The 57671-nt window shown below is 69.1% G+C and carries 44 protein-coding genes and 1 pseudogene (1 of these 45 running past the window's edge); 31 read left to right on the plus strand and 14 right to left on the minus strand.

Going from position 1 to position 57671, the window contains the following annotated elements; translation table 11 throughout:
- Window positions 1-54: 54 nt before the first annotated feature.
- Window positions 55-1263, minus strand: coding sequence for a hypothetical protein (locus ACWEK3_RS30630; RefSeq protein WP_453251073.1), 1209 nt, complete (start codon window positions 1261-1263; stop codon window positions 55-57).
- A gap of 264 nt (window positions 1264-1527) precedes the next feature.
- Here ACWEK3_RS30630 and ACWEK3_RS30635 point away from each other — a divergent pair, with 264 nt between their 5' ends.
- Window positions 1528-2187, plus strand: a complete 660-nt coding sequence (locus ACWEK3_RS30635) for an HAD family hydrolase (protein ID WP_453251074.1) — start codon at window positions 1528-1530, stop codon at window positions 2185-2187.
- On the opposite strand, the pseudogene ACWEK3_RS30640 reads toward ACWEK3_RS30635, so the two are convergent.
- The 3 genes and pseudogenes from ACWEK3_RS30640 to ACWEK3_RS30650 all read right to left on the minus strand — a co-directional run.
- Window positions 2168-2425 (minus strand): annotated as a pseudogene (locus ACWEK3_RS30640) (transcriptional regulator); the annotation flags it as partial. The gene ACWEK3_RS30635 and the pseudogene ACWEK3_RS30640 sit on opposite strands and share 20 nt — an antisense overlap.
- Before the next feature lie 54 nt (window positions 2426-2479).
- A complete protein-coding gene (locus tag ACWEK3_RS30645; RefSeq protein WP_453251100.1) occupies window positions 2480-3652 on the minus strand; it encodes a serine hydrolase domain-containing protein in 1173 nt (390 codons plus the stop codon).
- A gap of 73 nt (window positions 3653-3725) precedes the next feature.
- Window positions 3726-5069: a transcriptional regulator gene (locus ACWEK3_RS30650; RefSeq protein WP_453251075.1), complete on the minus strand. Its 1344-nt coding sequence runs from the start codon at window positions 5067-5069 to the stop codon at window positions 3726-3728.
- Window positions 5070-5322: 253 nt separating this feature from the next.
- Here ACWEK3_RS30650 and ACWEK3_RS30655 point away from each other — a divergent pair, with 253 nt between their 5' ends.
- The 5 genes from ACWEK3_RS30655 to ACWEK3_RS30675 all read left to right on the plus strand — a co-directional run bounded on the left by ACWEK3_RS30655 (window position 5323) and on the right by ACWEK3_RS30675 (window position 8519).
- Entirely contained in the window at window positions 5323-5814 is a 492-nt protein-coding gene (locus ACWEK3_RS30655) for an ATP-binding protein (protein ID WP_453251076.1), read from the plus strand.
- A 47-nt stretch (window positions 5815-5861) separates the two neighbouring features.
- A complete protein-coding gene (locus ACWEK3_RS30660; RefSeq protein ID WP_453251077.1) occupies window positions 5862-6152 on the plus strand; it encodes a hypothetical protein in 291 nt (96 codons plus the stop codon).
- Window positions 6153-6278: 126 nt separating this feature from the next.
- A complete protein-coding gene (locus tag ACWEK3_RS30665) occupies window positions 6279-6446 on the plus strand; it encodes a hypothetical protein (protein ID WP_202282323.1) in 168 nt (55 codons plus the stop codon).
- Between the two features lie 85 nt (window positions 6447-6531).
- On the plus strand, window positions 6532-7728 hold the full coding sequence (locus ACWEK3_RS30670) for a JmjC domain-containing protein (protein WP_453251078.1): 1197 nt from the start codon (window positions 6532-6534) through the stop codon (window positions 7726-7728).
- Complete coding sequence (locus tag ACWEK3_RS30675; RefSeq protein ID WP_453251079.1) at window positions 7662-8519, plus strand: aldo/keto reductase; 858 nt, start codon at window positions 7662-7664, stop codon at window positions 8517-8519. Before ACWEK3_RS30670 ends, ACWEK3_RS30675 begins: the two co-directional genes overlap by 67 nt.
- Here the strand turns inward: ACWEK3_RS30675 and ACWEK3_RS30680 are convergent.
- The 5 genes from ACWEK3_RS30680 to ACWEK3_RS30700 form a co-directional block, all read right to left on the minus strand.
- Window positions 8507-9364 carry a hypothetical protein gene (locus ACWEK3_RS30680; RefSeq protein ID WP_453251080.1) on the minus strand — a complete coding sequence of 286 codons (858 nt, stop codon included), beginning with the start codon at window positions 9362-9364 and terminating at the stop codon, window positions 8507-8509. The two genes, ACWEK3_RS30675 and ACWEK3_RS30680, sit on opposite strands and share 13 nt — an antisense overlap.
- A 355-nt stretch (window positions 9365-9719) precedes the next feature.
- Window positions 9720-11450, minus strand: a complete 1731-nt coding sequence (locus ACWEK3_RS30685; RefSeq protein WP_453251081.1) for a relaxase/mobilization nuclease domain-containing protein — start codon at window positions 11448-11450, stop codon at window positions 9720-9722.
- Entirely contained in the window at window positions 11447-11938 is a 492-nt protein-coding gene (locus ACWEK3_RS30690) for a plasmid mobilization protein (RefSeq protein WP_453251082.1), read from the minus strand. Before ACWEK3_RS30690 ends, ACWEK3_RS30685 begins: the two co-directional genes overlap by 4 nt.
- Before the next feature lie 669 nt (window positions 11939-12607).
- On the minus strand, window positions 12608-13258 hold the full coding sequence (locus ACWEK3_RS30695; protein WP_453251083.1) for an ATP-binding protein: 651 nt from the start codon (window positions 13256-13258) through the stop codon (window positions 12608-12610).
- A gap of 50 nt (window positions 13259-13308) precedes the next feature.
- The gene (locus ACWEK3_RS30700; protein ID WP_453251101.1) at window positions 13309-14196 is read right to left on the minus strand and encodes a hypothetical protein; all 888 of its coding nucleotides are present in this window, start codon (window positions 14194-14196) and stop codon (window positions 13309-13311) included.
- 256 nt (window positions 14197-14452) lie between these two features.
- On the opposite strand from ACWEK3_RS30700, the gene ACWEK3_RS30705 reads away from it, so the two are divergent.
- The 3 genes from ACWEK3_RS30705 (at window position 14453) to ACWEK3_RS30715 (ending at window position 16619) form a co-directional block, all read left to right on the plus strand.
- The gene (locus ACWEK3_RS30705) at window positions 14453-14782 is read left to right on the plus strand and encodes a helix-turn-helix domain-containing protein (protein WP_453251084.1); all 330 of its coding nucleotides are present in this window, start codon (window positions 14453-14455) and stop codon (window positions 14780-14782) included.
- 223 nt (window positions 14783-15005) lie between these two features.
- A complete protein-coding gene (locus ACWEK3_RS30710) occupies window positions 15006-15317 on the plus strand; it encodes a helix-turn-helix transcriptional regulator (protein WP_453251085.1) in 312 nt (103 codons plus the stop codon).
- A gap of 627 nt (window positions 15318-15944) precedes the next feature.
- Window positions 15945-16619 carry a tyrosine-type recombinase/integrase gene (locus ACWEK3_RS30715; protein ID WP_376496844.1) on the plus strand — a complete coding sequence of 225 codons (675 nt, stop codon included), beginning with the start codon at window positions 15945-15947 and terminating at the stop codon, window positions 16617-16619.
- 124 nt (window positions 16620-16743) lie between these two features.
- Here the strand turns inward: ACWEK3_RS30715 and ACWEK3_RS30720 are convergent, their stop codons facing one another.
- Window positions 16744-18273, minus strand: coding sequence for a helix-turn-helix domain-containing protein (locus ACWEK3_RS30720; protein WP_390727908.1), 1530 nt, complete (start codon window positions 18271-18273; stop codon window positions 16744-16746).
- Window positions 18274-18812: 539 nt separating this feature from the next.
- Between ACWEK3_RS30720 and acnA the strand changes: the two genes are divergently transcribed.
- Window positions 18813-21530, plus strand: coding sequence for an aconitate hydratase AcnA (gene acnA, locus ACWEK3_RS30725; RefSeq protein WP_453251086.1), 2718 nt, complete (start codon window positions 18813-18815; stop codon window positions 21528-21530).
- Window positions 21531-21868: 338 nt separating this feature from the next.
- Here the strand turns inward: acnA and ACWEK3_RS30730 are convergent, their stop codons facing one another.
- Window positions 21869-25672 (minus strand): GH92 family glycosyl hydrolase, encoded by a 3804-nt coding sequence (locus ACWEK3_RS30730; RefSeq protein ID WP_453251087.1) that lies wholly within the window; start codon window positions 25670-25672, stop codon window positions 21869-21871.
- A 458-nt stretch (window positions 25673-26130) separates the two neighbouring features.
- Here ACWEK3_RS30730 and ngcE point away from each other — a divergent pair, with 458 nt between their 5' ends.
- From ngcE to ACWEK3_RS30780, 10 genes are all read left to right on the plus strand, one after another.
- Window positions 26131-27582, plus strand: coding sequence for an N-acetylglucosamine/diacetylchitobiose ABC transporter substrate-binding protein (ngcE, locus tag ACWEK3_RS30735; protein WP_450540039.1), 1452 nt, complete (start codon window positions 26131-26133; stop codon window positions 27580-27582).
- A gap of 55 nt (window positions 27583-27637) precedes the next feature.
- Window positions 27638-28564 carry a carbohydrate ABC transporter permease gene (locus tag ACWEK3_RS30740; protein ID WP_453251088.1) on the plus strand — a complete coding sequence of 309 codons (927 nt, stop codon included), beginning with the start codon at window positions 27638-27640 and terminating at the stop codon, window positions 28562-28564.
- A 2-nt stretch (window positions 28565-28566) separates the two neighbouring features.
- Window positions 28567-29490, plus strand: coding sequence for a carbohydrate ABC transporter permease (locus ACWEK3_RS30745; protein WP_361420852.1), 924 nt, complete (start codon window positions 28567-28569; stop codon window positions 29488-29490).
- A gap of 242 nt (window positions 29491-29732) precedes the next feature.
- Window positions 29733-30932 (plus strand): ROK family transcriptional regulator, encoded by a 1200-nt coding sequence (locus ACWEK3_RS30750; RefSeq protein ID WP_450540043.1) that lies wholly within the window; start codon window positions 29733-29735, stop codon window positions 30930-30932.
- 134 nt (window positions 30933-31066) lie between these two features.
- Window positions 31067-32167, plus strand: a complete 1101-nt coding sequence (locus tag ACWEK3_RS30755; RefSeq protein WP_384428365.1) for a substrate-binding domain-containing protein — start codon at window positions 31067-31069, stop codon at window positions 32165-32167.
- Between the two features lie 207 nt (window positions 32168-32374).
- Window positions 32375-33166: an ATP-binding cassette domain-containing protein gene (locus ACWEK3_RS30760; RefSeq protein ID WP_450540044.1), complete on the plus strand. Its 792-nt coding sequence runs from the start codon at window positions 32375-32377 to the stop codon at window positions 33164-33166.
- Entirely contained in the window at window positions 33163-34452 is a 1290-nt protein-coding gene (locus ACWEK3_RS30765) for a sugar ABC transporter permease (protein WP_365422228.1), read from the plus strand. The genes ACWEK3_RS30760 and ACWEK3_RS30765 overlap by 4 nt, the downstream gene beginning before the upstream one ends.
- Before the next feature lie 191 nt (window positions 34453-34643).
- On the plus strand, window positions 34644-36599 hold the full coding sequence (gene dxs, locus ACWEK3_RS30770) for a 1-deoxy-D-xylulose-5-phosphate synthase (protein WP_450540046.1): 1956 nt from the start codon (window positions 34644-34646) through the stop codon (window positions 36597-36599).
- Between the two features lie 184 nt (window positions 36600-36783).
- On the plus strand, window positions 36784-38295 hold the full coding sequence (locus ACWEK3_RS30775) for an amino acid permease (protein WP_450540048.1): 1512 nt from the start codon (window positions 36784-36786) through the stop codon (window positions 38293-38295).
- Window positions 38296-38622: 327 nt separating this feature from the next.
- Window positions 38623-39351: a sulfite exporter TauE/SafE family protein gene (locus ACWEK3_RS30780; RefSeq protein ID WP_450540050.1), complete on the plus strand. Its 729-nt coding sequence runs from the start codon at window positions 38623-38625 to the stop codon at window positions 39349-39351.
- A gap of 350 nt (window positions 39352-39701) precedes the next feature.
- On the opposite strand, the gene ACWEK3_RS30785 is transcribed toward ACWEK3_RS30780, so the two are convergent.
- Window positions 39702-40145: an NTP pyrophosphohydrolase gene (locus tag ACWEK3_RS30785; RefSeq protein WP_453251089.1), complete on the minus strand. Its 444-nt coding sequence runs from the start codon at window positions 40143-40145 to the stop codon at window positions 39702-39704.
- 23 nt (window positions 40146-40168) lie between these two features.
- Window positions 40169-41188 carry a hypothetical protein gene (locus tag ACWEK3_RS30790; RefSeq protein WP_453251090.1) on the minus strand — a complete coding sequence of 340 codons (1020 nt, stop codon included), beginning with the start codon at window positions 41186-41188 and terminating at the stop codon, window positions 40169-40171.
- Here ACWEK3_RS30790 and ACWEK3_RS30795 point away from each other — a divergent pair.
- The 6 genes from ACWEK3_RS30795 (at window position 41152) to ACWEK3_RS30820 (ending at window position 48695) form a co-directional block, all read left to right on the plus strand.
- Complete coding sequence (locus ACWEK3_RS30795) at window positions 41152-42384, plus strand: CapA family protein (RefSeq protein WP_453251091.1); 1233 nt, start codon at window positions 41152-41154, stop codon at window positions 42382-42384. The genes ACWEK3_RS30790 and ACWEK3_RS30795 overlap by 37 nt on opposite strands.
- Before the next feature lie 296 nt (window positions 42385-42680).
- Window positions 42681-44927, plus strand: a complete 2247-nt coding sequence (locus ACWEK3_RS30800; RefSeq protein ID WP_453251102.1) for a HAMP domain-containing protein — start codon at window positions 42681-42683, stop codon at window positions 44925-44927.
- Between the two features lie 6 nt (window positions 44928-44933).
- A complete protein-coding gene (pgsB, locus tag ACWEK3_RS30805; RefSeq protein ID WP_453251092.1) occupies window positions 44934-46673 on the plus strand; it encodes a poly-gamma-glutamate synthase PgsB in 1740 nt (579 codons plus the stop codon).
- Window positions 46670-47152 (plus strand): poly-gamma-glutamate biosynthesis protein PgsC/CapC, encoded by a 483-nt coding sequence (locus ACWEK3_RS30810; RefSeq protein WP_365774225.1) that lies wholly within the window; start codon window positions 46670-46672, stop codon window positions 47150-47152. Before pgsB ends, ACWEK3_RS30810 begins: the two co-directional genes overlap by 4 nt.
- A gap of 20 nt (window positions 47153-47172) precedes the next feature.
- The gene (locus ACWEK3_RS30815) at window positions 47173-48243 is read left to right on the plus strand and encodes a C40 family peptidase (protein WP_450540059.1); all 1071 of its coding nucleotides are present in this window, start codon (window positions 47173-47175) and stop codon (window positions 48241-48243) included.
- A 221-nt stretch (window positions 48244-48464) separates the two neighbouring features.
- Window positions 48465-48695 (plus strand): hypothetical protein, encoded by a 231-nt coding sequence (locus ACWEK3_RS30820; protein ID WP_453251093.1) that lies wholly within the window; start codon window positions 48465-48467, stop codon window positions 48693-48695.
- 133 nt (window positions 48696-48828) lie between these two features.
- On the opposite strand, the gene ACWEK3_RS30825 is transcribed toward ACWEK3_RS30820, so the two are convergent.
- The gene (locus ACWEK3_RS30825) at window positions 48829-49908 is read right to left on the minus strand and encodes an LCP family protein (protein ID WP_450540063.1); all 1080 of its coding nucleotides are present in this window, start codon (window positions 49906-49908) and stop codon (window positions 48829-48831) included.
- A gap of 259 nt (window positions 49909-50167) precedes the next feature.
- Between ACWEK3_RS30825 and ACWEK3_RS30830 the strand changes: the two genes are divergently transcribed.
- The 5 genes from ACWEK3_RS30830 to ACWEK3_RS30850 all read left to right on the plus strand — a co-directional run.
- Window positions 50168-51289, plus strand: a complete 1122-nt coding sequence (locus ACWEK3_RS30830; protein WP_453251094.1) for a hypothetical protein — start codon at window positions 50168-50170, stop codon at window positions 51287-51289.
- 296 nt (window positions 51290-51585) lie between these two features.
- Entirely contained in the window at window positions 51586-53343 is a 1758-nt protein-coding gene (locus ACWEK3_RS30835; protein WP_450540087.1) for a stealth family protein, read from the plus strand.
- A complete protein-coding gene (locus tag ACWEK3_RS30840; RefSeq protein ID WP_450540067.1) occupies window positions 53340-54296 on the plus strand; it encodes a hypothetical protein in 957 nt (318 codons plus the stop codon). The genes ACWEK3_RS30835 and ACWEK3_RS30840 overlap by 4 nt, the downstream gene beginning before the upstream one ends.
- Window positions 54293-57169: a stealth conserved region 3 domain-containing protein gene (locus ACWEK3_RS30845; protein WP_453251095.1), complete on the plus strand. Its 2877-nt coding sequence runs from the start codon at window positions 54293-54295 to the stop codon at window positions 57167-57169. Before ACWEK3_RS30840 ends, ACWEK3_RS30845 begins: the two co-directional genes overlap by 4 nt.
- Window positions 57170-57234: 65 nt before the next feature.
- Window positions 57235-57671, plus strand: partial view of a PIG-L family deacetylase gene (locus ACWEK3_RS30850; RefSeq protein WP_453251096.1) — the start only. Its footprint extends 1564 nt past the window's final position; 437 of the gene's 2001 nt are visible here — the first part of the coding sequence; the start codon lies at window positions 57235-57237; its stop codon lies beyond the right edge, outside the window.

Here is a 57671-nt window from a genome sequence, read left to right on the forward strand (position 1 = left end):
TCATTCGTGCTGGCCACCCGGGCACTACTCCTTCTCCGCCCTCGACTCAATGAATCATCCAGTATGCCTGACTCGACCTACTTTGACAGAGAGAGCCCTGCTGCGTATGGGCTCAGCAGGCGTGGTCTCGGTGCGAACAGGTGATGAACGAGGTGCTGTGTCGAGTTGCTCGTCAAGGGCCACGCTGGGGCGCCACAGGCCGGTGCGTTCTGCGTCCAGACCGTTGAGCTGCATAAGGCTGTCTGCACGGACCGCCCACGATGAGCCGTTTCCTTCATCAGGGTCCGTGATCAGCAGCCGTACCGCGCCCGACAACTGGTAAACGTACTGTTCCCTGGGAACCGGGATCTTTTCGGGCAGCGACAGGTGGGCCCGGATGATGCGGCTCCCCGCCGGCTTGACGAAGCCCGACACCAGATGCCGGCCGGGCGCGGCGAGCGGCGACGTTGCCGGGGGCGCGGTTTCCGTGTCCACCGCGAAAACGATCTCGGTGCCGCGCAACGGCAGGCTGCCCGGGAGCGGGTCCATGCGCATGCCGCCCTCGCGGATGAGCCCCTCGGCACGCAGTTCCTCAAGGGCAGGTGTCACGAGGCCGCTGTTGGTCATCCGGCACTGCTCAAGAGGCGCCCACGCGACAGTACGGTTCTCGGTCACGATGCCGATGAGAACGCGACGGTCATTACCCTTCGTCTCGCACCGCACACGCAGGGCGTAGCCCTGGCGGGCCACCATGTCGCGAGTGATCACACCGTCGGGCCCGAAGACCCACTCAATATGACCTTCCTTGGCCCCCAGACTGTCTGCGGCCTTGCGCCAGCTCCGGTAGTCCTCCGGATGCAGTTCGAACCGAAGGTGCTGTTCCGTGGCGCGTAGCCAGAAGTCCACTGCGTCGCCCGGGCCGTGCCCGAGGCTGCGCAACTCGGCCTGAGCCGCGTGCCCTTGGTTCGCCAGCCACCGGGTCACATGCACCTTGATGAACAGGTGGTCGGCGCTGTCCACGCCGTTGGCGGTGCGGTGGCATACCGCGCGGTCTCCGTGGCGGTCCGGGTAGTGGGAGAAGTGACAGACCTTGGTCTCGTACCGCTTGGTCATCAGCTTTTCCCCGCAGCCGCCGAGGAGCGTGCCGCACCAGAAACGGTCAGTGCCGAACTGACGACGGAACTCGTCCAGGTTGTGCGGTTCCTCGGGGAGGATGACGGGCTGGTCCGAGTCCCGTCCCCCGATGACTGCGGTCTGGACGAGACGGGTGTCGATCTGCGGCACCTTCAATCCTCCGAAGCAGACGTACGACAACATGCAGGCAAGGCAAGTGAATTGAGGATGGACTCCCCCATGCGATCGCACAACATGCGAAGTGTGACTTGGAGGGCCCAACGGATCGGACGGAGTTTGCTGCCGGGGTCCAATACTTTGGTGTATTCGAGGCCCTGACCTTTCGAGGCCAGCGTTTCCCGCCAGGCGGTCGAGACCGTTGCTGTCCGAGAGGTCCGCTTCGCCCGCTGTGCTGAACCGTCTAACCTGCGGAACATGATTCGTGCTGTGGTGTTCGATGTCGGTGAGTGCCTCATTGATGAGACCCGGGAGTACGGGACATGGGCGGACTGGCTGGGAGTGCCGCGGCACACCTTCGCGGCCATGTTCGGCGCCGTCATCGCGCAAGGGCGCGACTACCGGGAGACCTTCCAGGAGTTCCGGCCCGGGTTCGATCTGACCGAGGAGCGGGAGAAGCGCGCGGCTGCCGGGCAGCCGAAGTGGTTCGGCGAGGGGGACCTGTACCCGGACGTCCGGCCGACGCTGGCCGCGCTGCGCGAGGCGGGGCTGTGGGTGGGCATCGCCGGGAACCAGACCGTCCGGGCCGGCGGCCTGCTGCGGGAGCTGGACCTTCCGTCCGACATGGTCGCCACCAGTGACGACTGGGGGGTGTCGAAGCCGGACGTGAGGTTCTTCAAGCGCGTTACTGAGGCGACGCCCGCCGAGCCGGGGGAAATCCTGTACGTCGGTGACCGGCTCGACAACGACATCCGCCCGGCCGTGCAGGCCGGGCTTCTGACCGCCCTGATCCGGCGTGGGCCCTGGGGCACGATCCAGCAGCGCGACCCGGACGCGGACGCGATCACGACGATGCGTATCGACTCGCTCGCGGAGTTGCCGGAGAAAGTCGCCAAGTTCAACGCTGAAGGGCGCTGACCATCGTCCCCCAGCTGTAGAGACGATCATCGAGGTCCCACACGCACTGCTTGTTCTGCCACGGGGTGAGCGTGCGGCGGACCTCGCGGACGCGGCCTATGCCGGTGGCGTACCAGGTGATCGCCAGTTGATCGAGAGCCTGGATGGCGTAGCGGCACGCTTCCTCCGGCCTTCCGTCGGCGGCTTCGACCGCGGCGAGGTCGCCGAGGACGACAGTGCGTTGCTTGTCCGACTCGGGTGGCAGGCAGTCAGCTGGACGGTACTGCGGTCTTGCGGCGTGTACCTCGACCAGTTACACCAGTGACCTTCGCACCGCGTCGGCCAACGAGGTCGCACGCACATCATCGGGCCCCCCGATGATGTGGTTCATCACGTAGCCGAAGGCGATGCCGTGCTCCGGGTCGGCGAAGCCGAGTGAGCCGCCTCGGCCCGTGTGGCCGAAGGCGTTCGGGCCGGTCATGGGGTTGGCTTTGGTGGGCAGCATATAGCCGGTGCTGAATCGGCTTGGGATCAGCATCACCTGATCTTTCCCGCCGACCTGCTCTCTGGTCGCTGACGCTAGGGTTCCCGGGGTGAGCAGGCGAACGCCGTCCACCTCGCCGATCAGCGCGGCGTACATGCGTGCCAGTGCGCGTGCGGTGCCGATGCCGTTGGAAGCTGGGAGTTCTGCGGCCTGCACCTCCGGTGAGCCGAAGTCAATCTCGGCGGGGGCGGTGACCGCGTACGCCCTGTTGCTGAAGGAGTGCGGGTCGCGCCAGGCGGCGACCAGCTCGCGGAGTTCCTCAGGAAGCGACTCGGCGGGCACGGTGGTGAGGTCGACGTCCGGCCGCCGGTACACCAAGCGACTAACTCGATCGCGTTCACCCGCCGGCAATCCGATGAAGAAGTCCAGCCCGAGGGGGGCCGCGATTTCTTCGGCGAAGAAGCGGCCCGGCGAGCGGCCGGAGACTCGGCGGATCACCTCGCCGACCAGCCAGCCCCAGGTCCGGCCGTGGTACCCGTGAGCCGTGCCCGGAGTCCACAGGGGGCGCTGGGCGGCCAACGCTGCTGCCATCGGATGCCAGGCCAACGCCTCCTCCAACGGCACTGGCTGATCCAGCGCGACCAAGCCAGCCTGGTGGGACAGGAGCCAGCGCACTGGGATGTCCGCCTTGCCGTTCGCGGCGAACTCCGGCCAGTACTTCGCCACCGGCGCGTCCAGGTCCAGCGCACCGCGCTCGGCCAGCATGTGCGCCGCGGTCGCGGTCGCTCCCTTGGTCGCCGAGTAGACCAGTTGCAGCGTGTCCCGTGTCCACGGACGACCGGTTTCGGGATCGGCGACGCCGCCCCACAGGTCCACCACCAGCTGGCCGTACTGATACACGCACACCGCCGCGCCGATGTCCCCGTGCCGGGCGAAGTTCGCCATGAACGCCTCACGCACCGGTTCGAACCCGGGCGCCACCTCACCATCGATCGTCGTCATGCCGCTCATCCTGGCAGTCTGGCTGCCCTCCCCAGTGGGGCGGGCTCGCCCTCGGCGCCCAATGCAGTGCCTGTCAGGCCGCGACGGGTAGTGCCTGCAGACGCTCGCGGAACTCCCGGACAGAGGGAACGGACTTGTACGGTTCGAGCCGCGCGGAGAACTCCTTCAGGCGGTCCAGAGCCCGTACGGAACTGACGCTGTCCTCCAGGAGCCCGACGCCGTGGTTCGCGGCGTCCAGCGCTCCCTCCAAGTCACCGCCGGTGAGCCGCGCCTCGGCCAGGCGGCTGGACCGTACGGCCTTGTCCCGGGGAGCCGCGCTCTCCACGGAGGTCTGCAGGGAACTCGTCGCGCGCTCCACCTGGCCCGAGCGCAACAGGACCTTGCCCTCGGTCGACCTCAACTGCGCCTCACCGAACCAGTTGAGCCAATCCGGGTTCTCCTCCGCTATGTGGCGCTCCCAGAGGGACGTGGCGCGGTTCAGTGCCGTTCCGGCCTTGCGGTGGTAGCCGTCGCGTGACAGCGCCTCGGCCTTGTGCAGGTAGAGGAAGGATTGGGTGCAGGACGACAGCGAGTGGGGAGCGTTGTCGATGGCGGTCGAGATGAGGTCGACCCGCTCGGCGGTGCGTCCGGCCTCGGAGACATGCACTCCCATCTCCGCGAGGATGAAGGCGCCGAAGGCGTCGTCCCCAGCGGTACGGGCGCTGCGCAGGGCGCCGACGTAGTAGCGCTGGCCGGCGGATCGCAGACCGGCGTCGTAGGCCATCCAGCCGGTCAGGTGCGACACCCGGGCCGCCAGCGCGTACAGGCGGATGCGGACCCTGTCGGTGTACCGCCCACCGCTGAGGAGACCGGTGACCAGGGCGAGATCACCGCGTGCCTGCTCCAGAAGCCGAGCGCCTCCGAGCTGGTCGTCGAGCGTGCGGAGGGTGCAGATACGCTGCTCGATCGTCGAGACCATCGTGTCCGTGACCCGGTCACCGTTGAGCGCCGAGGCGAAGGCGGAGGGCGCGTCCACCCAGCTCGCCGCGAGCCCCGTCAAGGCGGTGCCGGTGATGGTGAGAAAGCCCCGGCGATCCATGCGGCCACTCCCCACCAGATCGGACAGCGCCTCGACCGTGCCGGCCTCGGTCCACGGAGCGGTGAGCCCCGTCACCTCCCAAACGGGGAGCCATCGGGGCCATCCTTCCGCGCGCACCTGTTCGTCCGGGACACGCAGCAGGTCGGCGAGGACACGCTGGGCATCCGCGTCCGGCTCCTGTCCCTGTTCCCACTTCCATACGGTCGTCCGGTTGGTCGCCAGGGGGATCCCGAGCGCCCTCCCGTGCTTCTGCATGAGCCGGGCGAATTCGGCCTTCCCCCACCCGCGCGTCTGGAGGACGAAGCTCAGCGGATGAACTGCTAACGGCTCACCAGGCACGTCATCACTCCCGTCATCCCCTCACGGCGTAGTTGGGAGGCTACTTCCCGTGTCCGTGTACGGGGAGGGCGTCCCCAGGAGAAACCCCCTAGAAACGTTCCGACGTGCGAGCTGGCGCCGTTGACTGAGTATCAGCCGTCCATGAGGCACGCCCAGGGCGCTCGCTCTCGGAACGGCTCCTCAGATCGGCGGCTCCATTCCCGTATCACCGTCGGGGATGGAGCCGCTCTCCAGCTCTTCGGAGGCGTCCGTCATGCCCACGCTCGTCCATCGGTTCGTCCTTGCGGGTACGGAAAGGGAAGTGCCCCTCGCCCGGCGCATAGTCGTCGACAAGGTGCGTACGTGGGGTGTGCCGCTGGATGAGGAGACAGTCGACGCCATCCGTCTCGTCGCCTCCGAGCTCATCACCAACGCCGTGGTCCACGGGAAGGGGCCGGTCACCATTGCGCTGTACCACCGGCCCGGTCGCTTGGTGATCGACGTCCTCGACGGCAATCCGTCGGCTCCGCAGATGGGTTGTGCCCAAGCCGACGACGAGAGCGGGCGCGGCCTGGCGCTGGTCGGCCTTCTTGCGGCGCGGTGTGCTTGGGAACCCTCCGGTCACGGGAAGCGCGTATGGGCGGAGATCGTGCTTCCCACGGCGGCACCTGCCATCCGCGCTGCCGTTCTGCGCAGGTTATTCGCGTTGCGGCCGAAGCGTGGAGTCGTAGCCGAGTCCAAGTCGCTCACCCTGGCAGTCGCGTGATGGGGCGGCACGCAATACGAGCGGCTCCGCCTCCTGATCCCGATGTGGTGTTCCGACCCACCCGTCGCGACATCGACCCCGTCACAGGGGAGCCCGCCGCCTACGCCCTGTGGGACCGCCATGAATGGCACGCGCGTGGTGAGTGCTGGCTGTGGTGCGGACGTGACGACGTCGAGGTCACGTGGATCGGTCCCGTCCGGTCGAGCGGTATGCACGCGGCCCTCTACGCCTGCCGCGCGTGTCTGTACGAACTGGACCAGCGCGTCCTGGAGACCAACATGCGCCAGGACGCGGACGTCCTGCCGATGAACGGCCGGGTTGCCCGGCCGCCGGTGTAGCGCTGCGGCTCATCGCGCCGCCCAACAACCGCCGCCCCACGGAAATCCACTTCTCCCACGGCCGTGGGGCGGCCACTACCTCCCGCCGGAGCCCTGGCGGGAGAACCGAAGAGGAAGGAGTACGAGGTGGCAGAGCGCACGACACCGCCTCCGGCCCGGAGCGGCCTCCTGGTGGCGGTGGAAGAGCTGACCGCCGTTCACGATCGGTACGACAGCCTCCGGTCCGACAACGCCGGAAGTTCCGGCGACGCGCCGTGGCCGGGCGGCGACGGCAACCTGCACGACAGCGAGTAGGCACCAAGCGGTGGGGCCGGCACGACTGGCCGTGCCGGCCCCACCGTGCCCGCATCACGTGGTCGAACCCATGGAGGACGCAGCGATGGAACATCGATTGATCAGCGCCATCGAGACAGCGCTCGGGTGGAGCGGAGCGGAGGAGCTGGGCAAGAGCTTCGTACGGGGGAGCATGGACGACCCCGCACTCGTCTCCCGCCTTCTGACTCCGAACCGCCTGCTCGACATCGCGATGCGCAGGAGCCTCAACCGCCCGCAGTTCCGGTGCTTCCAGAAGGGCGAGGAGGTGCACCCGGCCGTCTACTACACCGACAGCGTCAGCCCCCGGGGCCAGAGCATCCCCATGGTCAACATGCGCAGCCTCGGAAGGCTCCTGCGGGAAGGCGCGACGCTCATCCTCGACCAGGCCAACGTCTTCGATCCGACGATGGAGGTCGCGTGCCGGGCGTTGCAGTGGTGGTCCCACGAGCGCGTGCAGGTCAACGCGTACCTGACGACGAACGACGCCGCCGGCTTCCCCCTGCACTGGGACGACCACGACGTCGTGATCGTGCAGCTCGCGGGCGAGAAGGAGTGGGAGGTGCGCTCGGCCTCCCGCAAGGTCCCCATGTACCGGGACTCCGACCCCAACAACACCCCGAGCGACGAGATCATCTGGTCCGGCCTCCTGAAGGCCGGCGACGTCATGCACATCCCCCGAGGGCACTGGCATCAGGCGACCCGGACCGGCAGCGGCTCGGGAAAGAGCCTTCACGTCACGTTCGGCATCACCAAGCGCACCGGAGCGAGCTGGCTCGCCTGGCTGGCCGACTGGTGCCGCGAACACGAGATCTTCCGGCACGACCTGGACCGCTGGCACGAGCCCGACAGCGAGGCCCTGACCGAGGCCGCCACCACGCTGGTCGGCGAACGGTCTCCGGCCGATTTCCTGACCGCGTACGAGCAGGAGACGGCGCTGCCGCGCCACGTGCCGTTCCTCGACATCCTCGGGCCGCTCGACGGCGTGGTGTGCACCACCCACTTCCCTCCCCGGGTTCTGGAGAACGGGGAGACCGTCGACGTGGTGGCCGCAGGGAAGAAGCTGACCCTCACGGCCAAGGCCCTGCCCGCGCTGCGGACGCTGCTGAGCGGCAGGCCGGTCCCGCTGGAGCGGGCCGCGGCCGTCGTCGGGGCCGAAGTGATGGAGCTGGCCGAGATCCTGGTGAAGGAGGAGCTGTGCGCGGTGCTGACACCCGAGTTGTCCTCGGGCTACACCGGTCTCGTCACGAGCGCCGTCTCCTGACCGGAGCGCTTGATCTCGGTGTCACCGCGCTCGACACCAGCACCAACTACCGCGGCTTCCGCTCGCATCGGATCCTGGCGCGGACAGCCGGTGACCTGCTGCCGAAGTTCACGGTCTCCACGAAGGTCGGATACTTCCCGGGGCCGGACGGCGGGGAGCACTGCCTGGATCCCGTACGACTGCACGCGGCGGTGGAACAGGCGGCCGAGGACCTCGGGCGGGAGCCCGACCTGGTGTTCCTGCACAACCCGGAACACTCACTCCGTGAGGCCGCCCCGCATGATCGGGACGTGCTGGTGCAGGCGTGCACCGCCCTCGACGACGCTGCGGCGAAAGGACTGTGCGCCGCCTGGGGCGTCGCGTCCTGGAACCCGTCACTGCTGCTGAACCTGATCGACCCGACCGCACCGAGGCCGTCGGTCCTCATGGTCCGCGCCGGCCTGTTGGTCGGAGTCAGAACGCTCGATGCCGCGGACGCCCTCATCAAGGCATGGGACCTGGGCGACGGTGCGGTGTGGGGGATGAGCCCCTTCGGAGGCAGCGTCAGCGCCTCGGTGTGGACCAGGATCGACCCGCGCGCCTTTCTACGGGACAGCAGCCGGCTCTCCCGCGTGCAGGCAGCCTTCCGGGCCGCCTATCACCTCCCGCGGGTCAGCTCCGTTGCCGTGGGCACCGACGACCCCGCCCATCTGGGCGAACTCGTCGGCGCCCTGACCGGCGAGGTCGAGGAGCGGACCATCCAGGAGTACCGAAGACTCCTTCGTGACCGCTCGCAGGGTCAGCCCGCCTGAAGCTCCTCGATGACCTGCTCGGCCATGCGCCGCGCGGGTTCCAGCCGAGGGTCCTCCGGATGCGCGTACGGCCCGAGGATCTTCGAGCAGACGAACAACGTCATCAGCCTGCCGTCCCGGCTCTCGAAGTCGCGCCGGCGCTCCTGCCGTACGCGATCGGCCAAAGCGGGGACGGCAAGCGAACTCGCCCACAGTGAGGCGGAGTCCAGCCCCTGCGGTGCGTTCCCCCAGTCCTCCCAGTCGAAGAGACTGAACACCGGAGCGGTCACGTTGGCCCAGTTCAGGTCCGCGTGGGCCGGCACCCATCGCTGGACGGCCGTATCGAAGTCGCCGGAGAAGGCACCTCGGATGGACTCGGTGACCAGTTCCTGGGTGATGGTGTCGGTGTCCGGTGTGGCGACCCGCCTCGTCCTGTGAGCCGCCAGCGCGTCCAGCGAGGCGTTCAACGCCTCCCACCACTCATCCGACAGTTCCGGGGCTTCGCTCAAGGCGGCGCTTCCGACGGGAGCGGCCGGCAGGAGGCCGGTTTCGTCGGCCCGCCACATCGCCGGTCCATCCGCGTCCCGCCAGACCACACACCCCTGCCACGTCGGCTGGGCGACGCCTTCCAGACGGGCGGCACACTCGGTGCCGTTCCACCCTTGATCGGCGATCTTGTCGGGCGAGCGCCGCTCGACCCGGACCCAGGTATCGCGGTCTGTCCGGGCTCCCACGGACCGGCGCTTGCGCACCACCGTATCCGGGAGCAGGCGCACCTGGAGAGACCGCGCGACGCGATCAAGAACCTCGTCAACCGGCTGCACCCGTAGGTCAACAGCCTGACCCGTGGAGACCGAGAGCGTCATACACGCGACCGTAGCAGCGGGGCGGCGGGAGGCAGTCCGGCACGAGGAACCGGCGGCAACCGTCAGCTGCATCCATCCAGCACCTCACAGGACGGCGGCCCACATGAGCCTGTTCACCGGAACCACCGGGTACTACCGCCAGTTCCGCCCCGGCATCCCCGAAGACGTCGCCGCGGCCCTCGACCAGGCCGCCCCTGTAGTCCGGGTTGTGCGGTAGGTGGACCGGAGGCCGGCCTTGTTCGCGTGAGGGCGACGTGACCGTAGGGCGCCGGTAGCCGACTGGTAGGGGCCAGCTTGTGTTCGTCTTTCCCGCGGGGCCGTTCGTTGCGGTGAACGGCCCCGCGGTTGCTGGTGATTACCTGCGGTGTCGGCGGTGCTGGTCGACAGCGATGGAGACGGGTCCGAGTGGGGCAGCGTAGGGCGGTGAGTCCGTGGCCCGGGTGCTGTGTTGGGGGATCACCGTCACGTTGGCGGGCAGGTCGGCCATGCGTCGCAGACGCCAGACGAGGACGTCGCTGGCGGACTCGGCGGTGTGCAGTTCGCGCTGGGCGACGGCTTCGTGCAGCAGCGCTCGTGGGTCGTGGCCGGCCTGGTAGGCGTGCGTGATGGTGGCTGCCAGGGCGGGCCAGCCCGGTTCGCCGAGCACCCGCTCGGCGATCTGTGGCGCGGTGGTGCGCAGAAGGGTGGCGGACCAGTCGCGTACGGGCTGGGCCAAGCGCAGGCCCTGGGCTCGCAGGCGGGCCGTCGATTCCTCGCTGGCCGCGGCGTACGCGGCCTGGAGGTGGGTGGCGGCCTGCCGGGCGGCTGCGGCTTGCTGGGCGTGCTGACGCTGGGCGTGCCAGTGTGCGGCGGCGAGGGCGAGGAAGAAGAGCGTGTCGATCAGCATGGCGGTGGTGGCGCCGTCCTCGCCCCGGCCGAGTGCCGGGCCGCTGTAGACCAGGTCCCGGGCTGCGCGTCGCAGCTGCTGGCTGTGACGGAACTCTGCTCGAGTGTGGGAGCGGGAGGCCCGTTCGAACGCCCAGGCCGCTTCGCGTAGCTGCTGGCGGGTGTGGAGGGCGGAGGTCTTGGCGAGGGCGTCGAGGACCTCGCCGGTGGCGGCGATCTGCGCTGCCGCGGCGCCGTCGTCGCCGTGGTCGATTACGAGCAGGGCCGCCCATGCCGCGTGTGTGGCGGTGCGCCGCGCGGCGAACGGTGCGGGCCGCCGCGGGGGATGGTCCTGACGATGGGTGCTGTCCGGCGCCGCCGCGACTCCAGTCGCGTCGAACCGGTCCCGGATGCGGGGCAGGGACAGATCGGGGGCGAGCGTCGAGCCTGCGTAGAAGACCGGTTCGCCGTCCTTGTTGCGGTCGCCGGGCATCGCGACGGTGTAGCCGCGCAGGTCACCGGAGGGCAGCACGCTGGTGCGGACCAGAAGTCCGGCGGCCTTGAGCCGGTCGAAGAACTCGGTCTCGGTGGCGGCACCGGCCACCGCGCGGCGGACGGTTTCGCGCAGCTCCTCCCGCACGGTGCGCTCCCTGCCCTGGCGCTCGGCCTTGTGGCGTTCGGCGCTGGTGGGCCGCTTGGCGGCGGTGCCATCACCAGGGGTGACGCGGTGCAGGCCGTAGTCGGCTTCGATGAGGCGGGCCTCGGCCTGGGCGCGCTTGCCGGAGCGGTGGTGGTCCGGGCGGCGGCCGTCCTCCCGGACGAGGGTGGCGATGATGTGGATGTGGTCCTCGGCGTGGCGGACGGCGGCCCAGCGGCAGCCGGCGCCGTCGCCGGGGTCGATGCCGGTGGCGGCGACCATGCGGCGGGCGATCTCGGCCCACTGCCCGTCGCTGAGGACCGGGTCGTCGGGGGCGGCCCGCACGGAGCAGTGCCAGACGTGCTTGTCCGGGCGCTGCCCGGGGCCGAGGAGGGACAGGGGCTGGTCGAGGAGACGCTGGAGGTCCTTCTTCGTCACCGAGGGGTCGCGGCCGGGGTCGGGGGCCATGTTGTCGAAGGAGGCGACCAGGTGGGGATCGATGTGTTCCTCGTGGGTGCCCTTGCCGTACAGGTAGTGCAGTAGACCGAGGGTGTTGCTGCCCTGCTGGTGGACCCGGGGGATCAAGCCGCTTCGTCCTCCCGCCGGTTGGTGATCCTGTCGGCCGCCCGTTGGACGGCCTGCGCGGCGCGTCGCAGATCGGTGAGGGCGGCGGCGAAGTGCGGTGCTTCAGCACCGGAGTTGAGGGCCTTGGCGATCTGGTTGACGTTGCTACCGGCCCAGCCGAGCTGACGACGTACGCCGAACAGCGCGGTCAGGACATCGCGCTCGGTGGCGATGGCGGCTGCGGTGCGGGACTGGTCGCGGGCGGCGGCCAGGGCGGAATGGGCCAGGAACCCGGCCACGCTCATGCCGACGTGGTCGGCGCCGGACTGGATGATGGCGAGTTCGTGCTCGTTGAGGCGGACGCTGTGGGCGGGGCGCTGCTTTTTGTCGCGCGGGCGCGGCTTGCCCTTCCCGGCCCTGGCCTTGTGGCCGGCCTTGCCCGGCTGCGGTCCGCCCTCGGCCGCAGCCTCTTCTCCCGGCGTCCCCTGGCGTCGGGAGGACCCCGCCACCCCCGGGGCAGGGTCGGGTTCGGGCGCACCCCCTGCGGGGGAGTGTCCGGACCTCCAACTTGCTCCGCTTGGGGCCAGGCTGGTGGTCTTCGGACGCATGTCGTCGGCGGTTTCGTGCTGTGGCTGGTTCATGGACTCTCTGGGCGGGTGGTTTGGGTCATGTCTCGTGCTGTGGCCGGCGGGGCTTGCATGGAGGGAAGACTGGGGTGCGGGACGGTGCGGGGTGGTCCTGTGCTCCGGAGTGGGCTCAGGGCGGGGACCGGTCCCCGGTTCCTGTGGCTCATCACGTTCGGGGACCGCGTGCTGTCGATCGCCGGTTTGCTGATCCCGGAGAGGCGGGGGACACGTGGTCCCGGTGCCCGGCAATCGACTTACGGCTGCATCGCGGGACCGCTTTCCGCGGCCTTGTAGGGCGGTGACCTGCTGCTTTGCCGGGGACCGGTCCCCGTATCCCATAGGTCCGTTGGGGACCGGTCCCCGTTCGGGTGGCCACGGTCCCCGGATGGGACGCCCGGTCCCCGCGTGGTCGCTGCGTCGGTCCCAGGTGGTCCCCATGCCGTTGGGACCGGTCCCCGGTCCCCTGGCTCGGTCCCCGACGAGGCCGGTCCCCGATTCCGGATGACCGCGCGCTTCGGGTCTGGCCGTGCGGCGGCCGGACCTCATGGAAGGTCAGGCCGGGTGGTGGCGGCGTCGGTCGGGGCCGGCGAGGATGACGCGGTCGGTCATCTCGGCGAGGCGGGAGGCGACGCGGTCGCCGAGGGTGGTGCGCAGCTCGGCGGTGGGGAGGTTGGTGGTGATGAGGGTGGGGAGCAGGTGCTCGTACCGGTGGTTGATGAGCCGGTAGGTCAGCTCCTCGGTCCACTCGCTGGTCTTGGCCGCGCCGAGGTCGTCCAGGAGCAGCAGCGGGCAGCGAGCCAGGGTCTGCAGGTCGCGTTCGGCGTCGTGGCCGGCGCGGGGGCGCAGGCGGGCGTAGAGGTCGGCGGTGGTGGTGGCTTCCCAGCGCAGGCGGACGCCACGGGCGAGGAGCGCGCGGATGGCGCCGTATGCCTGGTGGGTCTTGCCGGTGCCGGTGGGGCCGGCGATCAGCAGTGAGGGGCCCTCCGAGATGCCGGGTGCGCCGGCCGGGCCAGGGCGTCCGGTGCGCGTGATCTCGTCGACCCAGGCGGTGACTTGGGGGTGGTCGGTGAGGGCGTTTCGGTAGCGGGCGGGGATGCGGGCGGCTGCCGTCTCCAGTGCGTTGACCGCTTCGTTCGGCGGGCCCGCTGCGACGGCTTCGGGGTCGATGCCGCGGGCGGTCAGGATTGCGCCGAGGCGAGCCATCGCCCGGCCACCGGCCTGCGGTGGGCGGGTGCGTGTGGCGGTCGTGGTGCTCAGAGTTCACCTCCGTAGGCGGCTGCGGTGTCGGCAGGATTCGTCCATGCCTGGTGGGAGGCGGTACGCGGGGTCGCGTTCATCGCTTCGTGGACGAGGCTGGGCAACACGCTCGGGTGCAATCCCTTGGTCCGGTGCCGGGTCAGTCCGGCTCGGATGTGGTCGGGGTCTATGCCTTCCGCGAGGAGAGTCCTGACCTCGCGCCCGAGGTGCCCCAGCACGCTGGAGGGCGGGCGCTCGGTGCACGCGGCGACGTATTCGCCGATGAGGACGTTCGCCGAGACGGTCTGGGGTGCGGGGGCGCCCGCGCCCCCCGAAGGGGTAGATCCTAGATCCCTGTTCCTAGATCCTAGATCCGGACCGTGAGGGCTCCCGGAGGGCTCAGTGAGTCCTCCCTGAGCGCGCGATGAGGGCTCCGTGAGTGGGGTCTGACCTGTGCTTTCTCCCGCTGGTGCGTTCTCCGACCTGCCTCCCGGAGGACTCACTGAGGGCTCCGTGACTCCTCCGTGTGTCACCGGTGAGGGCTCACGTGGGAGGCCCAAGTCGTGCTGGGGGCAGTCGGGGTGGCGTACTCCGCTGGGCCGGTTGATCTTCTGGTGGCGGTCGAAGGTGACGATGTGCAGGTACCGCTTCCCGTCGCCGCCCTCGTAGCGGCAGATCAGCCCGGCGCTCTGGAGCTGGCTGAGGTCGTCCTCGACGCCCATGGGGCCGTGACCCGGACGCAGGGACCACAGCAGGCCGGCGATCACCGCGGCCTGATCGCGGAACCGGCCGCGGTCGTCGGCCTGGGTGAGGAGCCCGAAGAAGGTCCGCTCGGCGGAGAGGGACACCATCGCAAGGGACTCGGAGTAGAACGCTTCGGGCTTGATGGTGCGGATACGGGCGATGTCGATCAACCACCTTCGTCACGGATCGGGGCGTTGTCCGGCAGCGCGCCGGGGTGTGGACAACACAGCCACACCCAGGGTGCAAAAGTCCAGAGTTGGTTCTAGAACTCTGTACTGATTGCGCTGGGCCGGAAAGACAGTAAACCCAGATCGCCGGTGAGGGAAATCGCTCCTGTAAAAACAGGCGTGCGGAGCATCGCTCACAGCAGACAGGTAAGTGCTTCCCACGCTTGGAAAAGCAAGCTACAACACACCAATGCCACCGCGACCCCTCGAAATCGGTCCCGCAGGACAGGCCGCCGCACGGACCATCGAGCGCCTTCGCGTAGCCCGCGGCTACTCGCAGCGCCAGCTCGCCGCTCGCGTCACAGCCCTCGGCCGGCCCATGACCTTCACCCAGCTCTCCCGCATCGAACGCCAGGTCCGGCGCTGCGACGTCGACGACCTCGTGGCCATCGCCACCGCCCTCGGTATACCCCCGCACGCCCTCCTTGGTGATGCCGGCAAGCCTCAGAAGGCGGTCGAGGCGGGGCAACATAGCCGACGATCGCCGGTTGGCCAAACCGGCGATCCTCCGGAGCATTGAGCATCCCGGAACGCCCGTCGTTCTTTCCGGGCCGACCTATGTCTATTTCGTGAGAGGAACTTCCCTCATCGGCTCCGCATAAAAGCCCCTGCCCCTCCTGGGAGGAAAAAGAGTCAGAAGTTACGTGCTGCTCTGACCGTGCCCGTGCGCAAGTGATCGGGTCGATATTCGCTGTCCCTGAAATCTCCACGGGCGCGACCTCGCATCTCACAGAAAGCCTTTCATGTCCACGCAACCGTTGCCAGCTCCTTTCGCCTCTCGCCCGGCCCCCCAGGCTGCGCGCGCAGCGTTCCTGACCGTGAAGGACGCTGCCGAGTACCTCGGCCTCTCACCGCACACGCTCTATGTCTGGCGGCACCGACGGCAGGGACCGCCCAGCTTCCGGATGGGGCCTCGCGGTCGCGTCATGTACCGACGGAACGCCCTCGACGCCTGGATCCGCGAACAGGAGCAGGCCGACTCCCGCTCCAACCCGGCTCTCAGCCCTCTGACCGCAGCACCGCAGCGCAAGTCCGGCGCCTTCCTCGACGCCTGATACGTCCCGCGCCGCAGAACGCCGCTCAGCCACCCATCGACAAAGGAGGCTCACCTGGCCGGCTACATAGAAGACCGATGGCTGAAGAAGCGTCCCAACCCGGAGACCGGCAAGCGCGAACGCACAGCCCTGTACGGCAAGTCCACTCGCTACCGCGTCAAGGGCATCCCCGGAGTCAAGGACCGGTCCTTCGACACGCTCCAGGACGCCAAGACCTGGCTCGCCCAGGCCCAGACCGACGCACGTCGAGGCGAGTTCGTCGATCCACGCGACGGAGCCATCTCCCTCAAGGACTACGTCTCGGCCCACTGGTGGCCCACCCAGAGCGGTGACCCGTCCACCCTGGAGCGCATCGAACAGCGGGTACGTCGGCACATTGTCCCCCACCTCGGCGCGCTGCCGCTCAACAGCGTCGGAACGGAAGCGCTGCGGAGCTGGAAGAAGCGGTTGGAGAAGGACCTCGGTCCCACCTCCATCCGGCTCGTCTGGGCGACGCTGTCCGGCATCCTGCAGGCGGCCGTCGAAGACCGCCGGCTCGCACGCAACCCCTGCCGCGCCAGTACGGTTCGACCTCCGGCAGCCGCTCCCGGGCGGGTCGAAGCGTGGCCGCCAGAGCGAGTGCTTGCGGTGCGTGCCGCTCTGCCGGAGCGCTACCGAGTCCTCATCGAGATCGGTGCGGGACTCGGGCTCCGGCAAGGCGAGGCGTTCGGCCTGGCCAGGGAGGACATCGACTTCGATCAAGACGTCGTCCGGATCCGACGGCAGGTCAAGATGGTGCGGACGAAGCTGTGCTTCGCACTTCCCAAGGGGCGCAAGGTGCGTGACGTGCCCTTGCCTCCCAGCGTGGCCAAGGCCCTGTGGCGGCACATCGACCTCTTCGCGCCCGTGCCGATCACCATGCCGTGGGACGACCCGAGCCCCCCGCAGACACCGGTGGAAGCCAAGCATCGCCGGCCGAGGACGTACAACCTCCTGGTGACCGGACGCGAGCACAAAGCGATCAACCGGAACTACTTCAACTCCTACGTCTGGAAGCCCGCTCTGGCCGAGGCCGGCGTGATCGCCCCGCTGGAGGAGAGCGCTCCGGACGGAGCCCGCGTGTGGGAGCCCTCGCGAGAGCACGGCTACCACGCCCTGCGTCACTTCTACGCCTCCGAGCAGTTGGAGGCCGGCGAGTCGGTCGTCTCCTTGGCTCGGTGGCTCGGCCACTCGGACCCCGGGTTCACGCTCCGGAAGTACGCCCACTTCCTGCCCCGCGCGGGCGCACGTGGCAGCGCCGCCATAGACGCCGTCTTCGGGTAGCTCCCAAGCGACTGGGAACAGCCCGGCCCCGGCCCAAAGTCCCAGAGAAGTCCCAGAGGCGCCGCCGCACCCCTTCCAGACCCGCATTCGCGCAGGTCACATAGGGTGCGGCGGCAGCCGTTGCTCAGATGTCCCGGAAGGTCTCGATCTGTGCCCCGATCGAGTTCAGCCGCTCCGCGAGGTCCTCGTAGCCGCGGTTGATGACGTACACGTTGCGCAGCACCGACGTGCCCTCCGCGGCCATCATGGCCAGGAGGACGACCACGGCGGGGCGCAGGGCCGGCGGGCACATCATCTCGGCGGCGCGCCAGCGGGTGGGGCCCTCGACCAGGACCCGGTGCGGGTCGAGGAGTTGCAGGCGGCCGCCGAGGCGGTTGAGGTCGGTCAGGTAGATCGCGCGGTTGTCGTAGACCCAGTCGTGGATCAGCGTCTTGCCCTGCGCGGAGGCCGCGATCGCCGCGAAGAACGGGACGTTGTCGATGTTCAGGCCGGGGAACGGCATCGGGTGGATCTTGTCGATCGGCGCCTCCAACTTGGAGGGCCGGACGGTGAGGTCCACCAGCCGGGTGCGGCCGTTGTCGGCGAAGTACTCGGGCGTGCGGTCGTGGTCGAGGCCCATCTCCTCCAGGACCGCCAACTCGATCTCCAGGAACTCGATCGGCACCCGGCGCACCGTCAGCTCCGACTCGGTGACGACGGCGGCGGCCACCAGGCTCATCGCCTCCACCGGGTCCTCGGAGGGGGAGTAGTCGACGTCGACGTCGATGTTGGGCACGCCGTGCACGGTGAGCGTGGTGGTGCCGATGCCCTCGACCCTGACGCCGAGCGCCTCCAGGAAGAAGCACAGGTCCTGGACCATGTAGTTGGAGGAGGCGTTGCGGATGACGGTCACGCCGTTGTGGCGCGCCGCGGCCAGCAGCGCGTTCTCGGTCACGGTGTCGCCGCGCTCGGTCAGCACGATCGGGCGGTCCGGGCGGACATCGTGGTCCACCACGGCGTGGTACTGGCCCTCGGTCGCGGTGATGTCGAGACCGAACCGGCGCAGCGCGATCATGTGCGGCTCGATGGTCCGCGTGCCGAGGTCGCAACCACCCGCGTAGGGCAGCTTGAAGTGGTCCATCCAGTGCAGCAGCGGCCCGAGGAACATGATGATGGACCGCGTACGGCGAGCGGCCTCGGCGTCGATGGCGTCCAGGTCGAGGTGGGCCGGAGGCACGATCTCCAGGTCGGTGCCGTCGTTGATCCAGCGGGTGCGTACGCCGATGGAGTTCAGCACCTCCAGCAGGCGGTACACCTCCTCGATCCTGGCCACCCGGCGCAGCACCGTGCGCCCCTTGTTGAGCAGTGAGGCACACAGCAGCGCCACGCACGCGTTCTTGCTCGTCTTCACGTCGATCGCGCCGGAGAGCCGGCGGCCGCCCACCACTCGCAGGTGCATGGGGCCCGCGTAGCCCAGCGAGACGATCTCGCTGTCCAGGGCTTCGCCGATGCGGGCGATCATCTCAAGGCTGATGTTCTGGTTGCCGCGCTCGACGCGATTGACGGCGCTCTGGCTGGTGCCGAGCGCCTCGGCCAGCTGTGCTTGCGTCCAGCCCCGGTGCTGCCGAGCGTCACGGATGAGCTTGCCGATGCGTACGAGGTAGTCGTCTGCCATGGGGTTGAGGTTATCTCAGATATGAGATGGCGCCTCTTGGGGGGTCCATTCGGGTGATGAGCCGTCAGTGAGCCCTGGGCCAAAGGGTTCGATGTCACCCGAAAGGTCTAGGCGTTCCGGGCATTACGGGCGTTCCGGGTGCTCCGGGTACGTCCATCGATGTTCCGTGGCGGTGTGCGGTGGTTGCCGCGGTGCGGTGCGTGGTGAGCGGGGTGCGGGGCAGGCGCCTCGCGTCGTGCCGCCGCTTCGGTCGCGGAGGGTGCGACGCGCGCTTTGTGAGTCCAGGTGTCGATTCCTGCGGCCGGGTGGCGTACCCACCCTGGGGGGTCGGGCGCCCGTCGGCCAGTCCGGCCCCGGTCCGCGCATGACCATTCGGCCCCCATGTACTAGAGTTATCTCGACATCGAGATATCTGCCGGGGTGCACCACAGTCGCCACTCGGTAAGGCTTACCTAACTAAGTCTTACCTTACTGGATCGGTCGAGATGCCGTGGCGGCAGGATCGTGGTGGTAGGCGCACATGAATGAAGGAGACTGCCGTGTCGGCGAACAGCTTCGACGCCCGCAGCACGCTGCACGTGGGCGACGAGTCGTACGAGATCTTCCGGCTTGACAAGGTCGAGGGCTCGGCCCGACTGCCTTACAGCCTGAAGGTGCTGCTGGAGAACCTGCTCCGCACCGAGGACGGCGCGAACATCACCGCCGACCACATCCGTGCCCTCGGCGGCTGGGACTCCCAGGCCAAGCCGTCGCAGGAGATCCAGTTCACGCCGGCCCGCGTGATCATGCAGGACTTCACCGGCGTGCCCTGTGTCGTCGACCTCGCCACCATGCGCGAGGCCGTCAAGGAGCTCGGTGGCGACCCGGCGAAGATCAACCCGCTGGCCCCGGCCGAGCTGGTCATCGACCACTCCGTCATCGCCGACAAGTTCGGCACCAACGACGCCTTCAAGCAGAACGTCGAGCTCGAGTACGGCCGCAACAAGGAGCGCTACCAGTTCCTGCGCTGGGGCCAGACCGCCTTCGACGAGTTCAAGGTCGTCCCGCCCGGCACCGGCATCGTCCACCAGGTCAACATCGAGCACCTGGCCCGTGTCGTCATGGTCCGCGAGGGCAAGGCGTACCCCGACACGCTCGTCGGCACCGACTCGCACACCACCATGGTCAACGGCCTCGGCGTCCTCGGCTGGGGCGTCGGCGGCATCGAGGCCGAGGCCGCCATGCTCGGCCAGCCGGTCTCCATGCTGATCCCGCGGGTCGTCGGCTTCAAGCTCACCGGCGAGCTGCCCACCGGCACCACCGCCACCGACCTGGTGCTGACCATCACCGAGATGCTGCGCAAGCACGGCGTGGTCGGCAAGTTCGTCGAGTTCTACGGCGAGGGCGTGGCCGCGACGAGCCTGGCCAACCGCGCCACCATCGGCAACATGTCGCCGGAGTTCGGCTCCACCGCCGCGATCTTCCCGATCGACGACGAGACCATCAACTACATGCGCCTGACCGGCCGCCCCGAGCAGCAGCTCGCGCTCGTCGAGGCGTACGCCAAGGAGCAGGGCCTCTGGCTGGACCCGAACGCCGAGCCGGACTACTCCGAGAAGCTCGAGCTGGACCTGTCCACCGTCGTGCCCTCCATCGCCGGCCCCAAGCGTCCGCAGGACCGCATCGTCCTGGCCAACGCCGCCGAGCAGTTCAAGCAGGACGTCCGCAACTACGTCGACAGCGTCGACGAGGCGGGCGTGGAGTCCTTCCCGGCCTCCGACGCCCCGGCCGTCCACCCCAACGGCACACCGACCAACCCGGTCCAGGTCACCGCCCCCGACGGCACCACCTACGAGCTGGACCACGGCGCGGTCACCGTCGCGGCCATCACCTCCTGCACCAACACCTCCAACCCGTACGTCATGGTCGCCGCCGCGCTGGTGGCCAAGAAGGCGGTGGAGAAGGGCCTGACCCGCAAGCCGTGGGTCAAGACCACGCTGGCGCCGGGCTCCAAGGTCGTCATGGACTACTACGACAAGGCCGGCCTGACCCCGTACCTGGACAAGCTGGGCTTCAACCTCGTCGGCTACGGCTGCACCACCTGCATCGGCAACTCCGGCCCGCTGCCGGAGGAGGTCTCCAAGGCCGTCAACGAGCACGACCTCGCGGTCACCTCGGTCCTCTCCGGCAACCGCAACTTCGAGGGCCGGATCAACCCCGACGTCAAGATGAACTACCTGGCGTCCCCGCCGCTGGTCGTCGCCTACGCCATCGCCGGCTCCATGAAGGTGGACATCACCCGGGACGCCCTCGGTGTCGACCAGGACGGCAACCCGGTCCACCTGAAGGACATCTGGCCGAGCGAGGCCGAGGTCAACGACGTCGTGGCCAACGCCATCGGCGAGGACATGTTCTCCAAGTCCTACTCCGACGTGTTCGCCGGCGACGCCCAGTGGCAGTCGCTGCCGATCCCGACCGGCAACACCTTCGAGTGGGACACCGAGTCCACCTACGTCCGCAAGCCCCCGTACTTCGAGGGCATGACGATGGACCCGGCCCCGGTCGCGGACATCGCCGGCGCCCGGGTGCTCGCCAAGCTGGGCGACTCGGTCACCACCGACCACATCTCCCCGGCCGGTGCCATCAAGGCCGACACCCCGGCGGGCCAGTACCTCACCGAGCACGGCGTCGAGCGCCGCGACTTCAACAGCTACGGCTCCCGCCGTGGCAACCACGAGGTCATGATCCGCGGCACGTTCGCCAACATCCGCCTGCGCAACCAGATCGCGCCGGGCACGGAAGGCGGCTACACCCGCGACTTCACCCAGGACGGCGCGCCGGTCTCCTTCATCTACGACGCCTCGCGCAACTACATCGAGCAGGGCATCCCGCTGGTCGTCCTGGCCGGCAAGGAGTACGGCTCCGGCTCGTCCCGCGACTGGGCCGCGAAGGGCACCGCGCTGCTCGGCGTCAAGGCCGTCATCGCCGAGTCCTACGAGCGCATCCACCGCTCGAACCTCATCGGCATGGGCGTCCTGCCGCTCCAGTTCCCGGAGGGTCGGACAGCCGAGTCCCTCGGCCTGACCGGCGGGGAGACCTTCTCCATCACCGGTGTCGCCGAGCTCAACGACGGCCGCACGCCGAGCACGATGAAGGTCACCACCGACAGCGGTGTCGAGTTCGACGCGGTCGTCCGCATCGACACCCCCGGTGAGGCGGACTACTACCGCAACGGCGGCATCATGCAGTACGTCCTGCGCAACCTGATCGGCAAGTAGCGGATCCGGTAGGGCAGTTGGGCCGCATCCCCGGTCACGGGGGTGCGGCCCTCGCTCTTTCGCACCAGACGTTTACAGCCGCCGCCGTCCGCGCTAGCTTCACTGGCAAGTGAGGTGGGAGCGCTCCCATGACGGCGGACCGGAACCTGCCGTCCGGGCCGCCCCCACCTCGCCCTCCCGTTGGGCGACGCCGCGTACAGGTGGAGCCCGCTTGTGGCGACACCATGGTGCGACAACGTAGTCCAGACCGTCGTCACGGGCTGACCGTTCCCCGGGACGGCACGAAGGGGCGGGCCCGGCGGGCCCGCCCCTTGCTCATGCCGGATGCCGTGGGTGTGTCAGGCCAGCAGCTCCACCTCCGCCAGCGTAGACGCGCCGTCCAGGACCAGGCGGTACTTCTGGTAGGTGCCCGGTGCGGCGATCGTGAAGGGGCGGGTCTGCTTGCCCCAGGCGAAGGACTCGCCCGAGCGCTGGTCCACCGTCTTCCAGGTCGTGCCGTCCGCGGACGCCTGGAGGGTCCAGCCGGCCGGAGCCTTGGTGTGGTCGGCGGACGAGGTCAGGGTGTACTGGACGGCCTTGACGGGGCCGGCCACCGGCAGGTCCACCGTCGTCACCGCGGCCTCCGTCGACGAGGTGTCGTCGAACAGCGCCCCGTCGCCCTTCAGCACGTCCGCCCGCGGGCTCGGCGCCTTGTCGCCGGTCGTGATCGACGCCGGCGCCGCGTCCTTGCCCGTGCCCCACGACGAGGGCCGCGGACTCATGTCGAACTGGAGGACACCGCCCTTGGACAGCAGGGAGTGGGGCAGGCTCGTCGAGTTCCACGCCTTGCCGTTGAACCGCACGCCCTGCACGTACACGTTCTTCGCGTTGTTCTTCGGGGCCTGGATCACCAGATCGCGCCCGCCGTCCAGATGCACCGTCGCCTTGGTGAACAGCGGGGAGCCGATGGCGTATTCGCCGCTGCCCATGACCAGCGGGTAGAAGCCGAGCGCGGAGAACAGGTACCAGGCCGACTGCTCGCCGTTGTCCTCGTCGCCGTGGTAGCCCTGGCCGATCTCGCTGCCGACGTACAGCCGGGAGAGCGCCTCACGGACGTTCGCCTGCGCCTTCCACGGCTGCCCCGCCGCGTCGTACATGTAGTTCACGTGGTGGGCGACCTGGTTGGAGTGGCCGTACTGGCCCATCCGCACGTCCCGCGCCTCGGTCATCTCGTGGATGACGCCGCCGTAGGACCCGACGAACTCCGGGGAGGCCGTCTCGGGAGTGGTGAAGTACGTGTCGAGCTTGTCCGCCAGGCCCTTTTGCCCGCCGTACAGGTTCGCCAGGCCTCGGCTGTCCTGCGGGGCGGTGAAGGCGTAGCCCCAGCCGTTGGTCTCCGTGTAGTCGTAGCCCCACACGCGCGGGTCGTACTTCGAGGCGTCGAGGCGCCAGTCGCCCCGGGCGTTGCGGCCCTGGAAGAAGCCGACCCGGGAGTCGAACAGGTTCACGTAGTCCTGGGCCCGGTTGAGGAAGTAGTCGGCCTCCTCCTTGTAGTGCTTCTCGCCCGTCTTCCTGTAGAGGGCCTCGCCCATCTTCGCGATGCCGTAGTCGTTGACGTAGCCCTCCATCGCCCAGGACAGGCCCTCACCGGTGGCCGTGCTGGTGTAGCCGAGGAAGGGCGAGGTGGCCATGCCCTTGCGGCCCACGCCCGAGGACGGCGGCACCACGGTGGCGTTCTTCAGGGCCGCGTCGTAGGCCGCCTTCGCGTCCATCGGCACGCCCTTGACGTACGCGTCCGCGAAGGCCACGTCCGAGGAGGTGCCGGTCATCAGGTCGGCGTAGCCGGGGGAGGACCAGCGGGAGGTCCAGCCGCCGTCCTTGTACTGCTGCACGAAGCCGTCGACCATCTCACCGGCCTGACCGGGCGTCAGCAGTGAGTACGCCGGCCAGGTGGTCCGGTAGGTGTCCCAGAAGCCGTTGTTGACGTACACCTTGCCGTCGACGATCGCCGCGCCGGTGTGGGTCGGCGTGTCCTGGCCGGGCATCGGCGAGAACGGGGAGGCGTACTGGTCCTTCCCGCCGACCTTCTCGAAGCCGGAGTTCGGGTACAGGTACAGCCGGTACATGCTGGAGTAGAGCGTGGTCAGCTGGTCGGGCGTGGCGCCCTGGACCTCCACCTTGCCGAGCAGCTTGTCCCAGGTCCGCTGGGCGGACGCCTTCACGGTGTCGAAGGAGGCGCCGTCCGGGACCTCCTGGCGCAGGTTGTCCTTCGCCTGGTCGACGCTGATGAGGGAGGTGGCGAGGCGCAGGGTGACCGTGCGGTCCTTGCCCGCGTCGAAGCGCAGGTAGCCCTTGACGCCGCTCGACGAGCCCTCCTTCACCGGCTTGTCGAACACGCCGTAGACGAACAGCCGGGTGGCGCCGGTGGACAGCCCGGACTTGACGTCCGAGTAGCCGGTGACGACACCGTGCTCCTTGTCCAGGGTCAGGCCCGCCTGCTCGGTGACGTTGTCGAACAGCACGCTCGCGTCGTCGCCCGGGTAGGTGAAACGCAGGACGGCCGCGTGGTCGGTCGGCGCCATCTCCGCCTTGAGGCCGTTCTCGAAGCGCACCCCGTAGTAGTACGGCCGCGCGGTCTCGTTCTCGTGCCGGAAGGCGAGCGCGCGGGCGGTGCGGCCGGTGTCCGGGGTGCCCGCGGCGGCGGACGGCATCACCTGGAAGGTCTGCCGGTCGCCCATCCAGGGGCTCGGCTCGTGGCTCGCGCTGAACGCCTGGATCGTCGGCAGGTTGTCGTCGTTGTTCGCGCGCGCGTACTCGTACAGCCAGCTCAGCGAGGACGCGTTGGTCACCGGCGTCCAGAAGTTGAAGCCGTGCGGCAGGGCGGTCGCGGGGAAGTTGTTGCCGCGCGAGAAGCTGCCGCTGGAGTTGGTGCCGCGGGTGGTCAGCGCGTAGTCCGACAGATGCGCCTTCGGCTTCTCCTGCGGCGTCTGCTCGATCACCACGTCGTCCAGCCAGCCGCGGAACTTCGCGGGGCCGGTGGGGGAGTCGTAGGCGAGGAGGACCCGGTCGATGGTCTTGCCCGCGGCGACCGAACCGATCCGGGAGGCCACGTTGTTCCACTGGTTGACGTACAGCGTCTTGGCCGCGCCCTGGCCCTGCGGGCTCAGGGTGAAGCCGTGCTGGTCGGTCGCGCCCAGCCGGCTCAGGTAGGTGCCGTCGGTGAAGGCGAGGTCGACGGCGACGTTGGTGGCGTCGTAGTCGCGGTCGCCGTCGGCCATCGACGGGTAGAGGCGGTACGACAGCTGCGTGTCGGGGAGCACCTTGACGTTGACGTCGAAGACCTTGTTGTACGAGTACGCCCGGCCCTTCGCGGTGTGCCGGCCCGCGTACCGCAGGGCCCGCTTGCCCGTGTAGCCGGCGCCGGACTTCGCGGTCGGGGAGCCGCTCGGGCCGCGGTCGACCAGCGAGAGCATGTCCTGCGGGACAGGCGCGTCGTCGCCGCCGGTGGAGAACAGCACATCGGCGAGCTGGAGTATGCCCGAGGCGCCGTTGTTCCGGGTGACGTCGAGCCGGAAGTGCTGGTACTCGGCCGGTTCGGCCAGGTCGAAGGTCCTGGTCTGGAACCGCTCGGAGAAGTTCTCCCCGGTGCGGGTGTCGAGGGCCTTCCAGTCCTTGCCGTCGGTGGAACCCTTCAGGGTCCAGTCCTTGGGGTCGCGCCCGTCGAAGTCGTTGGCGGACGTGAGGGCGTAGCGGGTGATCTTCACCGGCTTGTCGAAGTCGAACTCGACCCATCCGGTGGCCTCGAACGTCAGCCACTTGGTGCCGGACTCGCCGTCGACGAGGTTCTCCTTCACCTCCCCGCCGCCGGTGTTCTCCCCGCTGGCCCGGACCTCGGTGATGTGGTCGTCCACATTGCCCGGGATGCCGGTGCTGTAGCCGCCGTCCACGCCCGCGGCGCGCTTGCCGCCGCCGGGGGCGGTGTCGACCGTGTTCAGCCAGTCCGGTGCCGGATCCCCGGCCTCGAACGAGGAGCTGAACTCCCGGTCGGCGGCCGGGGGCTTGCCGGGCAGGGCGACCGCGGCCCCCTGCGAGCCGGCTGCCGTGACGAAGGCGGCCGTGATGACGACCGCCGGACCCCATCTGTGCCGTACTCTGCGCTGCATGCGCGGCGTCCCTCCCTGGATTCGGACAACGTTGTCAGCTCTTTACGCAAGGACCAGTAGGGAGCCAAGTGGTCAGTGATGTCAAGGGTGTTGGGTGTGGCATTCGTGCACAAAGGCACGGATATCTCCGTCAACGGAAGCCCACGGGCGCCTCATGTTTCGCGTGAGGTCTCAACTCGGAAAAGACCCGCGGTGAACCTTGCTCTCGATCTTGCTCAGTTGACGGGAAGTGGACTATACCTGTCGGCGTCCGCGCGACCGCGAGAACGGCCGGAAGCGGACCCGGGGGAGTCGGAACGGGTGGTTCGGCGTGTGAAACGCGTTCGCCTCCTTGTCTTCCGTCCGATCCCGGTAGATGACGCACGAAGCACTTCCTGCACGACCCAGCTTGACCCGACCGCGGTGCCGGGGAGGATCCGGTTCACCGCCTGAGTCCTGGAGAAGGCGAGGACTTGAGCATGGGATCCACTTCCGCCGAGAACCACGGAGGCGTTGGCCGCCGGGCTCTGATCAAGCGGTCCGCCGCACTCGGTCTCATCAGCGTTCCCGCGATGGGCTTCCTGTCCGCCTGCGCCAGTGGTGGTGGTGGCGGTGGCGAACAGGACAAGGCCAAGACGGGCAAGAAGACCGAGAAGAACCCGCTCGGTGTCAATGACACCGCGCAGATGGAATTCGTCCTGTTCGACGGCGGCTTCGGCAAGGAGTACGCCCAGGACGCCGTGAAGCTCTACGAGCAGAACTTCCCCAAGGCGAAGACCAAGTTCTCCGCCATCCAGAAGATCCAGTCGACGCTCCAGCCGCGCTTCAACCAGGGCAACCCGCCGGACCTCATCGACAACTCCGGTGCGGAGCAGATGGACATGGGCGTCCTCGTGGGCAAGAACCAGCTCGCGGACCTCACTCCACTGCTGGACGCGGCGTCCTACGACGACCCGAGCAAGAAGGTCCGCGACACGCTGCGCCCGGGCATCGTGGAGATGGGCCAGTTCGACGGCCAGCCGGTCTGGATCCTGTACTACGCCTACACGGTCTACGGCGTGTGGTACTCGCAGAAGGCCCTGGACTCGCTGGACGAGAAGTACCCGGAGACCTGGGACGAGATGCTCAAGGTCTGCGAGAAGGCCAAGAAGAAGGGCATGGCCGGCTGGACCTACGCCGGCAAGTACCCGTACTACCTCCCCTTCTCGCTCTACCCGATGATCGGGAAGGTCGGCGGCCGCGACGTCCTGGACGCCATCGACAACCTCGAGCCCAACGCCTGGAAGCACCCGGCGGTCAAGACCTGCTTCGAGGCCTACTACGAGCTCTACAAGAAGGGCTACGTCCTCAAGGGCACCCCGGGTCTGGACCACATCCAGTCGCAGACCGCCTGGGCCAAGGGCAAGGCGCTGTTCATCCCGAACGGCTCCTGGGTGGAGAACGAGTCCGCCAACGTCATCCCGCAGGACTTCGACCTCGCCGTCTCCGCGCCCACCGGCATCGACAGCTCCGACAAGATGCCGTTCGGCACCATCTGGGCCTCCGGTGGCGAGCCGTTCATCGTCCCGGCCAAGGCCAAGAACGCCGAGGGCGGCATGGAGCAACTGCGCATCATGCTCAGCGAGGCCTCCTCGAAGAACTTCACCGCCAAGGTGAAGTCGCTCACCGCGTACAACGGCGGTACGGACGGCATCGACCTCACCCCCGGACTGAAGTCCGGAGTCGCGGCGCTGGACAAGGCCGGCTCCAACGTGGTGAACCCGCGGCTCCAGGACTGGTACGTGCAGCTCCAGAAGGAGAAGATCGGTGTGTCGGGCATCGGCGAGATGATGGCCGGCCGCCTCACCCCGGCCGAGGCCATCAAGAAGATCCAGGGCTTCGCCGACGAGGCCGCCAAGGACCAGTCGATCAAGCACTACAAGCACCAGTAGTCCTGAGGATCCGTCACCAGCGGTACCACCCGCCCAGAGATCGGGGTCGGCAGCAATGCAGCACGGCAAGTACCGGTTCATCGTGGGGTTCCTCGCGGTTCCCCTGGGGCTGTACGCGCTTTTCGTCGTCTGGCCGTTCATCCAGTCCATCTACTACTCGTTCACGGACTGGACCGGCCTGAGCCCCGATTTCCAGATGGTCGGCTTCGACAACTACCAGAGGATGCTCGACGACGACATCTTCTGGAAGTCGTTGCAGCACAGCCTGCTGTTCGCCCTGGTGCTACCGCTGGTGACGATCGGTCTGGCGCTGTTCTTCTCCTTCATGATCAATGTGGGCGGGCGGCGCCGCCGGGGCGGACCGGCGATCTCCGGCGTCCGAGGCTCCGCGTTCTACAAGATCGTCTACTTCTTCCCGCAGGTGCTGTCCATCGCGATCGTGGCCATCCTGTTCGCCTTCGCGTACAACCCGGACAGCGGCGCGATCAACTCCCTGCTGCGCGGGATCGGGCTCGGCAGCGTGCAGCCGCTGTGGCTGGGCGACCCGAGTCTCGCGCTGTGGTGCGTGATGGGGGTGCTGGTCTGGTCCACGGTCGGCTTCTTCGTGGTCCTGTTCTCGGCCGGTATGGCCTCCATCCCGGCGGACCTGTACGAGGCCGCGCTGCTGGACGGCGCCAGCCGGTTCGCCACCTTCTTCCGGATCACCCTGCCGCTGCTGTGGGACACCGTGCAGTCCGGCTGGGTGTACATGGGCATCCTCGCCCTCGGGGCGGAGTCGTTCGCGGTCGTACAGATCATGACGACCGGGCCGGGCGGCCCCGACTACTCGACCACCGTCATGGTCCTGTACGTGTACCAGAAGGCGTTCCGTGACGGTCAGGCCGCCTACGCCACCACGATCGGCGTCGCCCTGCTCATCGTCACGCTGGCCTTCGCCGCCGTCGTGATGCGGCTGGGCCGGCGCGAGCGGCTGGAGTTCTGACGATGAAAACGACCGAGTCCCCCGCCCCCGTTCCGGCCGAGTCCGGTGTCGGCCTCGCCACGGCCGGCGTACCGGCCGGAAAGCCGGGCGGACGGAAGAAGGACGGATCCGTCCTCAACGTCTTCTCGCACGGCGTTCTGATCATCTGGGCGATCATGGTGGTCATGCCGCTGGTCTGGGCGGTGATGACGTCCTTCAAGGACGACGGCTCCATCTTCGGCTCGCCCTGGTCGCTGCCCGACAAGCTGCACTTCGACAACTGGGCACGGGCCTGGACCGAAGCCAATATGAGCGAATACTTCCTCAACACCGTTCTGGTGGTGGGCGGTTCGCTCGTCGGTACCCTGGTGCTCGGTTCGATGGCGGCGTATGTGCTGGCCCGTTTCGACTTTCCGGGCAACCGCTTCATCTACTACCTCTTCATCGGCGGCATGAGTTTTCCGATCATGCTGGCCCTGGTCCCGCTGTTCTACGTCGTGAACAACATGGGACTGCTGAACACCATTCACGGCCTGATCCTGGTCTACATCGCCTATTCACTGCCATTCACGGTGTTCTTCCTGACCGCCTTCTTCCGGACCCTGCCGAGTTCGGTGGCGGAGGCGGCCTTCGTGGACGGGGCCTCGCACACCCGGACGTTCTTCCAGATCATGCTGCCGATGGCCAAGCCCGGTCTGATCAGCGTGGGGATCTTCAACTTCCTGGGGCAGTGGAACCAGTACATGCTGCCGACGGTGCTCAACACCGACCCGGACAAGCACGTGCTCACCCAGGGCCTGGTGCAGCTGGCCGTGAGCCAGGGCTACAAGGGCGACTGGTCCGGTCTCTTCGCCGGGCTGGTGATGGCGATGCTGCCGGTGCTCGCCGCGTACATCATCTTCCAGCGCCAGGTGGTGCAGGGGCTCACGGCGGGCGCCCTGAAGTAGCTCTCGGCGCCGCGCCGCCCCGCCGTCCCTGTACGCCGCTCTCGCCGCCCCCTCCGGGGCGTGCGGGGGCGGCGCACGCATGTCCGCACACGTGTGCGGGACAGGGCTCCATCAGCGTGTCCACGGACCCGGATACCGTTCAACCTCTTGACGGGAGGGGACCCGAACAGCTCAGCTTAGAGTTCACTAGTTGGACATTGGACGGGGCCTCGCCGAAGCGGCCCCGCGCGCAGGAGGTCGTCGTGGAGACTCCAGGGTCGCAGTCGTCGCTGCACCGAGCCAACCTGGAGCGGGTCGTACGTGCCGTGCGCCTTGCCGGATCACTCACGCAGGCGGAGATCGCGCGGACCACGGGCCTGTCCGCGGCGACGGTCTCCAACATCGTGCGCGAACTCAAGGACGGTGGAACGGTCCAGGTCACGCCTACTTCCGCGGGCGGGCGCCGGGCCCGCAGCGTGTCCCTGAGCGGGGACGCCGGCATCGTGATCGGTGTCGACTTCGGGCACACGCACCTGCGGGTCGCCATAGGCAACCTCGCCCACCAGGTGCTGGCCGAGGAGTCCGAGCCGCTGGACGTGGACGCCTCCTCGGCGCAGGGCTTCGACCGCGCGGAAGAGCTGGTCAACCGCCTGATCGCGGCCACGGGCGTAGACCGTTCCAAGATCGCCGGCGTGGGTGTCGGCGTACCCGGCCCGATCGACGTCGAGTCCGGCACGCTGGGCTCCACGGCCATCCTGCCGGGCTGGACGGGCGTCAAGCCCGCCGAGGAGCTGCGGGGGCGCCTCGGCGTGCCGGTGCACGTGGACAACGACGCCAACCTGGGCGCTCTGGGCGAGCTGGTCTGGGGCAGCGGCCGGGGCGTGCGCGACCTGGCCTACATCAAGATCGCCAGCGGGGTCGGCGCGGGCCTCGTGATCAGCGGCAGGATCTACCGCGGCCCCGGCGGCACGGCGGGTGAGATCGGGCACATCACGCTCGACGAGTCCGGCCCGGTCTGCCGCTGCGGGAACCGCGGCTGCCTGGAGACCTTCACCGCCGCCGGGTACGTGCTCCCGCTGCTCCGGCCCAGTCACGGCACCGACCTGACCATGGAGGGCGTCGTACGGCTGGCACGGGACGGCGACCCGGGCTGCCGCCGGGTGATCGCCGACGTCGGCCGCCACATCGGCAGCGGGGTCGCCAACCTCTGCAACCTGCTCAACCCCAGCCGGGTGGTGCTCGGCGGGGACCTCGCCGAGGCCGGTGAGCTGGTGCTGGGACCGATCCGGGAGTCGGTGGGACGGTACGCCATCCCCAGTGCGGCGCGCCAACTCACCGTGCTTCCCGGGGCACTCGGGGGCCGCGCCGAAGTCCTCGGGGCGCTCGCCCTGGCGTTGAGCGAGATGGGCGATTCGACGCTTTTGGACGGCACGATGCACGCGGTCACCCCTGCCTTCACTTAGAGAACGGATGGCACCGTTGCCATCTCGTTAAGGATTTACTTCTTGACGTCGCACGCGCGGCCGAGTTGACTTCCAGCCACCTCGGCCGCAACGACGCGGCCTCGTCAGGGAGGTTTGAAGAAGTGAACACGCGTATGCGTCGTGCGGCTTTCGCCGTTGCTGCTGGTGCCATGGCCGTCTCGCTCGCCGCCTGTGGCAGCGCCAAGGAGTCCGGCGGCGACTCCTCCAAGTCGGCCGGCAGCGAGAAGAAGGGCGACGCCATCAAGGTCGGCCTGCTGCTGCCGGAGAACCAGACCGCTCGTTACGAGAAGTTCGACCGCCCGCTGATCGAGAAGAAGGTCGCGGAGCTGACCGGCAACAAGGGCAAGGTCGTCTACGCCAACGCCAAGCAGGACGCCACCCTGCAGAGCCAGCAGGTCGAGACGATGATCACCAACAAGGTGGACGTGCTGATCGTCGACGCCGTGGACGCCGCCGCCATCAAGAACTCGGTGCAGAAGGCCAAGGACGCCGGCATCCCGGTCGTCGCGTACGACCGCCTGGCCCAGGGCCCGATCGACGCCTACACCTCGTTCGACAACGTGACCGTCGGCAAGACCCAGGGCGAGGCGCTGCTCAAGGCGCTGGGCGCCAAGGCCAAGTCCGGCAAGATCGTCATGATGAACGGTTCCTCCACCGACCCTAACGCCAAGCAGTTCAAGGACGGCGCCCACTCGGTCCTCGACGGCAAGGTGAACATCGGCAAGGAGTACGACACCAAGGAGTGGAAGCCGGAGAACGCCAACTCCAACATGGAGGGCGCCATTTCCTCCATCGGCAAGAAGAACATCGTCGGCGTCTACTCCGCCAACGACGGCATGGCCGGCGGCATCATCACCGCCCTGAAGGCCGCCGGCATCTCCGTCCCGGTCACCGGCCAGGACGCCGAACTCGCGGGTGTGCAGCGCATCGTCTCCGGTGAGCAGTACATGAGCGTCTACAAGCCGTACGCCCCCGAGGCCGACGCCGCCGCCGAGATGGCTGTCGCCCTGGCCCAAGGCAAGTCGCTGGACTCGATCGCCAAGGACAAGGTCGACAGCCCCACCACTCAGGGCGTCCCCTCGGTCCTGGTCGCGGTCACCTCGCTGACCAAGGACAACATCCAGGACACCGTCGTCAAGGACGGCGTCTACACCATCCCCGAGATCTGCACCGCCCAGTACAAGGCGGCCTGCGACAAGATCGGTCTGAAGTAACCGGACCGGTCCGCCGCAAAGCGACGCACGCGCCTCCAACGTCAGGGGAGTCCGGGGAGTTCACCCCGGATCCCCCTGACGGGACGCGCCCCAAGGCTCCGTCCGGCGCCCCGCGTATCCAAAGCCCCGCAAGCTCGTGCGGGGCGCCGGACGGAACAACCCCCCAAACTTCTGCACAACCTCCCGCCGGGTCAGGCGGCGAAGGAGATGGTTCACTTGTCCGCTACGCCCGTGCTGGCGTTGCGCGGGGTCTCCAAGCGGTTCGGTGCCGTCCAGGCGCTCACCGACGTAGAGCTTGAGGTCCACGCCGGTGAGGTGGTCGCCCTGGTGGGCGACAACGGCGCCGGAAAGTCCACGCTGGTCAAGACGATCGCCGGCGTGCACCCCATCGATGAGGGCCGCATCGAGTGGGACGGCCGCGCGGTCCAGATCAACAAGCCGCACGACGCCCAGAACCTCGGCATCGCGACGGTCTATCAGGACCTCGCGCTGTGCGACAACATCGACGTGGTCGGCAACCTCTACCTGGGCCGGGAGATCCGCCGCCGCGGCGTCCTGGACGAGGTCGAGATGGAGCGCCGCTCCCGCGAACTGCTGGACACGCTGTCGATCCGCATCCCCAGCGTCCGCATCCCGATCGCGTCGCTCTCCGGTGGCCAGCGCCAGGTCGTGGCCATCGCCCGTTCCATGCTCGGCGAGCCCAAGCTGGTCATCCTCGACGAGCCCACCGCCGCCCTCGGCGTGGAGCAGACCGCACAGGTCCTCGACCTGGTCGAGCGGCTGCGTGAGCGCGGTCACGCGGTGATCCTCATCAGCCACAACATGGCCGACGTCAAAGCGGTCGCGGACAAGGTGGCCGTCCTGCGCCTGGGCCGCAACAACGGTGTCTTCGAGGTCAAGTCGACCTCCCAGGAAGAGATCATCTCCGCCATCACCGGCGCCACGGACAACGCCGTCACCCGCCGTGCGGCGCGCACCAATGGGGAGATCACGAAGTGAGCATCGACAAGACCTCCACGCCCCCCGAGAGCAGCGCGCTGGAGAACACCGAGGCGGCGGCCGGCGCGGCGACCGTCGTGGACCCCCGGCTGCTGGTGCGCGAACAGGGTTTCGCGGGCTATGTCACCGAGTTCAAGCGCAAGATGAAGGCCGGTGACCTGGGCTCCGTCCCGGTCGTCATCGGTCTGTTGGTCATCTGGATCATCTTCCAGAGCCTGAACTCCAACTTCCTGACCGCGGGCAACCTCTCCGACATCTCCGTCGCCATGGTCGGCACGGGCATGATCGCCGTCGGCATCGTGTTCGTCCTGCTGCTGGGCGAGATCGACCTGTCGGTCGGCTCGGTCTCCGGTGTCGCGGGCGCCACCTTCGCGGTGCTGAACATCACCCACGGGATGAACGAGCTGCTGGCCCTGGTGCTGGCCATCCTCACCGGTACCGTGGCCGGCGCCCTGCACGGCTTCTTCTTCGCGCGCATCGGCGTCCCCGCCTTCGCCGTGACGCTGGCCGGTCTGCTGTTCTGGCAGGGCTTCATGCTCCAGATCCTCGGCAGCAACGGCACCATCAACCTCGACGACGGCATCGTCACCAAGCTCACCAGCTACTACTTCACCGACGTCGCCGCCGCCTACGGGCTCGCCGTCGTGGCCGTCGGCGGGTACTTCCTGACCGCGTACCTGGGCAACCGCCGCCGCGAGGCCGCCGGGATCCCGTCCCGGCCGCTCAGCGACATCGTGGTGCGCACCGTGCTGCTGGCCGTCGTCTCCTTCGCAGTGGCGGTCATGTACAACCAGTACAAGGGCCTGCCCCTCGCCGTGGTGATCTTCCTCGCCGTGCTGGTGATCACCGACTTCGTGCTCCGCCGCACCGCATACGGCCGCAAGGTCTTCGCGCTCGGCGGCAGCGTCGAGGCCTCCCGCCGGGCCGGCATCAACGTGGAACTGGTCCGGATCTCGGTCTTCGCGATCGCCGGCACCTTCGCCGCGATCGGCGGTCTCTTCGTCGCCTCGAAGATCGCCTCCGCCAACCAGGGCGCGGGCACCGGCGAGTTCCTGATGAACGTCATCGCCGCGGCAGTGATCGGCGGCACGTCCCTCTTCGGCGGCCGCGGCCGCACCTGGAACGCGCTCCTCGGTGTGCTGGTCATCGTCTCGATCCAGTACGGCCTCGCCCTGGAGGGCATCGCGTCCCCGGTCCAGTACATGATCACCGGTGGCGTGCTGCTGGCGACGGTCGTCATCGACGCCGTGACCCGCAAGACGCAGAAGTCGGCGGGGCGCGCGTAAGCCCCGTCCGATCCAGGACTGTGCCCGGCACCCATGGCGGTGCTGGGCACAGTCGTGTCATGCCGGACGCGACACCGGTACCGCCGTTCGCGTGACGTACGACCCCCGGCCCGGACACCGGGCGCCCGGGCGGAACATTAGACTCGACGAGCCCGGCAACAGCTCGATCAGCTCTACGCAAGGAGGCACGGGTGCCGCTGCTGACCCGCATCAGGGGACCGCGCGATCTGGACCGGCTCAGCCTGGAGGAGCTGGACCAGCTGGCGCAGGAGATCCGGACCTTCCTCGTCACCGAGGTCTCCAAGACCGGCGGCCACCTCGGCCCCAACCTGGGTGTGGTGGAGCTGACCATCGCCCTGCACCGGGTGTTCCACTCGCCGAAGGACAAGGTGCTGTGGGACACCGGCCACCAGTCCTACGTGCACAAGCTGCTCACCGGCCGCCAGGACTTCTCCAAGCTGAAGATGAAGGGCGGCCTGTCGGGCTACCCCTCGCAGGCCGAGTCCGAGCACGACGTCATCGAGAACAGCCACGCCTCCACCGTGTTGGGCTGGGCCGACGGCATCGCCAAGGCCAACCAGCTGCTCGAGCGGGACAGCCACGTCGCCGCGGTCATCGGCGACGGCGCGCTGACCGGCGGCATGGCCTGGGAGGCGCTGAACAACATCGCCGACGCCAAGGACCGCCCGCTCGTCATCGTCGTCAACGACAACGAGCGCTCCTACGCGCCCACCATCGGCGGCCTCGCCAACCACCTGGCGACCCTGCGCACCACCGACGGCTACGAACGCTTCCTGGCCCGCACCCGGGAGGTGCTGGAGCGCACCCCGGTCGTCGGCCGGCCGCTGTACGAGACCCTGCACGGTGCCAAGAAGGGCCTGAAGGACTTCATCGCCCCGCAGGGCATGTTCGAGGACCTGGGCCTGAAGTACGTCGGCCCCATCGACGGCCACGACATCGAGGCCCTGGAGTCGGCGCTGGCCCGCGCCAAGCGGTTCGGCGGTCCCGTCATCGTGCACTGCCTCACCGAGAAGGGCCGCGGCTACCAGCCCGCCCTCCAGGACGAGGCCGACCGCTTCCACGCCGTCGGCAAGATCCACCCCGACACCGGACTGCCGATCTCGACCTCCGGCGCCGACTGGACCTCCGTGTTCGGCGACGAGATGGTCAGGCTCGGCAAGGAGCGGCGGGACATCGTCGCCATCACCGCGGCCATGCTCCAGCCGGTCGGCCTGGACAAGTTCGCCAAGGCCTTCCCCGACCGGGTCTACGACGTCGGCATCGCCGAGCAGCACGGCGCCGTCTCCGCGGCCGGTCTCGCCCACGCCGGCGTGCACCCGGTCTTCGCCGTCTACGCCACCTTCCTCAACCGCGCCTTCGACCAGGTCCTGATGGACGTGGCCCTGCACAAGTGCGGGGTCACCTTCGTCCTGGACCGGGCCGGTGTCACCGGCACCGACGGCGCCTCCCACAACGGCATGTGGGACATGTCGATCCTCCAGGTCGTCCCGGGTCTGCGGCTGGCCGCCCCGCGCGACGCCGACCAGGTCCGCGCCCAGCTGCGCGAGGCGGTCGAGGTCGACGACGCCCCGACCGTGGTCCGCTTCTCCAAGGGCGCCGTCGGTCCCGCCGTACCCGCGGTGGGCCGCGTCGGTGGCATGGACGTACTGCGCGAGCCCGGCACCGACACCCCGGACGTCCTCCTCGTCTCCGTCGGCGCCCTCGCCCCGATGTGCCTGGAGGTGGCCACGCTCCTCGACAAGCAGGGCATCACCACCACCGTCGTCGACCCGCGCTGGGTCAAGCCCGTCGACGAGGCCATGGCGCCGCTCGCCGCACGGCACCGCGTGGTCGTCACCGTCGAGGACAACTCCCGTGTCGGCGGTGTCGGCTCGGCGGTCTCCCAGGCCCTGCGGGACGCGGGCGTAGACGTGCCGCTGCGCGACTTCGGCATCCCGCCGCGCTTCCTCGACCACGCCTCCCGCACCGAGGTGCTGGCGGAGATCGGGCTGACCGCGCCGGACATCGCCCGCCAGGTCACGGGTCTGGTCTCCAAGCTGGACGGCCGGTTCGAGCGGCCGGAGGCGGAGGTCGACGCCGAGATCGAGGCGGAGGTCGACGCGGCGGTGCAGCCCGCGCGCGACTGAGCCGCCGGACCGCGCGGACGACGGCACGGGCCGGTCGTGCCCCCTCTTACGGGTGGCGCAACCGGCCCGTCTGCGTGAACCTGCGAATGCCGGGGCATACGCATCCCCAGCTCTCTCGATCATGTCGTGCCGGTTCGAGCCGGTTCGAGCCGGGTCGAGGACGACAAGCAGGGGAGGTCACGCCGTGAGCAGCACGCTCTTCAGGACGAAGAACGTCGAGCAGTCGATCCAGGACACAGAGGAACCCGAGCACGCGCTCAGAAAATCCCTGTCCGCCCTCGATCTGACCGTGTTCGGCGTCGGCGTCATCATCGGTACCGGCATCTTCGTCCTCACCGGCACGGCGGCCAGGAACACCGCCGGCCCCGCGGTCTCCCTGTCCTTCGTCGTGGCCGGGGTGGTCTGCGCGCTCGCCGCGCTCTGCTACGCGGAGTTCGCCTCCACGGTCCCGGTGGCCGGCTCCGCCTACACCTTCTCCTACGCCTCGCTCGGCGAGTTCCCCGCCTGGATCATCGGCTGGGACCTGGTGCTGGAACTCGCGCTCGGCACCGCGGTGGTCGCCGTCGGATGGTCCGGCTACATCCACTCGCTGCTCGACAACGCCGGCTGGCACCTGCCCGAATATCTCAGCGGCCGTGACGCCGCGACCGGCTTCGGCTTCGACATCCTCGCCGCTCTCCTGGTCCTGGTCCTCACCGTCATCCTCGTGCTCGGCATGAAGCTCTCCGCGCGGGTCACCTCGGTCGTCGTCGCCATCAAGGTGGCCGTGGTGCTCGTCGTGATCATCGCGGGCGCCTTCTTCATCAAGGGCGGCAACTACGACCCGTTCATCCCCAAGGCGCAGCCGGTGCCCGCGGGCGGCACCCTCAAGGCACCCCTCATCCAGCTCATGTTCGGCTGGGCGCCCTCGAACTTCGGCGTGATGGGCATCTTCACCGCCGCGTCCGTCGTCTTCTTCGCCTTCATCGGCTTCGACGTCGTGGCCACCGCGGCCGAGGAGACCCGCAATCCGCAGCGCGACGTGCCGCGTGGCATCCTCGGCTCGCTGATCATCTGCACCGTGCTGTACGTCGCCGTGTCGATCGTCGTCACCGGTATGCAGAAGTACAGCGCGCTGTCCGTGGACGCGCCGCTCGCCGACGCGTTCAAATCCACCGGACATCCCTGGTACGCGGGCCTCATCAGCTTCGGCGCGGCCATCGGCCTGACCACGGTGTGCATGATCCTGCTCCTGGGCCAGGCCCGGGTCTTCTTCGCGATGAGCCGGGACGGGCTGCTGCCCCGGTTCTTCTCGCACACCCACCCGCGGTTCCGCACCCCGTACCGGCCGACCATCCTGCTCGGCGTGATCATCGCGATCGTCGCCGGCTTCACCAGCCTGAGCGAACTGGCCGAACTCGTGAACATCGGCACGCTGTTCGCGTTCGTCGTGGTCGCGATCAGCGTGATCATCCTGCGCAACACCCGTCCCGACCTGCCCCGCGCCTTCCGCACCCCCTGGGTCCCGGTGATCCCGATCCTCTCCGTCTGCGCCTCCCTCTGGCTGATGCTCAACCTCCCCGCCGAGACCTGGCTCCGCTTCGCCATCTGGATGGTCATCGGCTTCGTCGTGTACTTCCTCTACGGCCGCACCCACAGCAGGCTCGGCGAGCGCCAGGCGCAGGAGCGCCGCCAGGCCGGCGGCGGCGCCTCCTAGCGGCTGCGGGACCGCTCGCGGCGGTGGCCCATGGGCCCGGGTTCCTCGTCATCGAGGAACCCGGGTCATTTCGCCCCGGCCCGTCGCGGTCCTGCATCGAAGAGGTGGACACCACCACCTCCTCCACCCCTCTTCGGAGTGCCCGGCGTGTGGATCCACAGCGGCCGGTTGCGGGTCACCTCGCTGCTGCTGCGTAGATGAGGACGGATGCGGCGGGGGCGTTCGGCGTGCACCCCCCGGGCGGTCGGCGCTCTCCTGCTCGGTAGTGTTCGGGCAGGTACGGGGACGGACGGGCCACCCCGGCGGCAGCGGCCGGAGGGGGAGTAGGTGACGACGACCCTGGTCGCCGAGGTGGCGCTGGTCACGGCGCTGGCTTCGTTCGCGCAGGCGTTGAGCGGCTTCGGGTTCGCGCTGGTGGCGGTGCCGCTGCTGACTCTGCTGACCAGCCCTCAGAACGCCATCGTCGTGGTCACCGCGCTGGGCGGGGTGCTCTCGCTGACGGTCTGCGTCCATCAGAGGGAGCACGTCAGTGTGCGCACCGCGGCCCTGGTGAGCGCAGCGGGACTGGTGGGCATGCCGCTGGGGCTGCTCGCGGTGACGGTGCTCGGTGCCCGCTCGCTGTCGGCCCTCATCGCCTGTGTGGTGCTGGTGTTCGCCGTCCTGATCGGCCGTGGCCTGACCTTCCGGCGCGGGACGGGCCCCACCTTGGCCTCGGGTTTCGCCAGCGGGGCGCTGCTGACCGCGACCGGTATGAATGGGCCTCCGCTGGTCGCCACCTTCCAGGCCATGGGCCTGGCGCCCCGGGAGTTCCGGGCGACACTCCAGGCCACGTTCTCCGTCCAGGACGCCCTGGCCCTCGCCGGTTTCCTCGTCGTCGGCCGGCTGACCACGGACAGTCTGCTGCTGACCGGCGCGGGACTTCCCGGCCTGCTGGTGGGCTGGTGGTTCGGGGACCGCGTCTTCACCCGCACGGATCCCACCCGCTTCAAACGGATCGTCCTGGGCGTCCTGGTCGCCAGCGCCTGCGTGGCCCTGTACCAGGCCATGCTGAACTGACCGGGTTCGGCTCCGGGCTCTCAGGCCTGCCCGGGCCCGCGGTCAACGCCCGTGGCCGGAGGCGTCCCGGTAGCCGGGGCCGGGGCCGGGGCTGGTGTCGGAGCGGGGCGGGGGCCGGGGTCAGAGCCGGAGCCGGAGCCGGAACTGGGTCCCGGGCCCCCGGCCCCCGGCCGGATCGGACCCGGAGTTGCAGCCAGAGCGGGCTCGGGCTCGGGCTCGGAACGGGCTCCTGGTCGTCGGAGTCGGAGTCAGAGCCGGGGGCGCAGTCGGGGTCGGGCTCGGGCTCGGGACCGGGCCCCTGGTCGGGAGCATCCTGATCGCTGGGGGCCGGGGTCGGAGCTGGGGCCGGACTAGGAACCGGACTCGGAATCGGGCTCCGGGCCAGGGCCGTACACCGTGCGCGGTCCCACCGTGCAGGCGCCCGTCGCGGTGACCCTGCGGCGCAGTTCGCGGTCGGCGGTGACGACCACCCGAACGCGGTCCGCCGCGGCGGCGGTCAGCCGGACGATGTGGTCGTCGCCGCTGCCGGGAGCCTCCTCGACCCGTACGCCGGGCACGGACGGCACGCCTCGCGCGGCGCCCTCCAGGACCAGCACGATCTCCAGTGGCCCCGGCACGCTGGGGACGCCATCAACCGCGTACCCGGCGAGCCGGTCGCGCAGGCGCTCGGCGGCGCCCCGCCGGTCGCGCCACCAGCCGTCCGGGACGGAGCCGACGACGTTGGCCCCGTCGACGATCAGCAAGGTGCGGGCATGGCCAGGGTCCGCTTCCGGGGTGGGCGGCGGGGTCGGCATCCGGGATTTCCTTCCGGTCGGGATCAGCCGCGGGCCCAGGCCGTGGTGAGGTGGCCCACCGCCTCCACGACGCGGGCCGTGAGCCGCTCGTCGGTCCGCAGTCCGTTGCCGAACTCCACGTGCAAGAAAGGTACGTGCTGTGCCGCGGCTTTGCGGCCCTGCACATTCGTTCGACCCTCCAGCGCGCAGTCGCGGACCCAGGCCCGGCACACCGAGAACCCCTGGTCGCGCAGCCCGTTGGCGAGGATGCGGCCCTCCGCCAGCGCGATCCGGCCCCGGCCGGTGGAAGCGATCACGTCGTAGTCCGGGGCGGAATCGGCTGCGAAGCCATGGATCTGCAGGCCTGGAAACCCACGCTCCGCGAGCCGGGCGCAGACGGCGTCGAAGACCGAGTCTCTGCGGTGCGCCATATCGGCCGAGTCCCCACGCCCCGCATTGCGATGTGCGCCTGCGATGATCATCACACCGCCGCGCGAACCCAGGAGGACGTGTGTGCCGAGTCGTTCCGTAGCCTGGTCGGCGATCGGGTGCGGTACCTGGACCGACCAGCGGGCGGGACTGTCGAGGGGGAGGTAAATGCGTCCCCAGCCGCGCGGCGCGCTACCGTCCTCGCTGCGGTCGAAGACCTCGGCGAACCGTCGCCCGGTGCCACGGTCGACCAGCGTGCGGATCTCGAAGTCCACGGCTGCGAGTCGTTCTTGTGCCTGCTGGTGATGGCCATCGAGGAACAGCAGGACGCCCTGTGCCACGGTGTCACGGTCGGTCCGGGTCGGCGGCCGGTAGAACCTGCGGTCGCGGAAGCTTGCCGTGAACGCGTCCACCCGGGCCACCAGGTCCACGGCGTCGTCGGCCGCGTAACCCGGACCCTTCTGCTGCGGCGCGGCCGGGTCCGAGTGGTCCGTCAGGGCGACCCAACCGATCAGAACGGCCGCGAGCGCCAGGAACGTTGTTGCAATCGTTACCGTCTTTGGCCGGTTCGTTGTCATGATTATATAAAGATATACGGGTGAAGAGACGCCCCTACCACCGATCCCGTCTGCCACGCACGGCTCGCCTGGCGCTGTGCGCCCTGCTCGCCGGAGTCGCAGCCTGCGGCCCGTTCGGCTCGGACGACCCGAATGACGCGGACACGAAGGCCGCTTCAGGTGGTGGCCCCACCTTCACGGTCGCCGCGGCGGGCGACATCCTCATCCACCCGCAGCTCACCGAGCAGGGCCACAAGGACGCGCAGGTGACCGGCAAGGGAGAGAAAGGGATCGACTTCGATCCGCTGATGGCCGGGGTCAAGCCGGTGATCAGCAAGGCGGACCTGGCCATCTGCCACTTCGAGCCGGTCGCCGGCAAGCCCGAGGGGCCGTTCGAGAGCTACCCGACCTTCCGGGTGCCCCCGCAGATCGCCACCACGATCAAGAACATCGGCTACGACACTTGCTCGACCGCCTCGAACCACACCCTCGACCACGGGGTGGAGGGCGTCGTCAACACACTGAACGTGCTGGACGAGGCGGGGGTGAAGCACACCGGCTCGGCCCGCAGCGCGGCGGAGGCGGCCAAGCCGCTGATCATGGACGTGAAGAGAGTCAAGGTCGCCCAGATCTCGTACGCCTTCGGGTTCAACGGGAACGAGATCCCCAAGGACAAGCCGTGGCTGACCAACCTGATCGCATTCAAGTCCATCGCGGCCGCGGAGAAGCGGGCCCGCGCGGCCGGTGCCGACGTCGTCATCCTCAGCATCCACTGGGGCCGGGAGAACTGGCCCAACCCCAGCCGCTCGCAACTGACCTTGGGCCGCAAGCTCGCCCGGGAGACCGGCATCGACCTGATTATTGGTCACCACGCGCATGTGGTGCAGCCGATGGAGAAGGTCGACGGCACCTGGATCGCCTACGGGCTGGGCAACCAGGTGGCCCGGCATGACGTGCCCACCGGACTGACCGAGGAGGGCGTCATCGGCTGGTTCGAGTTCAGCAAGCGCGGTGACTCCTGGGACGTCCAGGCCCGCTACGTACCTACGTTCGTGGACATTCCGCCGGACCCAGACGAGTCGGGCAAGTTGCCCAAGGGTGCGGTGGCGGACCACCGCCTGGTCGACATCGCGGCCGCACTGCGTGAGAACAAGGGGCTCACTGACCAGCAGCGTTCTCGCTATCGGCTCGCCTTCCGGCGCACCGAGGGCACGATGCTCAACCGCGGCGCCGCCAAGGACGGGCTGCGTCCGCTGGAATCGCTGCCCGAGTAGCGCAGGCTGCCTCTGAGCTCACGCCTGTCGTGCGGCCCTGTGGCCGCGCAAGGGCTCGGTGTATTGCGCACATCACGCAGGATGTTTTGCAAAACACGTGCAACCCTTTTACCAGGATGGCGGTCACACGTTCGTGGATCGTGTGATTGTGCGCCGACCATCCGTGCGGGCGCTCGTGCGTCGCTGTCCGTCAAGATTCACGTACTCCGGGGTATCCCCAGGCGTTTGAGGAGAGGAGCCCCTCGTTGGCCGCTTCGTCCAAGAAGCGGCGGCACAAGGTCCGCCGACGAGCCGATATGTCCCTTCTGGGTGGTATACGTCCACCCATCGCGGTGCTGTCAGCTCTGCTCCTCGCATTGGCGGCTGTCACCGCCCTCACTCTCGGCCGGGTCGGCAATGACTCCGTGCCCAAGGCCGTGCTGACCTCTCAGCAGCACTTCGCGGAGGACGGCGCCATAGCGCTGCGTGCCTCCATCGACGAGAGCGTCACCGACCTGAGCCGTACCGCCGCGCTGTTCAGTGCTTCCGAACCGACGTCCCCGGACGCAGTCCTCGACAAGATCGGCAACGTCTACCAGAAGTGGATGGGCACCGCCGTCGTCGAGATCCAGTCCGGCAAACTGCTGGCCGCCCGAGGGGAGAACGTGCCCCTCACCGTCATCGACCGCAGCAAGCTCGGTGAAAAGGACGGGCTCGCCCCCCGCATGGTCCGTCTCCAGAACGGCGAAGTCCGGCTCCTTGCCTTCGCGGTGCTGACCTGGCCGGGCGAGCCGCAGAAGCTCCTCATCGCCTCCAGCAGCCTCAAGTTCCCCGGCATCAGCCTAGGCGGATTCCGCGCCATCGCGGTCATCGACCACGAGGGCAAGGTACTCAGCAGCGACGGCATCCCGGAGCCCGAGCAGGTCCTCACCGATCTCCAGCGCGAAGAAGTGGCCGCCTCCCGCAAGCAGCTCAAGGCATTCGCCGAGGTGGCTGTCGCCAAGGCGCGTCAGAACCCCATCAAGTCCAAGGAGCCCGGCTCCGGCGGATTCCTCGGCGTCAGCGGCAGCCTCACCGGCGACATCTACCTCGGTGACCGTTCAGTCGCCGGATACGCCACTCTGGCCGGCCCCGAAGCTGGCGAGCCGACCGTCGCCACCGGCCTCGGCCTCACCGTCGTCGCCATGGTCAAGGTCGCCGAAGACCCCACCGGAACCACCCACCCGGTCTACGGCCTGCTCGCCGCGGGCGCCCTGCTGATCATCGGCGGCCTCACCATCGCCCTGCTGATCGGCACCGTGCAGCGCCCGCTGATCCGGCTGTTCCTGGAGAGCCGCCGCATCACCCGGGGCGACCTCACCCGCCCGGTCACCGTGCCCCGCTTCGGCGAGGCCGCCCGCATCGGCCACGCCCTCGAACGGCTGCGCCACCAACTCCTGGACCCGAACGGCTCGTCCGACCCGTCGGTGTCCGCCACGGCGGGCAGCCCGCCGCGCGGCCGCATCCGTGGCCGCACCATCGTCGCGGCCGCGGGCGTCCTGCTGCTGCTGTGGTGCGGCCCGCTCATGCTGCTGATCAACCGTGCCGGCACCTCCGTCGTCGTACCGCAGCAGATGGTCAACGACCAGCGTGAACGGACCGACACCCTCACCGACCGGGTGCGCCGCGCCCTCAACGAGGGCCACGCCGACCTGGCTTCGGTGGCCTCGCTCATCAGCGAGACCACCGAGCCGTCCCGGATGACCGAGGTCCTGCAACGCACCCGCGCGGAACACGTGCGCTACGACTCGCTGTACATCATCGACGCTCAGGGCACCATCCTGGCCCGCGCCGGGGCCGAGCCCCACGTCAAGCCGGGCGAAGGACCCTCCACCGAGTTGCTGCGCGTCCTCGACGACCAGGGCAAGAAGCCCGTCGTCGTCGGCACCGCCGAACTCTCGGGCCGCAAGGGTGCCGCCGTCGTCGGCGAGTTCCGCATCGACTTCATCAACTCGCTGCTCAAGCGGCCCGGTCTCGGCGAGGTCCGCGTCGTCGACGCCAAGCAGCGCACCATCGGCGGCAACAGGGGCTACTTCGCCTTCGAGGAACTGCCCCACCACCGTCTCGACGAACTCGTCCAGGGCGCCAACCAGAAGGTCGGCATGAATCCCCGGCCCGCCGGTGTCCTCTACCGCGACGGCAGCAGCATCCAGATCGCCGCCGCCGCCCCGTTCGTCGGCGGCGGCGCCGCCAAGCCGCTCGGCTGGACCGTGGTGAGCTGGCAGCCCGCCTCCGGGCTCGCCATCCCCGAGTACAGCCTGCAGAACCGCACGGTCCTCGCCGGACTGCTCGGTGTCACCGCGGCGGCCGCCTGCCTGGGCTGGCTGTACATCGTGGTCGCCCGCCCGCTGCGCGCACTCGCCCGGCAGGCCGAGGAGCTCGCCGACGGGGACCGCCGTACCGTCCTGTATCCCCGCAACCACGACGAGGTCGGCGCCGTCATGCGCAGTCTGGAACTCATCCGCCAGCAGCTGTCGGAGCGGCGCAAGCGCGACGGCGCGAAGTCGCTTGCCGGAAGGAACTGAACCACCGTGCTCTTCCTCTACACCGTGCTGGTGGTGTGCGCCGCGATCCTGCTGGTCGCCGGGGTCGTCGAACAGCGGCGGCACTACGCGAACCTGGAGCAGATCCCCACCCGCGTCCTCGTCAACGGCATCCGGGGCAAGTCGTCCATCACCCGGCTGTGCGCGGGCGCCCTGCGCGGCGGAGATCTGACCACGGTCGCCAAGACCACTGGCACCGCGGCCCGGTTCATCCACCCGGACGCCACCGAGGAACCCGTCTACCGCAAGTTCGGCATCGCCAACGTCGTCGAGCAGATCGGCATCGTCCGGCGCGCCGCCGCCTACCGGCCGCGCGCGCTGGTCATCGAGTGCATGGCCGTGATGCCCGCGCTCCAGGAGATCAACCAGTCCAAGCTGATCCGCTCCACCATCGGCGTGCTGTGCAACGTACGTGAGGACCACCTCGCCGAGATGGGACCCACCCTCGACGACGTGGCCCGGTCGCTGTGCCGCTCGATGCCGGAGAACGGCATCTGCGTCACTGCCGAGAAGGAACGCTTCCACATCCTGCAGGAGGAGGCGGACGCCCGGAACTGCGAGCTGATCTACGCCGACCCCGAGACGGTCACCGACGAGGAGTTGCGCGGCTTCAGCTGGTTCACCTTCAAGGAGAACGTGGCCATCGCCCTCATGGTGGCCGAACTCCTCGGCGTGGAACGCAACACGGCGCTGCAGGGCATGTACGACGCCCCGCCGGACCCTGGCGTGCTGTCGGTCGAGCGCTACCGCACCGACGACGGCAAGCGGCTGCGCTTCGCCAACGTGTTCGCGGCCAACGACCCCGAGTCGACGCTGATGAACATCAACCAGCTGCTCGACCTCGGCGCGATCCACCGTCCGCTCAGCGTGGTCATCAACTGCCGCCCCGACCGCGTGGAACGCAACGGCCAGATGGGCGAGATCATCCCCGACCTCGACCCCGAGCACGTCTTCGTGATCGGTCACCCGGCGAAGTCCGCGATCGACGCCATCCCCGCCGAGTTCCGCTCCCGCGCAGTCGACCTCGGCGGCGACCGGCGCGACCCCGCGGAGTTCATGGCCGAGCTGCTCGGCCGGCTGGGCCCCGACTCCTCTCTCGTCGCCATCGGCAACATCCACGGCCAGGGCGAGATCCTCCTGGAGCGGCTCGCGGAACTCCCGGCCGACGACACCGCCGCCCCCGCCGGATCCCCGGAGGACGGCCGCCCCCACACGCCGGACACCGCCTTCGAGACCCAGCCCCTCTCCGGCGTCTCCGGCGCCGCCGCGCCGCACCCGGCCGACACCCAGGGCCTGTACGCGCCACGTATCGACCCGTACCAGCACTACCCGGAGGCGTACGAGTCGCGGTACTCGACCCAGCCGATCCCGCACGTCCACATCCCTCGGCAGCCCACCGCCGAGGAACCGCACCCGCCGGCCGCGGCAGTCGACCCCAGGCAGTGGACCGGGGCAGAGCCTTCGGGCTCGCAGTGGCCGGCCGGACCCCGACCGCCCGCCGACTGGCAGCGATTTTCGGAGCCATCGCAGGCACATCAGGCCGCGCCGGGCCAGCAGGCCCCTCAAGCCCCGCCGGCCCAGCAGACCTCGCAGGCCCGGCAGGGCTCACCGGCCCAGGAACCCCCGCAGCACCAGCAGTTGCGCCCGCGTGGCGCGTTCGAACCCCGTGTTCCGCCCACACCGCCCGCCGACGACCAGCAGTGGCACAGCTCAGGAGAACAGCGTTGATCCCCTCCGTCCTCACCCCAGAGATCGCCGCCATCGGCATCGCCCTGGGCCTGCTCTTCTCGCTGGTCTGCTACCTCACGACCAACCTGTCACCCGGCGGCATGATCACCCCGGGCTGGCTGGCGCTCACCCTCGTCGAGGACCTCCAGCGGGCCGCCATGGTCGTCGGCGTCACCGTCCTCACCTACCTGGGCACGCTGCTGCTGCAGCGGTACGTGATCCTCTACGGCAAGCGGCTGTTCGCCGCCGTCGTGCTCACCGGCGTGATCCTCCAGGCCACGGTGATGATCGTGCTCTCGCTCGAATTCCCGCTGATGTATGCCAACCAGACCCTCGGTTTCATCGTCCCCGGACTGATCGCCTATCAGCTGGTCCGCCAGCCCAAGGGCCCGACGCTGCTCGCCACGGGCTCCGTGACGCTGATGGCCTACGTCGTCCTCACCGCCGGGATCCTTCTCGGCGTCATGCCCGCCGCTTGACCCTCCTCGGAGCCGACCTCATGAGTGCGAAGAAGAAACGCCCCGTCCTGCACGCCGTGACCGTGCTCGCGCTGCTCGGCGGCAGCGCCTACCTGACCTTCGAACTGCGCAAGGACCAGGAGGCGAAGATCCCATCGGTGCAGAAGGTCACCGACAGCGCGATGGACGCGACCAGCGGCGACAGCACCGAGCGCGTCTGGGAGCGCCTGAAGAATCCCGACCGCTCCGTGCTGCGCACCGGCAGCGGCACCGTGCTGGCCACCTTCACCGACGGGGCCCGCACGGCGACCCTGCGCGGACCGAGCCGCACCTTCACCGAGCCCGCCAACACCAAGTCCCGGATGGTGACCGAGGACTGGGTGCGGCTGATGCCCGAACCGTGGCAGCAGGGCGCCGAGAAGGAGAAGTGGTTCAAGGACTGGTTCAAGCAGTACTTCGGCAGCGAGGAGGACGACATCTTCGCGTTCGCCTTCCAGTACATCGAGGGCGCGCCGGTAAAGAAGGACGATGAGGGAATCCCCTACGCCGGCGACGCCGACTTCGGCCCGGTCAACGAGGACCTGAGCAAGCACCGGGGCACCCCGCTGCTGGAGGAGTCCGACTTCTACGACTACCTCGGCATCCCCTACACCTTCCGCGACGGCACCACCATGCAGCCGCAGAAGGCCCGTTACCGCGCCATCGACTGCTCCGGCTTCATCCGGACCGTCTTCGGCTACCGCGCCCGCTACCCGCTGATGGCCAGCGACAAGGTCGGCGACGGGCTGCCGCGCACCGCGAACGGCATGGGCCGTTCCGACCTGGGCGCCGAGATCATCCCGCTGTCGGGGCCCGCCCCCTGGTACGAGCGGCCCCAGAACATCGATGTGCTACAACCTGGTGACCTGGTGTTCTTCAAGATGGACCACCACACCGGCAACCGCCTGGACCACGTCGCCCTGTACCTCGGACCGGACACGGAGGGGCACAAGGTCTTCATCTCCAGCCGCAAGGAGGTCAACGGCCCCACCATTGGTGACAAGGGCGGCACCTCCCGTCTCGACGGCAACGGCTTCTACGCCCAACTGCTGCGCAACGCCAAGCGCCTCTGACGGCACTGGGACACATGACGAAGGGGCGACAGCGCGCACGAGCGCATGGCGGCGACGGCGGCATGGGAGCCGGGCGGTGAGTTCACAGGCCCGCGGGGCTTCTCGTTGAGCCCGGTTCCCGGCACGGTCGCAGCGCTGGAGACCGGCCCGGACCGGCCCACCTTTGTCTGGGCGGACGCCGTCTCCGGTGGCGCCGAGCCTGGCGGATGGGCGGCTCGCCCATGGCACTGGACGGAACCGCGACCGAGGGGCCGTACGCGATGCTGCGCGCCTCGCTGGACGGAGACGACTGGATCCTCCTGGCCCACCGCGGTGCTCAGGACTCCGCCCTGCTTGGCCTGTGCGCCACCGAGAGGGAGACGGACGGCTTCCGGTGGTACGACCTGCGGAGGCCTGCCGAGAAACGCCCGCCCTGGCCCGGGGCGGGCGCGGGCGGGTGGTCCTGGCGCTGATCGGCCCGGACGGCGTGCCGAAGGTGGCACGCCAGGAGGCCGGCGACGGACTCACCCTCACCCGCCGGCACCGGCTCTGACATTCCCCGCTCGGGAGCCGCCCGTTGGACGCGGGCGGCTCCTGCTGTGAGGATCAACCGCCGGTGGCCGGAGACTTCTTCGCGGACTCGGGGATCTCGGTGTCGTTGCGAAGTGCCTTCCACAACTCGGTCGCCTGGGGCTCCGCGGCCACCACCCGGTTGGGGTCGATCTTGTCGTAGGACACCGGCAGCATGATCGTCTCCATGCTGGACGGGTTGACTCCGTTCAGGCTGCGCCCCAACTCCGCCAGCTTGGTGAGAGAGGCGAGCTCGGCATCGGTGGTGAGGGCCGCGGTCAGCTTGTCGGCGATCTTGTAGGTCTTGGTGGGGCTGCCCAGGAGGTCCTGCTGCTTGATCTCGCTCAGCAGGTCCAGCATGAACTGCTGCTGGAGGCTGATGCGTCCGAGGTCGCTGCCGTCGCCGATGCCATGCCGGGTGCGGACGAACTGCAGGGACTGGGTGCCGTCCAGGCGGTGGGTGCCGGCGGTCAGGTCCAGGCCGCTGGACTTGTCGTGGATGTCCTTGTCCACGGTGACGGTGACCCCGCCGATCGCGTCCACCAGCCCCTTGAAGCCCGCGAAGTCGATCTCCATGTAGTGGTCCATGCGGATGCCGGACATCTGCTCCACGGTCTTCACCACACAGGCCGGACCGACCTGTCCGTAGATGGAGTTGAACATCACGCGCTTCGCCGACGCCACCGTGGTGCCGTCGGACTTCGCGCACTCGGGCCGGGTCACCAGGGTGTCGCGCGGAATGCTGATGGCGACGGCCTCGGTGCGGCCCTCGGGTATGTGCATCACCAGCGCGGTGTCGGAGCGGGCGCCGGCGACCTTGCCGGTGTTGAGCGCGGCGTTGTCGCCGGCGCGGGAGTCGGAGCCGAGGATCAGGATGTTCTGCCCGGAGGTGGGCAGCTTCTCGGGCCGGTCGTCGCCGATGGCCTTGTCGATGTCGACGCCCTGGATGTTGCCGTTCAGGCCGCTGTACAGCCAGTACACGGTCCCCGCCCCGGCCGCGACCAGTACGGCCAGTGAGAGCAGGATCCACCGGCCGGTGCGGCGCCGGCGGCGGGGAGCCTCACCCTGGGTGGACTGGTGCGGGCTTCGGGGGCTCTCAACAGCTGGGGTTGTCATGGCGCACTGTCCTCGTCTCCTCATGCCCGGGCAGGGAGCACTCGGGCTACGGGACAGACCCGTGACCCACGCGGGGCGTTGTACGGCAGTGGCATACATCACACGCCGTGCCGACCGGTGTTGGAGTGGCTGCAGGGTGCGACTGCGGCGCCGCGTTCCGGGATCGATTCAAGTCGGAAGCGCATATGTATTGTTCGTATGATGTGAGAATTTCATGTCCCCGCGTCGAGTTCGGGCGGGTTCTACCAGGGGGTCCGTCATGGCGATGCGGAGTCGGTCGGTGCGGGTGGCGCAGCGGCGTCGTTCCTCTCTGCCCGCCGCGGCCGCGTCGTCTCCCGTCGTGACCGGTTTCGTCACGGGGAGTTGGCTCGTGCGGGGCAAGGACGGACGGCTCACCGCCTACGCCCGCTGCCAGGAGGGGCTGCTGCGCTGGACCGAGACCCGGTCGGGCGGCCCGGACTGGTCGGGACCGGATCTCTTCCCGGTCGCCGGCCTCACGCACCTCACCGTCGCGCAGGGAGCCGACACCTACGTCCACTTCCTCGGCCGCCGGGAACGGCGGGGCGCCGACGGCGTGGCGCGCGTCGACGTGGTGCACGCGATCCAGTACCAGACCGGGCGTCCCGTCACCGAATGGCGCTCCCTGGGCAACCCGCACAAGCAGCCGGACAAGGCGGCCGGGTTCGGGGTGCCGGCGGGCGCCGTGGACGCCAAGGGCACCGTGCATGTCTTCGTGCGCAACTCGGGCGGCGGGCTGATGATGCGCCGGGAGGGCAAGGGCGGCGGGTGGGGGCCCTGGGTCGATCTGAGAGGCGCGGACCTGCGGGACGGACTGACGGCGGCGGTCACGTCCACAGGTCACGTCGAGGTGTTCGCTCCCACCGCCGACGCGGTCCTGCACTGGTTCCAGCCGGAGCCCGGCGCCGTGCCGCAACGTTCGCACGACATACGGCCGGGCCCGCTGCCCGGCTCCGTCACCGCGGTGGAGACCGCTCCCGGACGGCTCACCTGCTTCTGGACCGATGTGTCCGGATCCGGCCTGCTCTGCCACCGTCGCGGCTCCTGGCTCGTCACGCTGGGCGGCACTCCCGGAGACGGCGCCAACGCGGTGCTGCGCACCACTCTCGACGGATACGACTGCACGGTGGTCGCTCATCGTGGTGCGGCCGGCGGAGTCCTGGTCGGCGTGTGCGGCACGGAGGCCGAGTCGTCGGGCGTGTGGTGGACGGACGCCGGCGGGAACTTCGCGAGTGCGCCGGCCCTGGTACACGACGGATACGGCCGGGTGGTGGTCGCGGCCTTCGGTGCGGACGGCGCGCTCCGCCTCGCCCGGCAGGCTCCCGAGCCGGGCCTGGTGCTCCAGGACTGGGCGCGCGTCTGACCTGCCCTCCCCGCAGCCGCGGAGCAGAGGTTTCACCAAAAGGTTGTACTGGTGTGTGCTTTATGACAGATGGTTCGCGGAAACCGATTACTTCTGGACAGTCTGAGGACCAGATGTAAACATTCTGTTTGATTGGTAGGCCTCAGGTGTACCGCAGGTCGACGTGAGGCGACCACCGCGGGCAGGGCGGGGGACATGCGCCGGGCAGTCTGTGCCGGCCTTGAGCTGGGTGGTGCGGAAGTCGGGTGAGCCTCAACAATCCCGAGGCGAGTGCGCTCGTGTCGGCATATCGATCGCTGGTGCCTGTGGGGGCCCGGCGCCGGATCGTGCGGCGGATACCGGGCCCGCTGCGCACGTCGGTGAAGCGTTCACTCGCCTCCGCCGACGCCGTGCGCTCCGCCGTCATGGTCCGCGCGATGGGCGGTCAGGTCCGAGGCGGTAAGCACGCTCCCGAAGGCCGGCTGCGCGTCGTACGAGAGGCCGGAAAACACCTGCGCGCGGTGGAGGTGCCCGGCGCCACCGCGTGGGCCGCCCGTGCCCGCAACCTTCACATCGTGGTCTCCCTCCTGGAGGAAGCCGGGATCGACTACTTCTGCGTCCGTGGCACGAAGTCGCCTGTGGTGCCCTGTGTGGCCGTGCCCGCCCGGTGGCGGGCCGACTTCGAGGAACTGCTCCAGCTCGCCTTCGTGGAGCACCCCGGGTACATCGGCACCGCTTCTCCGGCGCAGTTGCGTCCCGGGTCCGCACCGGGAAGCTGGCGGGCGCTGCGCGGGCAGAGTGTGCTGCGTATGACGTGGGTCGTCTGTGACCCCACCGGGCGCCTGGTGTTCGGCGGCGAGTACGGCTGCGACATCGAGTTCTGGACCGAGCGGGACGGCCTGCTCACCGCGCCGCGGCCCAACAAGGTGGCGACCGAGGTCCCGCTGGACGCGGGCCGCTGCTGGGCGGAGCAGAAGCGTTTCAGTACGGTGCCCGGCCCCTACACCACCGGCCAGGCACGCACCCTGCCCGAGTTCGTGGCCGCGCTGCCGGACGACCACCTCTTCCCGATCGACGTCGTCTACACCTGGGTGGACGACTCGGACCCGGTCTGGCGGTCCCGCCGTGACGCGGCCCGCGGGCAGCTCACCGCCGTCCGGGAGGGCGCCCTGCACGAGCAGGCGGCCAACGACTCCCGCTACACCAGCCGGGACGAGCTGAGGTACTCGCTGCGCTCGATCCACCAGTACGCGCCCTGGGTGCGCAACATCTTCCTGGTCACGGCCGGCCAGGTGCCGTCGTGGCTGAACACGGACTTCCCCGGGATCCGTGTGGTGGACCACCGTGAGATCTTCTCCGACCCCAGCGCGCTGCCGACGTTCAACTCCCATGCGATCGAGAGCCAGTTGCACCACATACCCGAGCTCTCGGAGCACTTCCTGTACCTGAACGACGACGTCTTCTTCGGGCGGCCCGTACATCCGGGGCACTTCTTCCACCCCAACGGGCTGACCAAGTTCTTCCAGTCCAAGGCTCTGATCCCGTCCGGGCGGACCAGCTCGGAGGACTTGCCCGTCAACGCGGCGGGCAAGAACAGCCGTGGCCTGATCGCCCAGTACTTCGGCACCGTCATCTCCCAGAAGATGAAGCACACGCCGCACGCGCTGCGGCGCAGTGTGCTGGCGGAGATCGAGCAGGTCTACAACCAGGCACACCGGGTGACCCAGCACTCCCGCTTCCGGTCGCCGAACGACGTACCGATCGCCTCTTCGCTGCACCACTACTACGCCTACCATTCGGCACGCGCCACGGTCGGCGACATCCGCTACGTCTACATCGACCTGGCGGACGGGCTGGCCCAGCGCCGGCTCGACACCCTTCTGGCCCGCCGCAACTTCGACACCTTCTGTATGAACGACACCGTCACCGCCCCCGACCCCGAGGTCCAGTCCCGCATGGTCTCCGCGTTCCTGGAAGCCTATTTCCCGGTAGCCAGTCCCTTCGAGACAGCCTCCGGCATCGTGGCGCCGCGGCGGCCGGCCCCTGCGGCAGAACTGGGGTACGCGGGCTCATGACCCCCAGATCCAAGCGTCCCGTCGCGACCGGTGGCGGAGCGGCCCGCCCGCGCGCCGTGGCCCTGCGCAACCGGCTGCTGCGTGTCCTGATCCCGTTGCGCAGCAGGCGCGCCGCCCAACTGCGCTACGCCGCGATCCTCGACGGCCAGACGGTGAACCTGCACGCCCAGCTGCCCGCCCGTGCCGGCCTGCCCGAGCGGGCGGAGGTCGTCCTTCAGCGCGGGCGGCGCCGTTACCCCGGCGAAGCCCGTGTCCACGAGGGCCCGGCCGGTGAGGTGCTGGTCGACGCCGCGGTCCTGCTGGGTGCCGAGGTCGGTGGTGTGCCGGTCGGCACCGGACGCTGGCGGCTGCGGCTGCGTGTGCACACCGGTCGCCGCTCGCGCACGCTGCCGCTGCTGCTGCTCCAGCCGCCGGTGCCCTACGAAGGACCCACCAAGCCGATGACGGCCTCGCCGGTGACCGGCGAACGCCACCGGCTCGGCCGCTCCTTCCGCGGCAGCGCACGGGTGGTCAGCAGCGGTGCCCGGCCCGCCGTGGAAGTGGCCAAGGTGCACCTGACGCACGCCGGGGTCACCGTCGACTTCCGTGTTCTGGGCACCCGGATGGAGGAGCCCTGGGTGGATTTCGTCGCCTCCGGCCGCCGCATCGAGCAGACGGTCACTTCGCTCGGACCGGACGGCTTCCGTGTCACCGTCCCGCTGGGCGGGATGCCGCCTCGCGGCAGCCGCCCCGACCACTGGGACGTCGTTCTGCGTGACCGCACCGGACGCTCGATGCGGCTGGGACGCCGGCTGCACGACGTACGCAACCCGCTGCGTGTCTTCGCCATGCGCAGCCTCGCCATCACGCCGCCGGGCCAACCGCCGCTGATCGTCCAACCGCGCTACACCCCCGCGGGCAATTTCCGGGTCACCTGCACGCGCATGCCCGAGGCAGGCCGAACCGACCGATGAAGATCACGTTTCTGCTGACGACGGCCGACGCCGTCGGCGGTACCGAACGGGCTGTGTTCAACCAGGCCTCGGAGCTCGCCGCCCGGCATCAGGTGCGGGTACTCAGCGTTTTCAAGAGCAGGCCGGAACAGTTCTTCACGCCCGACGAGCGGGTCCGTGTCGACTACCTGGTCGACCTCACTTCCCGCCCGCCCCGCCCCGTACGCCGGACCTCGGTGGACGACTCGGTGTGGGCCGGGCTGGCCGACCAGCCCAGCCGGATCGTCGACCCCTCCTGGGAGTCGGCGTTCAACCGGCTGTCGGATCTGGAACTCGAACTCGCTCTGCAGGACACCGACACGGACGTCCTGGTCACCACCACCCCCGCGCTGATGGCGCTGGCCGTCCACCTCGCCCCGGCCCACGTCGTCACCGTGCACCAGGAGCACCGCGTCTCCGAGCTGCGCGGCACCAGCGGGGAGCCGCTGCGCCGTTACGCCTCCCGGCTGGACGCGCTGGCGGTGCTGAGCGAGCGCACCCGGGACTGGTTCGCCGAGACCCTCGGTGACGCCGCTCCCCGCCTGGAGGTCGTGCCCAACGCCCTGCCCAGCGGCTTCCGGCCCCGTTCGACCCTGAAGACCCGCACGGTGGTGATCGCCGGCCGGCTCGTGGCGGAGAAGCAGATCGACCACGCCGTCACCGCCTGGGCGACCGTCGCGCAGGCGTACCCGGACTGGCAGTTGCGGATCTTCGGCGACGGGCCGGACAGCGGTGCCCTGCGCCGTCAGATCGAGATGCTCGGTCTGCACGACTGCGTTCAGCTCAACGGCAACTCCCCCCATCTGGCGGAGGAGTGGGCCAAGGCCAGCATCGCCGCACTCACCTCCCGCAACGAGGCGTTCGGCCTGGTCCTCGCCGAGGCACACGCGGCCGGGGTCCCGGTGGTCTCCTACGACTCGCCCAACGGCCCGCGCGAGGTGGTCATCGACGGGCAGACCGGCATCCTCGTCCCACCTGGCGACACCGACGCCCTTGCTTCCGCGCTGATGCTGCTCATCCAGAACACCGAGCTGCGGCAGCGGATGGGCGCGGCGGCCCTGGCGTCCGTCAACCGCTTCTCGCCCACCGTGGTCACCGCGCAGTGGGAGCGCGTCTTCCACGAGCTCGTGGCGCAACGGGACAGCGGCACCCGTGCGGTCCTCAAGGCCGAACGCGAGGCCGTGCACGCCTTCCACAGCGGCCCCGACGGCATCGTGCCCGCGGCGGCGGCCACTCCGGCCACCACCGTGCGCACCTCCGACCTGCGCGCGCTGGAAGGACGCCTGCTCAAGCGGCGCGGCCTGGTGCAGGACGGGGGTCAGGTCTGCCGCCTGCTGGAGTGGCAGTCCCCGTGGGACGTCGTCCAGCAGAACCTGGCACTGGTGGCCGACGCGCTCGAAGAGGCCGACATCCCCTACTTCGTCGTACGCGACCACCTCGTACGGCACACCGTCGCGGTGCACGCCGTGCACCGCGAGGCGGTCTTCAAGGCCCTCGCCGAACGGTACGCACAGGAAGCGGTGTACGCCGCCGTACTCAACGAGGGGCAGAAGACGGTGGCCACCGTCCTCGCCGGCCTCGTCGCGCCGTACGCCGACACCCCCTCGTCCGGTGTCCGGGTGTACCAGAACGTGGTCTCCCACTCGCGCATCCTGCGCCTCGGCGCCGTCTACGGCTGCACCGTGTCCTTCTGGGACTCCGACCCCGACGACGAGACCGAGGCTCACCTCAAGGCTCCCGCACGCACCCTCATCGGTGACCGGGTGCCCAACAGCGCCTTGCACCGGCGTCCGATCACCCTCGGCAACCGTCACTACCCGACGATCGACGCCTTCCGGCAGGTGCTGCACGGAGACGTCGACTTCCCCGTGGACGCCGTCTACACATGGGTGAACGGCGCCGACGTCTCGTGGTTGGAACGCAAGAACGCGGTACTGGCCGCCATGGGCATGGAGACCGAGGACGCGGCAACGAGCGCGGCCCGGTTCCGGGACCGGGACGAACTGCGCTACTCCCTGCGCTCCATCGACATGTACGCACCCTGGATCCGGAACATCTACCTCGTCACCGACCAGCAGGTACCGCACTGGCTCGACCTCTCCCACCCGCGCGTGCGCGTCGTCGACCACACCGAGATCTTCGCCGGCCGCGGCGCGCTGCCCACGTACAACTCCCATGCCATCGAGAGCCAGTTGCACCACATCGAGGGTCTGGCCGAGCACTTCCTCTACTTCAACGACGACGTGTTCGTCGGGCGGACCCTCCAGCCCGGCATGTTCTTCCACGGCAACGGGCAGGCGAAGCACTTCATGTCGCCCACCTCCGTCCCGATGGCTCCGCCCTCCTACGAGGACGAGTTCAACATCAGCGCCGCGAAGAACAACCGCGCTCTGATCGAGGAGTCCTTCGGGCAGACTCTGGTGCACTCGTTCCTGCACGCGCCGCACCCGCTGCGCCGCAGCGTCCTGGCCGACATCGAGGAGCACTACCAGGAGGCGGTGGCGACCACCGCGGGCAACCGTCTGCGCAGCCACAGCGATGTGTCCGTGGCGTCCTCGCTGCACCACTACTTCGGTTTCCACACACTGCGCAGCGTGCCCGGCAGCATTTCGTGCGGCTTCGTCAACGTCGGCCTGAGCGAGCACGCCCCCCGGCTGAACCGGATCCTCAGCGTGCGCCCGCACGACGTGTTCTGCCTGAACGACTACCACGACGGCGACGTTCCCGAGGACGAGCAGGACGCCATCCTCGCCGCTTTCCTCCCCAGCTACTTCCCGGTGCCGAGCCAGTTCGAGACCGGTTCACGGCGCAACCAGCTCGCCCACGGGGGCCGTCTGCCGGACTGGCCGCTGTGACGTCCGGCAGACCGGAACCCTCCGCACCGCCCACCGTCCGCCCGTCCGCAACCGAGGAGACAGCCATGCAGTCCGCCGAGGGAAGCACGTCACAGGCCTCGCTGATCCAGGTCCTGGCGCATCCGGACGACGACCTCTACTTCGTCAACCCCGACCTGCAACGGGCGCTGGAGGCAGGGCACCGGGTCACCAGCGTCTACCTGACGGCCGCTGAGGCGGACGGGCGCAACATCGACACCCGCGACCCCGACCGCCTGGACAGCCCGCCGGACTACGAGGGGTACGCGGAGGCGCGTCAGCACGGGCTGCGCGCGGCGTACGCGGCCATGGTGACGGGCAAGCGCGAGAGCGAGTGGGCACGTGACGTCGTCTCGTTCTCGACCGGGGTGATGGCGGAGCATTCGACGCTGCTGGCGGCACCGCACGTCCAGCTGTTCTTCTTCGGACTGCGCATGGTCGACGCCCAGCACGGATTCGCAGCCGACGTGCCGAGCGCCCGGCT

The organism is Streptomyces sp. NPDC004721 (assembly GCF_053601495.1).

Excerpts from the sequence above, each read along its gene's own strand:
- ACWEK3_RS30635 (WP_453251074.1), top strand. The coding sequence starts at position 1,528 with ATGATTCGTGCTGTGGTGTTCGATGTCGGTGAGTGCCTCATTGATGAG.
- ACWEK3_RS30645 (WP_453251100.1), bottom strand. The coding sequence starts at position 3,652 with ATGACGACGATCGATGGTGAGGTGGCGCCCGGGTTCGAACCGGTGCGT.
- ACWEK3_RS30655 (WP_453251076.1), top strand. The coding sequence starts at position 5,323 with ATGCCCACGCTCGTCCATCGGTTCGTCCTTGCGGGTACGGAAAGGGAA.
- ACWEK3_RS30670 (WP_453251078.1), top strand. The coding sequence starts at position 6,532 with ATGGAACATCGATTGATCAGCGCCATCGAGACAGCGCTCGGGTGGAGC.
- ACWEK3_RS30680 (WP_453251080.1), bottom strand. The coding sequence starts at position 9,364 with ATGACGCTCTCGGTCTCCACGGGTCAGGCTGTTGACCTACGGGTGCAG.
- ACWEK3_RS30695 (WP_453251083.1), bottom strand. The coding sequence starts at position 13,258 with ATGGCTCGCCTCGGCGCAATCCTGACCGCCCGCGGCATCGACCCCGAA.
- ACWEK3_RS30705 (WP_453251084.1), top strand. The coding sequence starts at position 14,453 with ATGCCACCGCGACCCCTCGAAATCGGTCCCGCAGGACAGGCCGCCGCA.
- ACWEK3_RS30710 (WP_453251085.1), top strand. The coding sequence starts at position 15,006 with ATGTCCACGCAACCGTTGCCAGCTCCTTTCGCCTCTCGCCCGGCCCCC.
- ACWEK3_RS30720 (WP_390727908.1), bottom strand. The coding sequence starts at position 18,273 with ATGGCAGACGACTACCTCGTACGCATCGGCAAGCTCATCCGTGACGCT.
- ACWEK3_RS30730 (WP_453251087.1), bottom strand. The coding sequence starts at position 25,672 with ATGCAGCGCAGAGTACGGCACAGATGGGGTCCGGCGGTCGTCATCACG.
- ngcE (WP_450540039.1), top strand. The coding sequence starts at position 26,131 with ATGGGATCCACTTCCGCCGAGAACCACGGAGGCGTTGGCCGCCGGGCT.
- ACWEK3_RS30740 (WP_453251088.1), top strand. The coding sequence starts at position 27,638 with ATGCAGCACGGCAAGTACCGGTTCATCGTGGGGTTCCTCGCGGTTCCC.
- ACWEK3_RS30745 (WP_361420852.1), top strand. The coding sequence starts at position 28,567 with ATGAAAACGACCGAGTCCCCCGCCCCCGTTCCGGCCGAGTCCGGTGTC.
- ACWEK3_RS30755 (WP_384428365.1), top strand. The coding sequence starts at position 31,067 with ATGCGTCGTGCGGCTTTCGCCGTTGCTGCTGGTGCCATGGCCGTCTCG.
- ACWEK3_RS30760 (WP_450540044.1), top strand. The coding sequence starts at position 32,375 with ATGGTTCACTTGTCCGCTACGCCCGTGCTGGCGTTGCGCGGGGTCTCC.
- ACWEK3_RS30785 (WP_453251089.1), bottom strand. The coding sequence starts at position 40,145 with ATGCCGACCCCGCCGCCCACCCCGGAAGCGGACCCTGGCCATGCCCGC.
- ACWEK3_RS30800 (WP_453251102.1), top strand. The coding sequence starts at position 42,681 with ATGTCCCTTCTGGGTGGTATACGTCCACCCATCGCGGTGCTGTCAGCT.
- ACWEK3_RS30815 (WP_450540059.1), top strand. The coding sequence starts at position 47,173 with ATGAGTGCGAAGAAGAAACGCCCCGTCCTGCACGCCGTGACCGTGCTC.
- ACWEK3_RS30820 (WP_453251093.1), top strand. The coding sequence starts at position 48,465 with ATGGCACTGGACGGAACCGCGACCGAGGGGCCGTACGCGATGCTGCGC.
- ACWEK3_RS30825 (WP_450540063.1), bottom strand. The coding sequence starts at position 49,908 with ATGACAACCCCAGCTGTTGAGAGCCCCCGAAGCCCGCACCAGTCCACC.
- ACWEK3_RS30830 (WP_453251094.1), top strand. The coding sequence starts at position 50,168 with ATGGCGATGCGGAGTCGGTCGGTGCGGGTGGCGCAGCGGCGTCGTTCC.
- ACWEK3_RS30840 (WP_450540067.1), top strand. The coding sequence starts at position 53,340 with ATGACCCCCAGATCCAAGCGTCCCGTCGCGACCGGTGGCGGAGCGGCC.
- ACWEK3_RS30845 (WP_453251095.1), top strand. The coding sequence starts at position 54,293 with ATGAAGATCACGTTTCTGCTGACGACGGCCGACGCCGTCGGCGGTACC.